Origin of the sequence: Pseudoalteromonas sp. CH_XMU1449-3, from assembly GCF_037027245.1 — a bacterium.
Classification (GTDB): domain Bacteria; phylum Pseudomonadota; class Gammaproteobacteria; order Enterobacterales; family Alteromonadaceae; genus Pseudoalteromonas; species Pseudoalteromonas shioyasakiensis.
In genome coordinates, this window is the sequence record NZ_JAYMDY010000011.1 from 115343 (window position 1) to 159823 (window position 44481).

Below are 44481 nucleotides of genomic sequence, written 5' to 3' on the forward strand. Positions count from 1 at the left end.
AATGCTACAGCCACCCCCAATAAGCCAAACTGATCTTTTAACAGTACTGCCATTAAAACCGTGACACTGGTTGCGCCAAGTAATACGTACAAGTTAATAAGCGGGTTCCCTTTTAACTTGATCATGCTACTGGCTAAGATTCTTGCTGGTAATAACAGCTGCCCAAGTAACAGCAGCATTAAAATCCAAAACCCTTCCTGCAATTGGCTTTCGCCATAGAGAGTGAGTAGTGGCTTTGCGAGCAGGGCAAGTAGCAAAATAGCGGCAAAGTTAAAACGCCATACCACTTTCATTAATTCGCTAAGTTGCTGCTCGGTCGTCTCATCGGCCATTAAAATGGGTTTTAAATATTGGTTGGCGGCATTGCCTAAAATAGTCAGTAAGCCAGCAATCACTACCGCAGGAAAGAAGATACTCACGCCTTGTGCACCAAACCAGTGATGCACCAGTAATACATCGAGTTTTGCTACCAACACGGTGCCTGCGCCACTGGCGAGCATGATCAAGGAGTCTTTACACCATTGCTTGGTTTGGTAGCGGGCAGTGCTTGCGACGATCATTTCTTTGATTAACCAATATTGATAAATGACTACGCACAAGATGCTACAAAACAACAAGATACAAATCTCGACTAAAGATAAGTCGCCACGTATCAAGTACACGGAAAAGCAAAACCCAGCTGTTAGCAATTCAAAAATACACTGCTGCGTTATCAGGCCAATTTTTGGTTTATTCAAAGCCACTAAAAAAGCCGATTGGCTTTGCATAATGGCGCCAATCGGCACCAGTAATAGTAAATAGACCACATGCTCTTGAGCACTTTGATGCGGTGAAATAGCCTGAAAGCTAATCACCACAGCAGCGACAAAAATCACCCCGAATAAACAAGATGCAGCTAAATAAACATGTTTTAAGCCACGTAGTAAATCATGTTGCTGAGCTTTGTAGAGCGGGTAGCTAATACGCATTAAAGATGATGCAAAACCCATACTCGCGGGTAATAACAGAATTTCACACAGTGCGAGTAACGCCGCGAAAGTACCAAACTCATCAGTACTTAATAACCTTGCAAGGCACAAGGTAAGCACAATACGGCTACCATGGTTAAGGGCGGTAAAACTACTGAGCGATAAAAACGCTTTAACAACATCCTTATTCATGAAGTTATTGATTGAGCGCGTTTAATAACTGCGCCGTTGGCACTTGCAAATAGGCCGCGCAAAGCAGCACTTTACTGTCGCTATTCGTTGGTTGATTGGCACCATAAAATTGCTTAAGGGTATTTACCAAGGCGCTGACTGCGCTAGGGCTGTGGCTTTGGTCGACTTCCATCATGGCTAATAATGCAGAGAACTCATGTTTGGCTAGCATTTGAGTCGTGCTGTTTAGCGCTATAAAGCAACCAATAGGAGTGAGCTGCTGCTTATTTAATGTTTTTAATGCTATGCCTAAGCTTTCATTGCTTTCAAATAACATTAACGAACGCAAGTAATTAAAGGGTAGGTTATCAGCCTGACACTGCGTAAATAAATGATGTAGTAAGGTATTGCCCTGATTGTCTGTTACACAAAAAGCATTTTGAAACTTAAGGCCAGGCGTGAAAAAGCTCAGTTTATCGATATCATCAATTAAGGCTACAGCTTCACTTGGCAGCGGGCTTGCTTCGAGTAAATGCGCTGCCACATTTTGTAAAAACAAGTATTTAACTTCACTACTGCACGCTAATTGATAGATATGTTGTAATTGTGCCGCTTGCAAAACTCCCGATAAACTTTGGTAATCGGCAATGAGTTCTTTTAACTGATGATGTTGAAGTCGGCTGTTCAATTGCTCAATCGCGCTTTGCATGGAAATACTCGTTTTTTATTATTTATACATTTATAGCTCAACTAGTTGTTTAAATAAATAAAAAAGGCCGCTGAGCGGCCTTTTTCAAGTCTTTATTGGTTAAGCTGCTTGTTTCTTAGCAACCCATTGGTCAACAAACTTCTCTAGTACATTTAACGGTACTGCACCATTTTTAAGTACTACATCGTGGAATTCACGAATATCGAATTTATCGCCTAGTTTTTCTTTAGCCGCTTCACGAAGCTCTAAAATTTTCAACATACCCACTTTGTATGCTGTTGCTTGTGAAGGCATTACAATGTGACGCTCAACCATTTTAACGCCATCAGACGTCGCATTTGGTGTGTTATTTACGTAGTAGTCGATACCTTCTTGACGTGTCCACTTCATAGCATGGATACCTGTATCTACTACTAGGCGACATGCACGCCATAATTCCATCGCAAGACGGCCAAAATCTGAATATGGGTCTTCGTATAAGCCCATTTCTTTTGGTACTAGCTCAGAGTATAAACCCCAACCTTCAACATACGCTGTATAGCCGCCAAACTTACGGAACTTAGGTACGCCTTCAAGCTCTTGCGCGATAGCAATTTGCATGTGGTGACCAGGAATACCTTCGTGGTATGCAAGTGCTTCCATCTGGTATGTTGGCATTGCTTCCATATCGTAAAGGTTTGCGTAATAAATGCCTGGGCGTGAACCATCTGGCGCAGGTTGTTGGTAGAACGCTTTACCAGCTGCTTTTTCACGGAATGCTTCAACAGCTTTAACTTTAAGGTCAGCTTTTGGCTTAACAATGAATAGCTCGTCTAGACGAGATTTCATATTATCGATAAGCGCTGTTGCCTCATCAAGGTAACGTTGTTTACCTTCAGCTGTGTTAGGGTAGTAGAACTGCTTATCAGTTTTCATGAATTGCATGAATGCTTTAAGGTCACCTTTAAAGCCTACTTTGTCCTTAATTTCACGCATTTCGTCGTGAATACGCGCGACTTCAGCTAAACCGATTGTGTGGATTTCTTTTGCTGTTAAATCAGTCGTTGTGGTACGTGCTAAAGCATTATTGTAGAACGCTTCACCGTCAGGGAATTTCCAAGCACCATCGCGGTCATCAGCGCGTTTTTCTAACTGAGCTAAGAAGTTAATTAGCTTAGTGTAAGAAGGTTTTACTGCTGCTTTTAGGGCTTTTTCAGCATCGCTGATAAGTGCTGATTTTTCGCTATCGGCAATCTCTAACGCATTAACTTTGCGTTTAAAGTCAGCTAGTAACGTTGAGTCTTCACCGTCATGGAATGGGGCGCCGCGTAAGATATTATTGCTTGAATCAATCACGTGTGGGAAAACAAACTTAGGCGCGATAATGCCTTTATCTGCACGTACTTCAAGGTCTTTGATTAGTTGATCAATAACCGTTGTAACACCATTTAAACGTGAGATATACGCTTTAGCATCAGATACATCGGCAATTTGATGTTGGTTGATTAAAAACGCAGGGATCATCGAGTGAACACCAAACATTTGGTTCACAGGGTAGTTGTAATGACGCCATTTGAAATCAGCAATTTCGTTTTCTAAATCTTGCTTTTTAAGGTCATAGCTTACTTTTGTTGCGTCATCTAATAGGTCACGGTTAATTGCGTTAAGCGCAACTAGGTCAGCTTTAGTTTGTTCAAAGTCTTCTAAAACGCGCTCTTCGCTGCCATCATCCCATTTGTCGTAATCTTTTTTGATGCCCATGTATGTTTGATAGATAGGGCTTTTCATTACATCACGGTTAAAAGTATCTTCGAAGAAGGCATTAGCTTTATCGATTTCACTTTGTACAGGTTGGCTTTGTACACTTGGTGCAGGCTTCGGTTGCTCTTGCATTTGTTGGCAGCCGCCAAGTAATGCAACACTTACCGCCGCAGCGATGAAGGTCAGTTTACGCATTATCGTTCCTTTGTAGTTGTTAGAAATTTAATTATAATTCTTAAACGAATAATTCTAGCAGGTCATTTAAAAAGCGGTGGCCTTTATGGCTTACCTGCCAGTTATCTTTATCATCAATTAGTAAGCCTTTTGCAATTGCATCAGTCAAGGCTTGTTCCTGACTTTGCAGTGACAAACTTGTAAGCAAAGGTAAATCAGCTTTGGGGCAGGGTTCGACTAAACGAAAACGATTCATAAAGAATTCAAAAGCTAAGTCGTCTTCTGCTACTTGCCATTGTTCGTATAAATACGGTTTGGCAAGATCCATATAACCTCGTGGGTGTTTTACTTTCACCGTACGGGTGATGACTTTATTTTCATCAGTAATTTTACCATGGGCACCGCAGCCGATACCGAGATAATCGCCAAATCGCCAATAATTCAAGTTATGACGGCATTGGTAACCGGGCTTCGCGTAGCCTGAGATCTCGTATTGCTCATAACCTGCTGCGGCTAGTAACGCTTGACCTTGTTCTTGAATATCCCAAAGGGTGTCGTCATGAGGTAAGGTCGGTGGCTTAGAAGCAAACTGAGTATTTGGCTCAATTGTTAGCTGATACCACGAGATATGAGGTGGATTAAGGGCGATAATTTTTTCAAGGTCACCCAAGGCGTCTGCAACAGATTGCCCAGGTAAGCCATGCATTAAATCAAGGTTAAAGCTGTTTAGCCCCGCTTGATGCGCCTGTTTAGCCGCATAACTTGCTTCATCAGCACCATGAATACGGCCAAGGGCTTTTAGCTTGTCATTTTGCATGCTTTGCACACCAATCGAAATACGATTGATGCCAGCGGCAACATATTCTTTAAAGCGACCTGTTTCGACGGTACCTGGGTTTGCCTCTAGGGTAATTTCACAGTCATCAGTTAGGCCAATTAATCTGTCGACTTCACCAAGTAGGCGAGTATAAGCGTCACCAGTTAATAAGCTTGGGGTGCCGCCGCCAATAAAGATGCTATGGATTTTACGCCCTTGCACTAAGTGCAAATCGGCCTTGAGATCATCAATTAGATGCTGAACGTATTCTTTTTCGGGGATCGTGCCTTTTTGGCCATGGCTATTAAAGTCACAGTATGGGCACTTTTGCACGCACCAAGGCACGTGCACATATAAACTTAAAGGCGGTAAACTCACAGGCCGCCTTTTTGCTGCAATTGCGCAAGTAATTGTTTTAAAGCTTGGCCGCGATGGCTAAGGGCATTTTTTTGCTCCTTAGTTAACTGAGCGCTAGTGCATTGCTCAGACGGTACGTAAAAAACAGGATCATAACCAAAACCACCCTGACCATCTTGGCTATAGGTGATTTCACCTTCCCAACTGGCACTACAAATAAGTGGTGTAGGGTCGTCGGCGTGGCGCATTAATACTAACACACACCAAAAACGCGCACTGCGAACTGGGTTATCAGCAAGCTCTTTTAGTAGCTTGTCGATATTATCTTGATCGCTGGCACCCGCACCGGCAAAGCGTGCAGAGTACACACCTGGTGCACCATTTAGACCGTCTACTTCAAGACCTGAGTCATCAGCAATCGCAGGCAAGCCTGTGATCTTTGCTGCATGGCGCGCTTTAATAATGGCGTTTTCAACAAATGTGGTGCCTGTTTCTGGCACGTCTGGCACTTGAAAATCGCTTTGTGGAACTACGTTAATATTAAGTGGGCTGAGCATACTAGCCAGCTCTTTTACTTTGCCAGGGTTACCCGTGGCTAAAACCAAGGTGTTGTTCATAGGTCTATTAATCTACGTAAAATTTTTGCTGAAACTTCAGCGTTTGTAGTTTGCCATTTTGATTAATTTCGATATCAAAACGGTAAATTTCTTCGTTGCTGTAATCGATTTGCGCGAGGTAATAAATCGCATCGCCTTCCACAACTTCTTTAAATGTAAGCTGTTTTTTATTACCAAGTAGGTTACGTGCAGTGCCAGTTAAAGTTGCAGTCTGCGCTGTTTTATCGCTGTTTTTTAATACCGAAATATTAATAATCCCTTTGCTAGGGCTACGCTCTAAATCATAGTTTTTAGCAATGTTTGGCTGAATAAAAGTCGATGGAAATGCAATGTAATGAACTTCCCAAGGGCCAAGAACTTTGTACTGGGCGCCTGCTTGTTCATCAGCTTTGGCAAAGGTTGTAAATAAACTCAATACAATCAAAGAAAAATAAATAAATTGCTTCATGGTATATCTCACTTAACAAAAGAGGCCTTTCGGCCCCTTACTGCTTAACGTTAAACGCTTAGCCAATTAAATCCATTACTAAAAACTGTAAAAACTGTAGACCAATAATCAACACTAAGATTGATAGGTCTAGACCACCTAGTGGTGGAATAATCTTACGAATAGGGCGCAACATCGGCTCAGTCAGCTGGTGGAATACAGCCTCAATAGGGTTGTAGCCTTGGCTTACCCAGCTCAGTAAAGCACGAATAATTAATACCCAAAATAGTAAGTTTAGGCCTTCTTTAACTACCGTAATTAACGCTTGAATAAATACCGGACCTGGCGCCCAAGCGTTATAAAACATCAGAAAAATAACACTGAGTTTTGCTACAGCAACTAAATAAGCAAGCACTAACGAGGCAATATCAAAGCCACCCACTCCTGGGATGATTTTACGAAGTGGGTTCACTGCGAACGAAGTGGCTTTCACCACAAACTGGCTCATAGGATTGTAAAAGTCAGCTTTTGCCGCTTGTAACCAAAAGCGTAAAAGGACCACCATTAAAAAGAGATCAAAAATAATCCCAACTAAAAAGTGCATGGCTTGCATAGTTTTACCTTCAAAAAGTAAGCTTAAAGTTCTTTTTCCATCGCTTCAGCGCGAGCAATACAGGCATCCATTGCATCTGCAACTGTGCCGACTAAACCTTGTGATTTAAGATGCTCAACAGCTTCGTGAGTCGTACCCCCTTTAGAGGTTACGTTTGCACGTAGCTGAGAAATACTGATGTCTGGTTGCGAAAGAGCCATTTCGGCAGCACCCAGTGCGGTTTGTTGCACTAAACGGCGCGCATCTTCATCACTAAAGCCAAGTGCTTTTGCTTTTTCTTCAATAGCTTCCATAAATAAGAAGAAGTAAGCAGGTGATGAGCCTGTAACAGCAATGATGTCGTTGATTTGTGACTCTTGCTCAACCCAAACAACAATGCCTGTACACTCAAAAACTTGTTGTACAAACTCGTGCTCTTCAGCGGTTTCATCCGCGCCGTATAGACCTGAAACACCACGACCTAGTAATGATGGTGTGTTTGGCATACAACGTACCATTTTCACATCTTGACCTAACATTTCACGTAAACGGCTAACGGTAAGGCCAGCGGCCACAGAAATAAATAGCTTGTCGCTAAAATCAACGCCTGAATCTTGGAATGATTGGCAAAGATCGCCCATCATTTGTGGTTTAACAGATAAGACAATCACATCTGCATCGCGAAGTGCCGCGTTGTTATCCGCGGTAGTTTGCACCCCGAAATCAGCAGCAACCTTAGCTAATTTTTCTTGGTTGCGATTGGTTGCAATGATGTTTTTTGCTGCAAAACCGTTCTTTACCATGCCGCCAATGATGGCGTAGCTCATGTTACCCGTGCCTATAAATGCGATTTTTTTGTCTGACATATGTCTGTTATCACCTTTTAATTTCGTTGGCCAAATATATCCGTGCCAATGCGTACCATGGTTGAACCTGCTGCAATCGCCGCTTCAACATCGTTACTCATACCCATCGACAAGGTGTCTACTTGGGGATATTGGGCCTTTAGTTTATCAAAGCAAGCGCTTAATTGCTCAAAATATTGTAATTGTAGCTGGGCATCGTCGGTTTTGGCAGGAATCGCCATCACACCGCGCAGGCATAAATTAGGACATTGATTGACGAATTCGGCCAATGCCATTAGCTCGTCTGGGTGGCAGCCTGACTTAGCCTCTTCTAAACTAATATTAACTTGAATTAATACATTGAGCGGGGCTTTGTCGGCTGGTCGTTGCTCATTAAGACGTTTTGCAATTTTAGTGCGGTCAACGCTTTGCACCCAATCAAAATGCGTGGCTACTTGGGCACTTTTATTTGATTGAATAGGGCCGATAAAGTGCCAAACAATGTCTTTATAATCTGCCAGTGCTGTAACTTTTGTTACCGCTTCTTGAACGTATGATTCGCCAAACTGGCGTTGACCATGCTCATAGGCAGCAATAATATCGTCGGCAGGTTTTGTTTTTGAAACAGCCAATAGGCTGATTGATTGCTCATCGCGGTGATTATTTTTTGCAGCTTGAGCAATTCTTGCGTAGGCGGATGTAAGTCGTTCTGCTATTGTAACCATATAATTATCAGTTGGTTGTGGAGTCATAAATGGATATTACCGAATTATTGGCCTTTAGTGTGCAACACAAAGCCTCGGATTTACACTTGTCATCAGGCGTATCACCTATGATACGTGTTGATGGTGATGTGCGTCGTATTAATATTCCAGCATTAGAACAAAAAGATGTAAATAGTCTGGTATACGATATTATGAACGATAATCAGCGTAAGGACTACGAACAAAATCTCGAAGTGGATTTTTCTTTCGAAGTACCAAACCTTGCGCGTTTTCGTGTTAACGCATTTAATTCAAACCGTGGCCCTGCGGCGGTGTTTCGTACTATCCCAAGTGATGTTTTAACGCTGGATGATTTAGGTGCGCCTGATATTTTTAAAACTATTTCCGATAATCCACGTGGTTTGGTGCTAGTCACCGGGCCAACGGGTTCTGGTAAATCAACCACATTAGCGGCGATGGTTGATTATATTAACCAAAATAAGCATCACCATATTTTAACTATCGAAGATCCAATCGAATTCGTACACGAGAATAAGCTGAGCCTTATTAACCAGCGTGAAGTACACCGCGATACGCATAGCTTCTCTAATGCGCTTAGAAGTGCACTACGTGAAGATCCGGATGTAATCTTAGTGGGTGAGCTGCGTGACCTTGAAACAATTCGCTTAGCGATGACTGCGGCAGAAACAGGTCACTTGGTGTTTGGTACCTTGCATACTACCTCTGCACCTAAAACTATCGACCGTATCATTGACGTATTCCCAGGTGAAGAAAAAGACATGGTACGTTCAATGTTGTCAGAATCATTACGTGCCGTAATCTCGCAAACTTTACTTAAAAAAGTGGGCGGTGGCCGAGTTGCAGCTCACGAGATCATGATAGGTATTCCTGCAATCCGAAATCTGATCCGTGAAGATAAAATTGCACAAATGTATTCATCAATTCAAACCGGTGCATCGCATGGTATGCAGACCATGGATCAATGTTTAGCAAACTTAGTTAACTACGGCATTATTACAACCAATGATGCGCGAGCTAAAGCGCAAGATAAAACCCAATTTGGTGGTTAACGGAGCTATTTAAAATGTCTTTACCTTTAAATCATTTTTTACAAGTTATGATCGACAAAAAAGGCTCAGACTTGTTTGTTTCGAGCCAGCTGCCTGTCAGTGCAAAAGTAAACGGTGAATTAATACCTTTAAGCGATGAAAAACTCTCTGATGAGGATTCACTTGCTTTGGTCGAGTCAGCAATGAACGACAAACAGCGCAAAGAATTTCATGACAGTAAAGAGTGTAACTTTGCAATTGCAACTGATGAAGGCCGTTTCCGTGTTTCTGCTTTTTGGCAGCGTGATAGAGCGGGTATGGTTATTCGCCGTATCGTAACGCAAATCCCAGATGTCAACGAACTAGGTTTGCCATCAACATTAACAGACGTGATTATGGCAAAACGTGGTTTAGTGCTGTTTGTAGGTGGTACCGGCACAGGTAAGTCAACCTCGCTTGCTGCGCTGTTAGGTTATCGTAACCGCAATCAGCGTGGTCATATTCTTACCATTGAAGATCCTATCGAATTTGTTCACGAGCATCGTAAAAGCATCATTACCCAACGTGAAGTTGGTTTGGATACTGAAAGCTTTGAATCAGCTCTAAAAAGCTCGTTACGTCAAGCACCTGATGTGATCTTAATTGGTGAGATCCGTTCACAAGAAACCATGGAATACGCACTCAGCTTTGCCGAAACGGGTCACTTGTGTGTGGCGACACTGCATGCGAATAATGCCAACCAAGCCATTGACCGTATCATGCACTTAGTACCAAAAGAAAAGCACGATAAGTTAAAGTACGACTTAGCACTTAACCTTCGCGCCATTGTTGCGCAGCAGTTGGTGCCAACTTCCGATGGGGAAGGGCGTGTTGCTGCTATCGAGATTTTGCTTAATTCACCTATGGTGGCAGAGCTCATCAAGCGTGGTGATATTGGCTCTATCAAAGAAACCATGGCTAAATCGAAAGAAATGGGCATGCAAACCTTTGATCAAGCCTTATTTGAGCTTTATAAACAGCGCCGTATTAACTACGCTGATGCGTTACACCATGCTGACTCGCCAAATGACTTACGCCTAATGATTAAGCTGCAAAACAATGAACAAAGTGGTGCGGGCTTCTTACAAGGCGTGACTATCGATGGTCTTGATGGAAAGAGTGACGAATAAATGTGTTTGCGAGTAAATTTAATCGGTTGGTTATTTTTATTGCTGAGTACCTTTCAGGTATATGGCAATGATAATAAAAGTGTGGTTATTTTTATTCGCGATGATGTTTATGACGATTACAGTCGCTTTTTGAATGGTCGCAAACCTCTTGAAGTTAAAGACTTCAGTGGTGCTTACATTCGCCGTGATGTGGTCGATATGATCATAGCTCAACAAGCACTGAGTTTAGGCGGTTTTACCAAGCCATTTCGTTATCACAAAGGTAATGTTAATTATCGCAATACCAAGCTGTTAGAAGATGGCCAGCTACTATTAAGCTTCGATAGTGTTTGGTCTGTTGATGCAAAGCAGCTAGTTGAGTCGGTATATATCTCTGACCCTGTGATTCGAAATGGTGAGTATTACGCGGGCATATTTACTTCACCGAACAATAAGAAAGTGCAGCAAGTAAAACAGCTTGCTGACTTTAAACAATTAACCGCAGTGTCAACGCCACGCTGGCAAACCGATTGGCAAACGTTATCTGCTCTGCCCTTAAAAGAGTTGCTCAGAGAAGATGAGTGGCTTGGGCAAGTCCGCACTGTATCGATGCAGTGGGTTGATTTTATGATGATGCCCTTAATGCCTAGCCTCAATAATCGCTACACATTAGAAAACATTGAACTGGTAGCTGTGCCAAACCTAGTGCTCCAGCTTAATGATAGCCGTCATTTTATTATTTCGAAGAGTCACCCCGATGGAAAAGCGGCCTTTGTTGCAATTCAAAAAGGGCTTGCGCAGCTTCGTAAAACAGGCGCAATTGAAAAAGCCTACCGAGAGGCAGGCTTCATTCCAGATTTAAACAACTATACGGTGATTAATAAAGCGCCTTAGTCGCCATAAAACTGCTCAAAAAAGCTTTCTAAGATGATCACCGCTGACATATTATCAACATTACCTTTACCAAGGTTTCGGTAGCCACCTTGTTCAAATAAACGGGCTTTGGCATCTGCTGTTGTTAGTCGTTCGTCCTGCGTTTCAACCGGTATAGCAAAGTGGTTATGTAAGCGGTTAGCGAACTTCTTGGCTTTAAAGGTAACTTCTTGATTGGTGCCGTCCATATTAAGCGGTAAACCAACCACCATTAAATCTGGTTGCCACTCATCCACCTGTTTTTTAATAAGTTGCCAATCAGGGATCCCATCTCTCGCTTTTACAGCTTGTAAGCTTGATGCTGTTCCAGTGAGTTCTTGACCAATGGCAATACCAATACTTTTGGTGCCAAAGTCAAAACCCATTACGGTGCGTTCACCGAGTGGCTTAAAAGTTCGTTTTGTCATAGTCTTAAAATTTATAAATGTTAGGCGTGGCCAGCTTCAGAGCTTAATTGCCCGATATCAAAACCCAGCATAGAAACGGCTTTTTCCCAGCGTTTTTCAACGGGTGTGTTAAAGATGATCTCAGGATCTGCTTTGATAATTAACCATGAATTCTCTAGCAGTTCTTGCTCTAGCTGTCCTTGATCCCAACCAGCATAACCCAGTGTGATAATAAATTGTTCAGGTGCTTCACTCGTAGTCAGGCTTGCTAACACATCTTTTGAAGTGGTGATCATAATATCACTACTAAGTTTTTGACTCGCTGCATAACCTGGTTTTGGTGAGTGCAAAACAAATCCGCGATCGGTTTTTACAGGTCCGCCTGCGTACACAGCTAAACCTGCAGCTTGCTTGCTTTTGTCGTTATCAATTTCGATTTTATCGAGTAGCTCGCCCACGGTGATATTGATAGGCTGGTTAATTACCAAGCCCATCGCACCATCTTGATTGTGCTCACAAATGTAAGTGACAGCACGCTTAAAAAAAGGGTCTTGCATGCTCGGCATTGCGATTAAGAAGTGATTCTCTAATGACTGCATAGGTCGCCCCTTTTGTTGTTTAATTTAAGTATGGCTCAGTTTTCTTTCAATGGCATCAAATAAGTGACCAGTGATTGAAATGTCATAAGCGGCTTCAATCTCTTTTACACACGTTGGCGCAGTGACATTGATTTCAGTTAAACGGTCGCCAATGATATCTAGACCAACAAAAATAAGGCCTTTTTCTTTCAGCGTAGGTGCTACAGCCTCTGCAATTTTACGGTCTGAATCGCTAATCGGGCGTGCTTCACCTCTACCACCTGCTGCCAAGTTACCGCGCGTTTCGCCATTTTGTGGGATACGAGCTAGGCAATACGGCATTACTTCACCATCAACCACAAGTACGCGTTTATCGCCTTGCTTGATTTCAGGAATATAGTTTTGTGCCATTGCAAAACGACTACCATGTTCGGTTAGCGTTTCGCAGATCACACCAATATTGGCATCATCTTCTTTAACTCTAAAGATAGATGCACCACCCATACCATCTAGCGGTTTTAAAATAATATCTTTATGCTCAGCTAAAAATGCACGAATGTCTGCTTGGCTACGTGTTACTAAAGTATCTGGCGTATGTTCGCTAAACCAAGCTGTGAATAGCTTTTCGTTAGCATCGCGTAAGCTTTGCGGCTTATTGATTATAAGCGTGCCAGCTTGCTCAGCACGCTCTAAAATATAGGTAGCGTAGATGTACTCAGTATCAAAAGGCGGATCTTTACGCATTAAAATAACGTCTAAATCTGCTAAAGCAATGGTGGCTTTTTCTTCTAATTCATACCAGTGATTTACATCATCAAACACACGGGCTTTGGCGGCTGTTGCAAAGCCTTGACCTTGACGTAGAGAAAGGTCATCCATTTCCATGTAGTAAATTTCGTAACCGCGCTTTTGCGCTTCCATCATCATTGCAAAGCCAGTGTCTTTTTTAATATTAAAGCCACTAATTGGATCAGAGATTATGCCTAGCTTAATTGCCATATTTTTGCCTTAGAATCGTATGCCATACTATGTTTTGTTACTTTGATATATGGGTATTTTTACGGTTTTCAATTCGCTAAATCGCCAAACTGTAATTGTAAAGCGCTCAATACCGTCAGAGCGGCTGTTTCTGTTCTTAGAACACGTGGGCCTAAGCGAATATCAACAAAGTTTTGCTGTTTAGCAATGTCAATTTCTGCATCGGTAAATCCACCTTCTGGGCCGACTAAAAAGCGCACTCCTTCGTTTGGTACTTGAATAGTTTTAATACTGTGCTCAGCACGTGGGTGCAAAGTAAGTTTAATCGCCTCACTTGCTTGTTCTAGCCACTCTTTTATATCGATAGGAGGGTGTACAACAGGCACAAAATTACGGCCTGATTGCTCTGCAGCGGCAATTGCAATTTTTTGCCATTGTTGATGTTTTTTAGAAAGGCGATCGCCGCTTAGTTTTACGCCACAACGTTGGCTAAAAATTGGGGTGATTTCTGTGATACCCAGTTCAACAGATTTTTGAATAGTGAAATCCATTTTATCGCCACGAGAAATGCCTTGGCCCAAGTGAATTTTTAAAGGCGATTCAACATCATGATCAACAAATTCCTGAGGCTCAACGACGACATTTTTTTTGCTGACTTCAATAATTTCACTGAGGTATTCACCTCCTTCACCATTAAAAATCGAAACCTTATCACCGACTTGCATACGCAATACACGGCCAACATGACCTGCTGCATCATCATCAAGTGCTACTGGGGTGTTTAAAGAAATCGCTGAAGGTTGGTAAATATGTGGAACTCGCATGGCTGTCACTTATCAATAAATTTAGCAATATGGTAAGTATACAGCGGCTTAGGTGCAATTATTTATTTGTTATTTAAATTCGTCTTTGGCACTTAAAACATCTGCAGTGGTTTCGGCAATCTCAGATTGGCAAGAAAGGTGGTTAATGTGAGCAGCATCCGGGCAAGGTGTAAAACTAAAGCTATGTCCATCTTGTTGCACTAAGTAACGTATTTTGTGCAGTGAGTTATAAATAAACTTTTGAGCATCATTCGCCAGCTGATAGTCGGTGTGATTAATCAGTACACCTTGAATATCGTGGTGTTCATGTAAATAGCTGGCGAGTTCTGAGACACTAATTTCATTACTAAAATCGCAATAGCAATAATCTTTAACGAGTTGATCAAACATGAGTTTAACCATATGGCGGCTATTAGCGCCAGCCACAACTAGAGTCGAATTTTCGGCATTTGCAAAGTAGTGCTGAGCAAATGCGCGGCTAAACTCATCATCTATATCAACTAATAAATAATTATTAACTTTAAAGGGCATAATGCCTCACGATTCAAATACTTCCGTATCAAATTGAAAACATACTTATTAGTAAATAGCCTATTGCACCGAAAACGGCAAACTCTATACAGGCTATGCCAATGTTATCTTGGTGATCTACTTCTAACGATGTGTCGATATTAGGTAGAGAGATATATTTAATAATGTAGCTCAAAATATATAACAATACCCACATTGCACCGCAATGAGATACTAGAGTGAATAAATTTTCTACCATCTTACCACTAATAAATGATGCACTGGCAAGACCAGCATAGCCCGCAAGTGCTAGGCCGATAGACTTACCTGCGTAGCGAATGCCAATAGAGGTATTTTCAAGGTTAAAGTTACTTTGTAGTGATGCACCTTGGTTGGCTTTTGCAAAGCGGTATTCACGAATTTTACTATCAAGGGCAAACATACCTTGCAGCACAAAAAAGCTCACAGTGGCGATCAATAAGCTGCTGTAACCTTGGGTATGGCACCAGTTATAAAGGCCAAGAGCGATAATGCAGTTAGCGATTAACATGCCTGAATCGACCAAGGCGGCGCAAACATTTTGTTTGAGTATGGCTGCTTCTTCATTAAAGCGATGCAAAATCCATTTACGATGAATTAAATGACCTATTTTTATAAAGGCAAATAACAGCACAATGAGTAAAAGTACTTTTAGCGGATTAGATTGGGCTGCACTTAAGCTAATTTCATCGAATATATAAGCGATGGTGGCTATAACGACCATAATTTCGCTGGCAAAGCTGATCCCCATGGCAAAGTTATCATGTTGCGCAAGCTCTTCTTTAAGCGCTTGTTTTGCTTTGATTTGCGTTAGAATACGTAGCAGTACTATAGTGACGCAAATTACAGCGAAACTAATAGCAATCGCGACTAAACTAGTGTTAGATAGTGATAAATATGACATGCAGGTCCCTGCTAAATAATTCTTTGATAATCATTCTAGTACGGTTATTGGCAAGTTAAAAGAGAGTATTTAATGAGTAATTTACACGCGCTTCCCGAGTCACTTCATCAGTTAGGCCAAACCCGCTTCGCGAGCTTGTATAAGGGGCAAACTGAGCAACAAAAAATTATTAACTTGCTGTCTTTAAGTGACTTTGCGTGGAACTGCTTACAATCTCAGCCTGATTTAAAAGACTGGTTACTTGATGATAAGGAGCTTGCTAATCGTGCAGTTGAAGCTCCGTTAAGTAATTCTGAAATCAATGAACTGGACGACAATGCTGCGCTGGCAAAGCTGCGTTTGTATCGAGAAAAGTACTGGTTGAAAGTGGCTTTTCTTGATTTGTGCTGTGCAAACCCAATTGCCGATAGCATCGCTTATATCTCGGCCCTTGCAAACCAGCTTATCGATAGTGCTAATCAGTGGGCCTTTGCGCAGGTAGCTAAAGTCAGTGGTATGCCGCTTGATGATGACGGTAATGCAATGCCAATGTTAGTTTTAGGTATGGGCAAACTTGGTGGGGGAGAGCTTAACTACTCATCTGACATAGATTTAATTTTTTCTTATCCTCGCGATGTTGCAACGCAAGGGGGGCGCCGCTCCATTGAAGCCCAGGTGTTTTATACCAAAGTGGCGCAAAAGCTAATTATGGCGCTTAACCAGACCACGGTAAATGGCCAAGTATTTCGAGTCGATATGCGCCTGCGCCCATTTGGTGAAAGTGGGCCTTTGGTAATGAGCTTTCATGCAATGGAAGATTATTATCAAGAGCAAGGACGTGAGTGGGAACGCTACGCCATGCTAAAAGGACGATTAATTGGTACTGAAAACCGTTATTGGGATGAATTTTATGAATTGCTACGGCCGTTCGTTTATCGCCGCTATATTGATTTTTCGGTGATTGAATCGCTGCGTAAAATGAAGCAAATGATTGCCCAAGAGGTACGCCGAAAGCGCCTTACAAACAATATCAAATTAGGTGCAGGCGGCATTCGAGAAGTGGAGTTTGTGGTGCAAGCGCTACAAATGGTTCGAGGCGGCCGTGAAGCTAACCTACAAACTCAGTCACTGCTAATTGCTTTAAAAGAGCTGGTTAACAACCAAGTGATGTCGAATAAAGAAGCTGAGTTATTAACACAAAACTATTTAGACTTACGTCAAATTGAGCAGTACCTACAGATTTTCGATGATAAGCAAACGCAAACCCTACCTGATGACGAGTTAAACCAGCAACGTTTATGCTATTTGCTCAATAAAGATGATTTTGATCAGTGTTTAACTAGCATTGAGCAGACCATGTCTCAAGTCCATGGTGAGTTTGAACAAGTGATTGGCTTTGAAAGCGAAACAGCGGATCCGTGTGAAAGTGAGTACATTAGCGCTTGGGAAATGACAGATGTAAGCCTAATGTGTGAGCCGAATCTTGACTGGCAAGCGGCGCTTGAAGATTTTAAAGCGCGCTTAACTAAGGCGAAAATTGGCAGTCGAGGTCGTGATATCCTCGATAAATTAATGCCCCTTTTACTTAAACAGCTAACAGTTACAAAAGCCAGTAGCGATGCTTTTACCATGATCTGCCAAGTGCTCAACAAGATCATCTCACGAACTGCTTACCTAGAGCTGTTATACGAAAACCCAGGTGCCTTAAATCAACTGGTAGCACTTTGCTGCCATAGTAAATGGATTGGCGAGCATATCTCTCGTTACCCAATTTTACTTGATGAGCTGATAGATCCGCAGGTGCTCTATAAACCAACGCCTTTATCTGCTTACAAAGATGAAATTAGGCAGTATTTCTTACGTATTGAGCATGGCGACTTAGAGCTGCAAATGGAAGCACTTCGTCAGTTTAAACAAACGCATCAGTTACGCATTGCAGCAGCCGATGCAACCGGTGTACTGAGTGTGATGAAGGTAAGTGATCATCTTACTGCGCTTGCTGAGGCTATTGTAGAGCAAGCGGTCAATATTGCATGGCATGCATGTGTTGAGCGCTTTGGTCGGCCAGCGAATACCTCAGATCAAGAAAAGGGCTTTGCGGTTATTGCTTACGGTAAAACTGGCGGCTTTGAAGTTGGCTACGATTCAGACTTAGATCTGGTATTTGTGCATAACCACGATGGCAGCAGTTATACCGATGGTGATAAGTCGATTGACTCGCGTCAGTTTTACTTAAAGCTTGCGCAGCGTTTAATGCATCTATTCAACACGCGAACTGCGTCAGGCATATTGTATGAGCTTGATACTCGTTTACGTCCTGAAGGGGCATCGGGTTTACTAGCTATTAATTTAGAAAGTTACTACCACTATCAGCAAACTCAAGCATGGACCTGGGAACATCAAGCTTTGGTTCGTTCACGCATGATTTATGGGCAAGATTCGTTGCGAGAGCGTTTTGCACAAATCCGCAAAGACGTTTTGTGCCAAGCCCGCGATAATGAGAAGCTAAAGACTGATGTCGTTGAGATGCGCGAAAAAATGCGTGCTCACCTTGCTAAAGGCAATGATGATCTGTTTGATTTAAAGCAAGATAGGGGCGGTATCACAGATATTGAGTTTATCACTCAGTATCTGGTGCTAAATAATGCTATGCAGCACTCTGAGCTACCGACCTGGTCCGACAATGTTCGTATTTTAGCTGATGCTGCACGTTTAGGCTGTATTACTGAGCAAATGCAGCAAGAATTAGTGGCTGCGTATATTGCCTATCGTTCACGTTATCATGTAATGAGTTTGAATCAGCAAGGGCGTTGTGCGCCTCGTGCTGAGTTAACTCAGCACATCGACTTAGTAAGTCAGGCGTGGCGGCAGGTGTTTTAGCTTTTTAAGCGACGGCAGTTTTCGCGCACATAAGCAGAGGGCAGCTCAGTGATAACCGCGGCTCTTTGCTTAAAGCAAAAATAGGTGTAAACCTCATTTTCGAAATCATCGTTGATGGCGCGGCCAACCTGATAAAGGGTTGAAACAAAGTTACTATCAACACGAAAATGATCTTTTACAACATAATCTTTGCTTAAATACCAGTACAGTACGATATCTTCGTGACGGGCATAGTCAGAGAGTACATCTTTTAAGGTGTTACCGTTTTCAAAGCGGCGCGGTTGAATATCACCAGTCCAGTTAGGTGATGAAGGCTCTACGACCTTTTCGCGTTCAAAAAGTGCGACATCTAAGCTGGTTTCTGGCGTAGGTAATTTAAGAACGTATTTATCGCGCTCATTATTCTTGTTATTTACTTGGTTACGTAGCGCCGCATAAAAGCGCGATAATCCTTGCGCTGCAGCATTTTTGGTATCTTTAATGTCCATTACTGGACCACTACCAAATAAAAAGTAAATAGCAGCAGCAATCAAAATAACAGCTAATGATAAATGCTTAACCCAAAACCACATTTCTAATACTCTTGTTGTTGATTAGCTTTATAAAACCATACAAACAGCAAAATGTCACTCTACTTGTAATAAGAAGGTGCATTCTTATCTGGGCGAGTTTTAAAGCGACGGTGAAGCCACATATACTGTTCAGGCGCTAAATCGATAGCTTGTTCCATACGCTGATTTACGTGGGTAACGTCTGCAAGGTCATCGCCACTTGGGAAGTTTTCAAGTGCAGGTAATACCTCTAGATGGTAGCGACCCTCTTCATCACGACGGCTCGTTAAGCTTACTGTTTCGCAGTTACGGCTACTTGAAAATAACAGCGTTCCTGTTGTTGTTGCTGCTTCTTTTACCGCATAAAAAGGCGCAAATTCGCAGCGGTTACGGCCGTAATCCTGATCTGGCAAATAGTAGCAAACCTTTTTATTTTTAAGTGCTTGCAGTAAGCCTTTAACATCTTTTTTGCCAATTAAGTATTCGTTAGAACGAAGACGACCGTTAGTCGTGAAATATTCCATTAAAGGGTTGTTATGCGGGCGATAAAAGCCAATACCTTGGTGTTTTACACCCATAATACGGCTCGCCATTTCTAGGTGTAAAAAGTGTGGCACAAGTAACAGCACACCTTTACCTGATTGCTGAGCTTTTTCAAAGTGTTCTAGGCCTTTAACAGAACCAAACACTTTATTGATTCGCCATTGGGGCCACCACCAAGCCATGCCGGTTTCCATCATTGCAATACCGGTATTTTCCATATTTTTACGAACTAATTCGCGTTGTTCATGCTCTGGCATTTCAGGAAAACATAAACGGATATTTACCTCCGCGATGTGGCGACGACGTTTCATAAAACGGTGTACTAGACGACCAAGCAGTTTTCCAAGTGCTAATTGTAATTTATGTGGTAACCAAGAGATAAGATATAAAAAGAACACGCCAATCCAAGTTAACCAGTAACGAGGGCCTAAAAAAGACGCTTTAAAAGGAGAAGAACTAACCACAAAAAAATCTCTAAAAATAAAAAAGCTAGTTTAACTGTATGTCTATAAAAATACAAAAAAGCCAGCACGAGGCTGGCTTTACGATAAGGACTTTATAGAAGAAATGCTTAGATTTCTTTTAAACCTTGGTTAATTGCAACAAGGTCTTCGCTAGTTAGTGTACCAGCAGCTTGTTTCAAGCGAAGTGTTGAAACAACATAGCGGTAACGAACGTTTGCTAAATTACTTTTTGCATTGTAAAGGTTTTGCGTGCTGATCAGTACGTCTACGATAGTACGTGTACCAACTTCAAAGCCTGCTTCAGTTGCTTTAAGCGCACTTTCAGCAGAAACAACAGCTTGTTGTAGCGCTTTATAAGTAGCAATGTCAGACACTACTTGGTTGTACGATGTGATAACCGAGCGAGTTACTGCACGTAAGCTTGCTTCTAAATCTTCACTTGCCGCAACATAGAAAGCGCGTGCTTGATCTGTCGCTGCTGTTGTTGCACCACCTGAGTAAATAGGTAGGCTGAAGTTAACACCAATACTTGCACTGTCTTCGCGTGGTTGGTGTGAGTTGCTGTTTAGATCAGTTAGGCTGTCTCCGTATGAAGCGCTTAATGTTAGCTTCGGATAGTGACCAGCTTTTGCTAAATCGATTTGATCTTTAGCAATATCAACCGTTACTTTTGAAACTTGCAGATTTAAGTTTTGGTCTTTTGCAATTTCAATGTAGTCAGTTGACTGCTTTTTAGGTGCAACTGTTGAAAACGTTTCAGTATTCAACATGTCTAATTTCGCGTGGTATTTACCAGTGATTTCGCGAAGTTGCTCACGCGCTGTTTCAACACTGTTCTTAGCAACGATTTCTTGTGCAACAGAGTTATCGTACTGAGCTTGCGCTTCGTGTACGTCAGTGATTGCAGTTAAACCTACCGCATAACGCTCTTTAGTTTGTTGTAATTGGCGCTCGATGGCACGTTTTTCTGCTTGAACAAACTCAAGGTTATCGATTGCACTTAGTACATTGAAGTAACCCTCAGCTACACGAACGATTAAGTCTTGGCGAGCAAAATCATACTGAGCGTTTGCTTGTAATGCTTGTTTATCTGCAATACCCAGTGAATTCCACGCACCTAAATCAAACAGTGTTTGGCTTAAGCTAATACCACGGCTAAATTCATCAGGGTCATAGTCATAACCTGTATAACCCGTTGCATCATTACCCTCGTAAAGATCTGATTTGGTTGATTGGTAACCAAGACTTAGACCAATTTGTGGTAATAGTGCACTTAACGCGCGATCGCTCTCATAGGCTTGTGCATCTGCTTGGGCTTTTGCTTTAAGTACGGTAGGATCGTTTGCTGTCGCAATCTCGTAAACTTGTAGTAAGTCTTCAGCATAACTAGCTGTTGCAGTCAGTGCGCTTGAAAAACCGATCAGCGCAGCGAGTAGTGTTTTTTTCATTGTTCGTTCAGTCCTTAGACAATTTTGTACTGTGACCATGGTACTCTTTTTTAATGAATAACCAAAAAAAAATTACGTAAATCTGCATGTCCAAGTGTAACAGAATATAATTGGCCGTAACATTTACTTAAAACGCAAAGGAAATAGTGAATGAAAATATCAGCAATCTCACAATTTAATCATGATGACATAGAGTTAAAGCCGATTGAGCGTGTTTATGATGGTTTCTTTAAAATTAATACTTACCGCTTTCATCATGCATTGTTTGCTGGTGGCAAATCAGTAGAAGTTAAACGCGAAATTTTAGAGCGCGGCCATGCTGTTGCTGTACTTCCTTATGACCCTGCGACTGACCAAGTTTTGTTAATCGAACAAATTAGAATCGGGGCACTCGCATCAAAGCAGTCACCTTGGTTACTTGAGTGTATTGCAGGCATGGCAGATGGCAGTACTGATTACGAAGATGTAGCGAAGCGCGAAGCATTCGAAGAAGCCGGTATTGAGCTTAACGAGCTGGAATTTATGATGTCGTATCTTTCAAGCCCAGGCGGCACCACTGAACGTTTGTATTTATATTTAGCGCGCACTGACTTAGCAGGGTATCAAGGCGGTATTTTTGGCCTTGATAATGAAGATGAAGATATCAAAACCCATGTAATGTCATACGATGAAGCTATGCTGCGTTTAGAACAGGGTGAAATAGACAATGCAGCGACAGTTATCTCATTACAGTGGTTAGCACTGAATAAGCAACGTATACTGTCTGATTGGAAAAACTCATAGGGGATTATTTTGTCGTACGTCAGTGCCCAGCAGCGTTATATTCAAAGCTTACCTAAGTACTTAACTTTGTGTGAGCATAATTACGTGCGTGCGCTCAAGTTATTACCCAATGAGCGCCGCATAGGTCAGGAGCGAAAGGTACAATTAGGGCACAGCACTTTTGCGGTTAAAGTTGACGATACAGCAAAATACACCACAGATATTTCTATCAAACAAGAAGCCGGTCATTTACCTTCGGTTAAGCCTTTGTATTTAACGGTACGTATGTATCATGATGCGAAAGTCGCTGAAATTGTGCATCATGATTTTCATCAGCGCATCAAGCCTTCCTATGCTTACCCAAATCCGAATATGCATCAAAAAGATGAAAAATATCAGCTTAACGCCTTCTTATATGACTGGCTGGTGGCTTGTGTTGAAAACGGCCGAGCAGTCTTAAATTGGGATGTAAATAATGGCTTGGTATAGTAACGCCTACCATTTTGATAAAACAGCACTGAAAGTTGCCCATATCACTGATTGCCACTTATCAAAAGACACAACGGGTGAATACTTTAGCGTGAATACGGCAGCGTATTTTGGGCGCTGTTTACAGGCTATTGCTGAGCTCGATGTGGATTGTGTGGTATTTGGTGGTGATTTAACACAAGATCACAGCACTGAGTCTTACCAGCTTTTTGCTAAATTAATAGCTGACTCAGCGCTGAGTTGTCCGGTGTTTTGGTTGCCGGGTAATCATGATGAACTTGGTGAATATGAAAAGCTTTCAAGCCCGCAAATTTTAAACAATAAGCGCATTACCTTTTTAGGTGGGCAGTTGCTGTTGGCAAACTCAAAAGGCCCGACGCCAGCAGGTTGGGTAACACAAACGCATTTAGATGAATTAAGCCAAGCGGTAGGGCAGGTACCTAGCGTGGTGTTTTGTCATCATAACCCGCTGCCTATTCAAGCCTACTTAGATAAACATATGCTAGAAAATGGCCCACAGTTTTTAAATACCTGTGTTAATACTGAGCAGTGTGTGGGGGTATTTCATGGTCATGTGCATCATGAGTACACGCAAACCTACCGTAACCTTAGTGTGTATGCGACACCTGCCAGTTCAATACAGTTTACCAAACACACTATGGCGTGGCAGCAAGAGGATTTAGGCCCCGCATTTCGAATCATCGACTTAATAATTGATGAGCAACAAAACTTACTGTTAAGCACGGATGTAGTATGGCTAAACGAGTAATTTATATTCATGGCTTTAATAGCTCTGAGCAATCTTACAAAGCAGTTCGTTTTGGTGAGCACATGGCGCAATTTGATGTCGATTATCAGGTGCCGCGATTAACTCATGAGCCATTACATGCAATTTTACAATTAGAACAACTGCTAAATGATGATACTGTATTACTAGGTAGTTCATTAGGCGGTTTTTATGCGACCTATTTGTCGCAACGTTATTCGATCCCTGCAGTGGTTATTAACCCTGCGGTTCGCCCATTTGAGTTACTCGATAACTATTTAGGGGAAAACTATAACCCGTATCAAGACAGTCACTATGAACTTGGTACTCGTCACATGGATGCATTGCGCAGTTTATATTTGCCGCAATTAGACACCCCTTCATTGATTTATTTGCTACAGCAAACGGGCGATGAAGTACTACCGTTTCAGCAGGCGGTTAAATATTATTCTCAGTGTAAGCAACACGTTGAATTTGGAGGCGATCATAGTTTTATCGGCTTCGAACAAACCTTTGCAAGTATTGTAGATTTTCTTAAAATCACGTAAAACATAGCTAAGCGCATAAAAGATATAAAAACTATGAGTCAGCAAAATTATAACGCCGAAGCAATTGAAGTCTTAAACGGATTAGAGCCCGTAAAACGCCGCCCAGGTATGTATACCGACACGGTTCGACCTAATCATTTAGGTCAAGAAGTTATCGATAACAGTGTCGATGAAGCAATGGCAGGTCATGCCACTAAAATAGATGTCATCCTTCATGAAGATAACTCCCTTGAGGTTATCGATGATGGCCGTGGTATGCCGATTGATATTCACCCTGAAGAAGGTATTCCGGGGGTGGAACTTATTTTTACCAAGCTGCACGCCGGTGGTAAGTTCTCTAATAAAAACTATCAGTTTTCGGGTGGTTTACACGGTGTAGGTATTTCGGTTGTAAATGCGCTATCGACTCGTGTTGAAGTCACTGTGCGCCGTGATGCGCAGCAATTTCGTATGGCCTTTGAAAACGGTGACAAGGTTGAAGACTTAAACGTCATTGGCACTGTAGGTAAACGTAACACAGGTACAACCGTGCGTTTTTGGCCTGATGCTAGCTATTTTGACTCAGCTAATTTTTCTATCACTAAGCTTAATCACTTATTAAAAGCCAAAGCGGTATTATGCCCAGGCCTGCGCATTAAGTTTACTAATAAGCAAACCAAAGAAAGCCAAGAATGGTATTACGAAACAGGTTTAAAAGATTACCTAGTTGAAGCAGTTAAAGGTTTTGAAGTATTACCAAAAGAGCCGTTTATTGGTGACTTTTCAAGTTCAACAGAAGGCGCTGACTGGGCGGTTGTTTGGCTACCTGAAGGCGGTGAATCAATCGCTGAAAGTTATGTAAACTTAATTCCTACTGCACAAGGCGGTACACATGTTAATGGTTTACGCCAAGGCTTGCTTGAAGCTATGCGTGAATTCTGCGAATTCAGAAACTTATTACCGCGTGGTGTAAAGTTAACGCCAGATGATATTTGGGAGCGCTGTAGCTACGTATTATCGGTTAAAATGCAAGACCCACAATTTGCAGGCCAAACAAAAGAGAAGCTTTCATCTCGCTCATGTGCTGCATTTGTATCTGGTGTAGTGAAAGACTCATTTAGTTTATGGTTAAACGAGCATACAGAAACGGCAGAATTATTAGCTGAGTTATGTATCTCAAATGCGCAGCGCCGTTTACGTGCCGCTAAAAAAGTTGTGCGAAAGCGTGTTACCTCAGGCCCTGCATTACCGGGTAAATTAACTGACTGTAGCGCCCAAGATAATGACCGTACTGAACTGTTTTTAGTAGAGGGTGACTCAGCGGGTGGCTCAGCAAAACAAGCGCGCGACCGTGAGTTCCAAGCAATTATGCCGCTGCGCGGTAAAATCTTAAATACCTGGGAAGTTGAATCTGGGCAGATTTTAGCATCGCAAGAGGTGCATGATATTTCTGTCGCTTTGGGTATTGACCCTGATTCAAGTGATTTATCTGGTCTGCGCTATAACAAAATTTGTATTTTGGCCGATGCTGACTCGGATGGATTGCACATTGCTACCTTGCTTTGTGCGCTGTTTGTTCGCCACTTTCCATCGCTTATCAAACAAGGCCATGTGTATGTAGCTATGCCGCCGCTATTTCGTATCGACATTGGTAAAGAGGTTTACTACGCCCTTGATGAAGACGAAAAGAACGGTATTTTAGCGCGCATTGAAGCTGAGAAAAAACGCGGTAAGGTTAATGTTCAACGCTTCAAAGGCTTAGGTGAAATGAACCCGTTACAATTACGCGAAACCACCATGGATCCTAATACGCGTCGTTTAGTGCAATTAACCTTAGACGAAGAAGAGCAAACCATGGAAATGATGGATATGTTACTTGCGAAGAAACGTTCGTCAGACCGTCGCCAATGGTTAGAAGATCACGGTAACCGCGCAGAAGTTTAATAAAGGGTGTAGCAACCTAGTTGCTAGCAAAGAATTAAAGGGCAAGACAAAAATGAAAAAACTACTGACCTCATTATTATCGCTGAGCTTGTTATCAGCGCCTGTAATGGCAAAAGATATTCTTGATAAATTAACAGTTGCTGATGGTTTTGCTATAAGCCTGTTTGCCGATGATGTTGAAAACGCGCGTCAAATTGCGGTATCAAAAAGAGGCATTGTTTACGCAGGTTCGCGTAAAGCAGGTAATGTTTATGCACTGATTGACCACAACAGTGATGGTGTTGCAGATAAAAAGATTGTCATTGCTACAGGCCTTGAAATGCCATCAGGTTTAGCAATTAAAGATGGTGATTTATATGTGGCTGAAGTGTCACGTATCATTCGTTTTAAAGACGTAGACAAAAACCTAAAAGATCCTAAGTTTGACGTGGTATACGACAAGTTTCCGACTGATCGTCACCATGGTTGGAAGTTTATTAGTTTTGCGCCAACCGGTGAGCTAATTGTGCCAGTGGGTGTGCCATGTAACATTTGTGCGGAAGACGACAAATACGGCCGCATCTTCTCGTTAGATGTGGATACAAAAGAAATTAAAACCATAGCCAAAGGTGTTCGTAACTCAGTTGGTTTTGATTATCACCCTACAACGAATGCATTTTGGTTTAGTGATAACGGCCGTGACATGATGGGCGATGACATGCCACCTTGCGAAATTAACCGTGTTGGTGAAGGTGAAGAGGGCGCGCATTATGGTTTCCCTTATGTTCACGCTGGTGCGATTTTAGATCCTGAGTTTGGCAAAGGTAAAAGTATTGCTGACTACAAATCGCCAGCCCTTGCACTTGGTGCTCATGTTGCTCCTCTAGGTATTCATTTTTATAACGGTAAGCAGTTCCCTGCTAAATACAAAGAGCAGCTTTTTGTTGCTGAGCATGGTTCGTGGAACCGTAGTAAAAAATCAGGCTATAAAGTGATGCTAGCAAATGTTGAACAAGGTCGTATTACTAATTACACCCCGTTCATCACAGGCTTTATGCAAAACGAAGAAACATTTGGTCGCCCGGTTGCATTTGCAGAACTTGCAGATGGCAGCTTATTGATCTCAGACGACTTTGCTAATGTGATCTATCGCGTTAGCGCTAAGAAAAAATAGGTAAGCGTTAATGAGTGATACAGATAGCTTGCTGATGCAAGGCGTAGAACAACAAACAATGGGGCGCTTTACTGAAGACGCCTACTTAAACTACTCAATGTACGTCATCATGGACCGTGCCCTACCTCATGTAGGTGACGGTCTTAAGCCTGTACAGCGTCGTATCATCTATGCAATGAGCGAGCTGGGGCTATCGGCGCAAGCAAAATACAAAAAATCAGCCCGTACCGTGGGTGATGTATTGGGTAAATACCACCCCCATGGCGATAGTGCATGTTACGAAGCGATGGTGTTAATGGCGCAGCCGTTTTCTTACCGCTACCCGCTGGTGGACGGTCAAGGTAACTGGGGTGCAGCTGATGATCCTAAATCATTTGCTGCAATGCGTTACACCGAAGCGCGTTTATCTAAGTTCTCAGAAGTTCTACTAAAAGAGCTGGGTCAAGGCACTGTCGATTGGACCGCAAACTTTGACGGTACACTTGATGAGCCAATGGTGTTACCTGCGCGTTTACCACACATCTTACTTAATGGTGTAACGGGGATTGCAGTAGGTATGGCAACCGATATTCCACCACACAATGTGCGTGAAGTTGCTAGTGCCTGTTGTTTATTACTTGATAAGCCAAAGACAGAAATCGAAGAGTTGCTTGAGTTAGTGCATGCGCCTGACTACCCAACAGAAGCTGAGATCATCACACCGAAAGACGATATTCGTAAGATTTATCAAACCGGACGTGGTTCTATCAAGATGCGTGCAATTTACACTGAAGAGCAAGGTGACATAGTGATCACTGCGTTGCCTCATCAGTGTTCAGGTGCAAAAGTACTTGAGCAAATTGCAGCGCAGATGAATGCTAAAAAGTTGCCAATGGTTGCTGATTTACGTGACGAATCTGATCACGAAAACCCAACTCGTATCGTGATTGTACCGCGTTCAAACCGCATTAAAGCTGAGCCATTAATGGCACACTTATTTGCAACTACAGATTTAGAAAAGAACTACCGCGTAAACTTAAACATGCTTGGCCTTGATGGTCGTCCGCAAGTTAAAGATTTACGTAGTATTTTAACCGAGTGGTTAACGTTCCGCCGTGAAACAGTTCGCCGCCGCTTACAGCACCGTTTAGATAAAGTATTAGCTCGCTTACATATTTTAGAAGGTTTATTAACGGCCTTTTTAAATATTGATGAAGTTATCGAAATTATCCGTACTGAAGATAAACCAAAGCCTGTATTAATGGAGCGTTTTGGTTTAACTGATATTCAAGCGGAAGCGATTTTAGAGTTAAAACTACGTCATTTAGCAAAACTTGAAGAGTTCAAGATTAAAGGTGAGCAGGATGAGCTTGCTCTTGAGCGTGACAAGCTAGAGCAAACGCTTGGTTCAGAGCGTCGTATGTCAACCTTGATGAAAAAAGAAATTCAAGAAGCGGCTGAAATGTATGGCGATGATCGTCGCTCGCCAGTTGTTGAGCGTGTTGAAGCGAAAGCGTTAAGTGAAAAAGACCTTATCCCTTCAGAATCAGTGACAGTTGTGTTATCTGAAAAAGGTTGGGCACGTGTTGGTAAAGGTCATGATTTAGATGTTGAAGGGCTAAGTTATAAGTCAGGCGACAGTTATAAAGCCTCAGCGCGAGGTAAGAGTAACCAACCAGCAGTGTTCTTAGACTCAAGTGGTCGTGCTTTTGCTACTGATGCACACAGTTTACCTTCAGCTCGAAGCCAAGGTGAGCCAATGACAGGGCGCTTTAACTTAAGCGCAGGAGCCAACTTTGAGCATGTGGTGATGGCAGAAGACAACCAAGTGTTGTTAATGGCCTCAGATGCAGGTTATGGCTTTATAAGCGACTTTAAAGATCTGGTGAGTAAGAACAAAAACGGTAAAGCGCTGGTCAGTGTTCCTAAAGGCGGTGAATTACTTGCGCCAATTAGAGTAACTGATGTAGCAACAGATTACTGTATGGCAATTTCTAACGAAGGCCGCATGTTGTTATTCCCACTGCGTGATTTACCTAAGCTTAGTAAGGGTAAAGGGAATAAGATTATTTCTATCCCAAGTGCGAAAGTGCAAGCCCGTGAAGAGTTTGTAAAAGTACTGGCTGTGGTGCCTGCGGGCAGTAGCGTAACCCTGCATGCAGGTAAACGAAAACTGACACTGAAACCGGCTGATCTTGAGCATTATCATGGTGAACGCGGTAGACGTGGTAACAAATTACCCCGTGGTCTGCAGCGAGTTGATGAGGCTGTAGTCGAAGTGACTCAAACAGATGATAGTGATGAGTCGCCAAGCGAAGTAACAGAGTAAAAACCAGAGGCCTGCAATTGCAGGCCTTTTTATTGTTAAAACGTTATGAAATTTTAAGCGTACACATGTGCGCTTAAAGCTATGGAAATGGTATTTTTCACGTTATAATGCGCGCTGATTAGTACGAGGAGAATTCGTTTGTTAGCTATTTTTCGCATAATTTTCATGGCGTTATTCATTGTTTTAAGCTGTGTTTTTGGGCTGCTTTTATGCATCGTTAAGCCGTTTCATACTAATAACGTGCATATTATTGCGGGTTGGTTTTGCAAGGTAGCTAAAATTTTAGGTGTCAAACTAGAGCTTAAATATCACGAGACTCCAAAAAATATTGGCCCTGCTGTCTATGTAGCAAATCATCAAAATAACTATGACCTATTCACTTTACCTGCCATGGTGCCGGAGAACTGCGTAAGCCTAGGTAAAAAAAGCCTTAAATGGATCCCGTTTTTTGGTCAGCTGTATTGGTTATCGGGAAATATCTTAATTGACCGCGCTAACCGTTCAAAAGCAGCAGGCACAATCTCTAAATCAGCTGAGAAAATAAAACAAAAAGGTCTATCGGTTTGGATGTTTCCTGAGGGTACGCGAAGCTATGGCCGTGGTTTATTGCCTTTTAAAACAGGGGCATTTCACACAGCAATGAGTGCTGATGTGCCAGTAGTGCCAGTTTGTATGAGTACAACGCATAAAACTATTAAGCTAAATCGCTGGGATAATGGTACAATTTACCTCGAAATGTTAGCGCCGATTTATCTTGATAAAGACGTATCTGCTCGTGACCATGCTTCACATGTTCATCAGATTATGGCTGCTAAAATAACTGAATTAGATGCTCAAGTGAGAAACAAATAATGGAAAATTGGCGCGAAATTACTGAAGACATCGTTACTTCATTACTTGAAGATGGCTCAGATCCTGAAGTACTTTATGAAGTGGAACACCACTTTGTTAGCGAAAATTTTGAAAAGTTAGAGCAAGCCGCTTTAGCCGCTTTTAAACTAGGTTACGATGTTGAAGAACCTGCAGAACTTGAGCTAGAAGACGGCGAGAAAGTGTGGAGCTTTGACGTGGTTGTTGAGTGTGAACTTGACGTAGAAGCCATTATGGAAGACGTAGACAAGTTAGAAGCACTCGCTCAGCAAACCGACGTTGAATACGACGGCTGGGGCACTTACTTTCAGGAATAAATAGCTAGAGAGCTGTCAGCTATCAGCCGTCAGCTATCAGCCGTCAGCTTTCAGGGATAAAGTTAGCGAGTTGCTACTTTCTAACTTTACTCTTTCTAACTTTCCCCTTTCTAACTTTACTCTTCCTAACTTTACTCTTTCTAACTTTCCCCTAGAAACTTCCCCCTTTCCCCTTTCTAACTTTCCCCTTTCTAACTCCGTATCTCATACCTATTTCGTATTCGCTACCCAATCTATAGACATTTGTAATCAATTAGCGATAATAAAAAACTCGATGTTTTTATGCGCTAAGCTCACATATGCTTATTACCTTACCCATTGCCGAACTTGTACCAGGGATGTTTGTTGACAGTGTCAGTAAGCAACAAGAGCATGTAAATAGTATTAAAATCAAAACACGTGGTTTAGTGCGTGATAAAACGATTATTCAACGCCTTATCTCTGAGGGGGTTGAAGAGCTACTCATCGACTTTACACAAAGCGATGTTGCACTCCCTAAAAAATACCAACCAAAGCCTGAACCGGCTAAACCTAAGGTTGAACAAAAGCCTGCAGCTAACGAAGCACCACAAGGGATCACGGTTCAACAAGAGTTTTTAAAAGCCAGCGTGCATTACGAGCAGCACAGCCGAAAATTGCAAGGTTTCTACTCAGATATCACATCGGGTTTAAAGATGAATGTCGCTGTGCTTGATGATATCGCCGTTGATATAGTCAGCTCGGTATTTCGTAATCACAATGCCTTAACTATTTTAACTCGCCTTAAAGATAAACATATTTATAACTGGCGGCACATGATCAACACCGCTATTTTGGTGAGTGTGTTTGCTAAGTACCTAGGTTACAAAGAAAAGACAATTAAAGAGCTGGCAATGGGTGCATTGATGCACGATATCGGTCAGGCGAAAATGCCACAAGGTGTATTGTCTAAACCAAGTGCCTTGAACGACAACGAAATGCAAGTTGTTAAAAAGCATGTGGCGCAGAGTTTAGGTTTAGTGAAAGGTGAAAAGGGCATTACGCCGTTAATGCTCGATATGATAGTGAATCACCATGAGCGTTTAGATGGTACAGGTTACCCTCGCGGTATTGCAGCTGAAAAGCTGAGCCGTGCAGCCCGTATGATGGCAATCGTCGATGTTTATGATGCAATGACTGCAGACAGGCCGCATCAAATGGGTGAAGAGCCAATCTCAGCGCTGCGTTATTTACTTGCCAATAAGCAATTGTTTGACTCTGAGTTGGTGCAACGCTTTATTAAATGCCTAGGGGTTCACCCTGTTGGTACGATTGTGAAGTTGAATAATGAGCGCTTGGCGTTAGTGATGGAAGGTAACCACGAAAACCCAATTAAGCCGAAAATAAAGATCTTCTATAATGCCAAGCATAAGCATCATATTACTGCCAAAGATGTCGATTTAAGTGTAGAAAAAGAACTAAAAATTATCGCGAGCATTAAGCCTCTAGATTATCAGCTTAATTTGGCTCGTTTGTTAAAAGAGCATCTGCTTGTTTAGACTTAACACAGCGTTTTTTGGCACTGCGTTTTGCTGATATAAATGCACCACTAAAACAACTCGTCATTAATACCAACCACAGCAATGTGCCTTTTTCGACATGTAAGGCCACACAACATAACAGTAGTGATAAAACAGCACTCAGCATGGCGCCTAGCCAATAGTGATTAACTGGGTTATCGCAATCACCTGCTTTAGTGCACGCGCAATAGTTTGCTTTACAAAAATAATGAACACTCACACCGCATAACATCAGTGCCGCAATAATCAATGCGATTTCCATACTCAAACTCAACAGTAAAACCTTTATTTTTAGTCTAAAGGGACAAGAAATAGATGTCAATGCAAATGATAATTACTACTGTTTGTTGTTTTTGTAATCAGAGCTCTGATGAGTTTTAATAAGTTGTTATCTTGTTGTTAAAATGCGGGTTTTTTACCTATTTCTAACGAAAAATTACAGTTTTTTGATCTTAATTAAGGTAATGTTCGAAAGTTTGTAATCATTAGAATAAAACATCTAATACCAACATACAGCGCTAATCTTTTATGCTTAACTAATAGGTTGCCCTCATTGTTGGATTAGCTTTCGCACAAGTTTGCAAGAGGACACAGATTTATGAAGTTCACTAAAACACTAATTGCAGCATCACTTGCTGTTGTTTCTGCTGACAGCTTCGCTGCAGCTTTCCAATTAGCAGAGCAAAACGTTTCAGGTTTAGGTCGCGCATACGCTGGTGAAGCAGCTGTTGCAGATGACGCATCAGTTGTTGCTCGTAACCCTGCACTTATGTCTTTATTCAAAGACAAGCAAATCTCAGTAGCAGGTATTGCTGTAATTCCAGATGTAAGCTTAAAAGGCGAAAGTGCTGCATACGGCTTAGATGAAAGCTCTATCGATGACGATAGCATCGCACCATCTGCATTTATCCCTGCAGGTTACTTCACAATGCCTTTAAACGATAAAGTGTCTTTAGGCTTTGGTGCTTTTTCAAACTTCGGTCTTTCAACTGAGTTTAAAGATGACTACGCGGCAGGCTCTATCGCGGGTGAAACTGAAATCGTAACAGTTAACATGAATGCTAGCGCTTCATATAAAATCAACGAACAGTTCAGCTTAGGTCTTGGTTTAAACTATGTTTATGCTGATGCAAAAGTTGTTCGTAATGCAGGTACTAACCCATTTGGTTTACCAGCTAGCACGCAAATTGCTCACCTTGAAGGTGACGACTACGGCTTTGGTTGGAACATTGGTGCGATGTATCAGTTAGACGAAAACAACCGTTTTGGTTTTAACTACCGCAGCGAAACAGATATCGACTTTGAAGGCGAGTACTCAAATCAATTACCAGCTGCAGTTGGTGGTTTAGCGGGTACTACAGTACCGGGTGAGTTAAAACTGACTTTACCAGCAATTGCTGAATTTTCTGGTTCACATCAACTTGATAAGAAGCTAGGCGTACACTACAGCATCTTATGGACTGGTTGGGACAGCTTCCAAAAATTAGAAGCTTATACACCAAGCCTTGAAACGCCTGTATTCTCTAAAGAAGAGAACTTCTCAGATTCAATGCGTTACTCTATCGGTACTGACTACCAGTACAGCGATGCACTTTTACTTCGTGCAGGTATTGCATACGATGAGTCACCAGCAGACCAATCACACCTTTCAATCTCTATCCCTGATACAGATCGTTTCTGGTTCTCGTTTGGTGGTAACTACGCATTCAGCGAAAACTCAAATGTTGACTTAGGTGTAAGTATCCTTCGTGGTAAAACACAAAACTTCTCTGAAAAAGACAGCCTAGCTGCTTCTTTAGGCCAAGATGTTTCATGGGAATATGAATCAAAAGGTCACGCAGTTCTAATTGGTGCTCAGTACAACTACAAATTTTAATAAAGTCGCTGTTACAGAGCATTAAAAAGCCGCGCTATAACAATGTTTATAGCGCGGCTTTTTTGTAAGCGCGAATAAATCGCGCTTTATATATGCTGTTATAGACTTTCGATTTTCGCTTTTTGCGCTAATAGTTTGTCTTTCGCATCTGTAAACTCAGCCAGCTTAGCATGCTCTTTAGCAAGTACAGCTTCTGGCGCGTTATTTACGAACTTCTCGTTAGCTAATTTGTTATTAACTTGAGCTAAGCCTTTCTCTGCTTTTTCAAGCTGCTTCGCGATACGAGCTAGTTCAGCTTCAACATCGATTAGGCCAGCCATTGGGATCATGATCTCAAGGTTACCAACATACGATGTTGCACACGCAGGTGCTTCGTCTTTGTTATCAAGTAACGTGAACTCTTCAAGCTTAGCAAGAGACGCTAAGAAAGCTTCGTTTTCCGTTAAGCGGCGCTTGTCTTCGTCAGACGCATTAGCAAGCAATACCGATAATGGTTTGCTTGGGCTGATATCCATTTCACCACGGATGTTACGAATAGCAAGAATGAATTGTTTAACCCATTCTAGGTCGTCCATCGCTTGGCTATCAACATTAGCTTCATTGTATACAGGGAAACCTTGAACCATGATGCTAGTGCCCGCAGTTTCGATACCTGCAAGTGGTGCCACGCGTTGCCAAATCGTTTCTGTGATGTATGGCATTAACGGGTGCATTAAGCGAAGTAGGCTTTCTAATACCGTGATTAAGGTATGACGAGTGCCACGTTGCTGTGCTTCGTTACCTTTAAACAATACTGGTTTAGTAAGTTCTAGGTACCAGTCACAGAATTGGTTCCAAGTGAACTCATAAATGGTGTTTGCAGCTAGGTCAAAACGGTAGTTTTCTAGATGCTCAGTATAGGTTTTAACAGTTGCTTCAAACTGGCCTAAAATCCAACGATCAGCGAGTGAATACTGTTTCTCAGCATCTGTAGCGAAACCACAGTCTTGCTCTTCTGTGTTCATCAATACGTAACGACTTGCGTTCCATAGTTTGTTACAGAAGTTACGGTAACCTTCAAGACGGTTCATATCCCAGTTGATATCACGACCCGTTGAAGCCATTGCTGCAAGGGTGAAACGCAGTGCGTCTGTACCGTGTGCTTCGATACCGTTTTCGAATGTTTTACGAGTGTTCTTCTCAATCTTCTTCGCTAGTTGTGGCTGCATCATATTACCAGTGCGCTTTTCAACTAGGCTTTCAAGATCGATACCGTCAATCATGTCGATAGGATCAAGTACGTTACCTTTCGATTTAGACATCTTATCGCCGTTTTCATCGCGGATAAGGCCAGTTACGTAAACGGTTTTAAATGGTACTTGTGGCTTGCCGTCTTCATCTTTGATGAAGTGCATGGTCATCATGATCATACGAGCAACCCAGAAGAAAATGATATCGAAACCTGTTACCAATACGTCAGACGGGTGGAAAGTTTTTAAATCATCAGTGTTTGCCGGCCAACCTTGCGTTGAGAAAGTCCAAAGCGCAGATGAGAACCAGGTATCTAAAACGTCTTCGTCTTGCTTAAGTGCAACATCATCAGCAAGGTTGTTATCGCGGCGTACTTCAGCTTCGTCACGACCAACGTAAACGTTGCCTTCGTTGTCGTACCAAGCTGGGATGCGGTGACCCCACCAAAGCTGACGTGAAATACACCAGTCTTGTACGTCGTTCATCCACGAGAAGTACATGTTCTCGTATTGTTGAGGCACGAACTTAATGTCGCCATTTTTAACTGCTTCTTTTGCAGGCTCTGCTAGAGGTGCTACGCGCACGTACCACTGATCAGTAAGAAGTGGCTCAATCACTACGCCAGAACGGTCACCGTAAGGAACTGTTAGGCTGTGATCTTCAATTTTTTCTAATAGACCAAGTTCTTCAAATTCGCTCACAATCGCTTTACGTGCATCAAAGCGGTCAAGGCCGTGTAAGCGCTCAGGAATTGGCGCATCTAATTCAAGCTCTTTACCGTCGAATGTGTAGCTTTCGCCTTCGCTTAATACTGCAGCATCTTTGTTGAAGATGTTGATCATAGGAAGTTGGTGACGTTTACCTACTTCGTTATCGTTAAAGTCGTGGGCAGGCGTGATTTTCACACAACCTGTGCCTTTTTCCATGTCTGCATGTTCATCGGCAACAATTGGAATACGACGGTTTACGATAGGCAGTAAAATTTCTTTACCGATCAGATCTTGGTAACGCTCATCATCAGGGTTAACAGCAACACCTGAATCACCTAGCATTGTTTCAGGACGCGTTGTAGCAACAACGATGTAGTCTTTACCATCTTTGGTTTTTACGCCATCAGCAAGTGGGTAACGTAGGTTCCACATGTGACCTTGTTTGTCTTTGTTTTCAACTTCAAGATCAGAAATAGCCGTGTGAAGTTTAGGGTCCCAGTTAACTAGACGCTTACCACGGTAAATTAAATCTTCTTTGTGAAGACGTACGAATACTTCTTTAACTGCTTCAGAAAGGCCTTCGTCCATAGTGAAACGCTCACGGTCCCAATCTACAGAAGCACCTAAACGACGTAATTGTTTAGTGATCGTGCCGCCAGAGTGGTTTTTCCACTCCCAGATTTTATCGATAAATGCTTCACGGCCTAGGTCGTGACGTGTTTTACCTTCTTCAGCAGCAAGCTTACGCTCAACAAGCATTTGCGTTGCGATACCTGCGTGGTCAGTACCTACTTGCCATAAAGTGTTGTTGCCTTGCATACGCTTTAAACGCGTTAGCGTATCCATGATGGTATCTTGGAACGCGTGGCCCATGTGTAAGCTACCCGTGACGTTTGGTGGCGGGATCATAATTGAGTAAGCGTCACCTTGGCCAGACGGTTTAAAGTAGCCATTTTCTTCCCAGCCTTGGTATAAAGACTGTTCAATATCTTGCGGATTATAGGTTTTATCCATTACACAGAACCTTAAATAAATGCTTAAATGTCAATTTCTTGCGTTGCAATATGGGCGCCCAGTTGGCGAAGCTTTTTAAACCGCTCACGGGCGGCTTGCTTAGCATTTGGCTCAACGGGTACGAAATCATAAACCTGCTGAAAACGGCGAATAAAATCCGGTAGGTGTTCAGCTAAGTTGATTAATATTTTTCTGTTGCCGACAGGTGGAGTCATACCAATTTCAACCGGAGCGCCACCTTTAGGGCCTTCACCTTGTAAGTTATGTGGTACAAAACTATCTGGTTCAAATGACCAAATGATGTCGTCGATTGTGTGGGCCGTGTCGGTGTTATCAGCGTAAATAAATACGCGATGACCTAGACGATACTGATCCGCAGCAATTTTAGCTGCCAGATCGAAAACAGCGCCAGCCGTTTGGTGGGCACTATCATCTTGTTTTAGAACGTAAAATTGTGCGTTCATATTCATAGTGACTTTCGTCCCCACAGATACACAGATCAAAGCAGGGATTTTGACATAGAACGCGAATTGCTTCAATTAATAAGGCGCCATTTGGCGCCTTATTTAGGGTTAGTTTAAAGCTTGCGGTAAGGCTTAATCGTGACTAGCTTCACTCACGCCTGCGCGGTTCAGTAAATACTGAGTCAACATAGGCACCGGACGACCGGTTGCGCCTTTGTTTTTACCGCCGCTGCGCCATGCTGTACCTGCGATATCTAAATGCGCCCAGTTATATTTTTTGGTGAATTTAGATAAGAAGCATGCCGCTGTAATCGTACCTGCAGCACGGCCACCTAAGTTGGTGAAATCAGCGAATGGGCTTTCAAGTTGCTCTTGATAGTCATCCCAAAGAGGTAACTGCCATGCGCGGTCGCCACTTTGCTCAGACGCTTTTAGTAGGTCATGGGCAAGTGGGTTGTGGTTTGATAGTAAACCTGTGGCATGTGAACCCAGCGCGATAATACATGCACCTGTCAGTGTTGCTACATCGACAACGGTATCTGGTTCAAAGCGCTCAACATAAGTGAGTGCATCACACAGTACTAAACGGCCTTCAGCGTCGGTATTTAACACTTCAACTGTTTGCCCCGACATAGTGGTTAAGATATCACCCGGGCGATAAGCGTTTGAGCCTGGCATGTTTTCACAACCAGCTAAAACACCGACAACGTTAATTGGTAATTGCATTTGCACTAAAGCGCGCATAGTACCAATAACACCTGCTGCACCACCCATGTCGTATTTCATTTCATCCATGGCTTCGCCTGGCTTGATCGAAATACCACCTGAGTCAAAGGTTAAGCCTTTACCCACTAACACGATTGGCGCTTGGTCTTTGTCGCCACCTTGATAGTTGATCACCGACATAACCGATTCATTAGCACTACCACGGCCAACCGCTAGGTATGAATTCATGCCCAGCTCTGCCATTTTTTCTTCACCAATAATATCAACGCTTACATTATCGAAATTATCAGCAATTTCTTGTGCTTGCTCACCTAAATAAGCTGGGTTACAGATATTTGGCGGCATGTTAGCAACGTCTTTACATAACTTGCTACCAGCAGCGATGGCTAAGCCATGCTCAATTGCACTTTCGCCAATGGTTAACTCGCGACGCGTTGGTACGTTGAAAACAATTTTACGTAGTGGGCGACGTGGGTCGCTCTTTTTGCTTTTCAGTTGATTGAAGGTATACAAGCAGTCTTGAGTTGTTTCAACTGCTTGGCGTACTTTCCAATAAGTGTCACGGCTTTTAACGTGTTGCTCAGTTAAAAAGCATACCGCTTCCATCGAACCAGTTTCGTTTAGCGTGTTAATCGTTTTTGAGATGATTTGTTTATATTGTTTGTCATCAAGCTCACGCTCTTTACCACAACCTACTAGTAGTACACGCTCGCTCAGTACATTAGGTACATGATGCAATAGCAATACTTGGCCTGGCTTACCTTCAAGGTCACCACGGCGTAGTAAGTTAGAGATATAACCATCACTGATTTTATCTAATTGTTCACCAATGGGGGATAAACGACGTGGCTCATAAACGCCTACTACAATACATGCGCTACGTTGCTTTTCTGGACTACCACTTTTTACGCTAAATTCCATTGTTACTCCTGATATTGAGTCGTATAACCTTAGTTTATAAGGGTAAGAAATTCTTTTTCGAGTCCTTTCTTACATTTTTTAGTTTAATAGCACTAATCTTAGTACATAAACTATGACTCTATTTATGTGTTTTTGAACTTTATCTTAATGTGAATATCAATATCACATAATAGACGCCATCTGCACCATTTATGCAAGATTATATGTTCTTGCTAGGTATGATATTTAACTTTGATGGCATATAATAAAGTGAGTAAAATAACTAGTTTACTCAAAATTCCTTACTATTCCAGTGAAACTCGATGTTTAACAGGGGCGAGCATTGCTAATTTTTCGTTATTTGACCACTGAAGTCTTCAAGTCGCAGGTCGCCGTATTTTTAACTTTGATGACTATTTTTGTGTCTCAAAAGTTTGTTGTTATTTTAGGAGACGCCTCTGAAGGGGGTCTTCCAGCTAAACTTGTGCTTTCGATGATTGCACTAAAACTTCCTCAACTTGCTTCCCTTATTCTGCCCTTGAGTATCTTCTTAGGGATTATTTTGGCCTACAGTCGCATTTATGCAGACAGCGAAATGACTGTTTTCAAAGCCTGTGGTGTCAGTGAGTGGTATGTGGTTCGTGTCACGCTTATCTCAAGTACTGCGATGGCTATTTTAGCCGGTGCGCTTACTCTTTATGTTGCGCCGTGGGCCAGTGAGCAAGAATATCAATTAAAAGAGCAAGCCAAAGCTGATGCAGGCTTATCGGCATTACGTGCAGGGCGTTTTCAGCAAACGGGTAATGAGAAAGCCGTAGTCTTCATTCACAACATCGAAAATAGCGGTAAAGAGCTACACAAGGTATTTGTTGCGCAGTTACCAGATCGTGAAAAAGGTGACTTAGCCCGTTTAGTATATGCAGAGCGTGGTGTGGTGATTGAGCAAGATAACGGTGAGCAGCAACTTGTTCTTAACGATGGTAAGCGCTATGAAACAGATGGCGAGTCTGCTGCGTTAAACTTAACAGAGTTCGATGGTTACAGTGTGCAAATTCAAGATCAAGAAATAGAGCACCAGCGTCGTAAGTTAGAAGCTATACCAACGTTTGATTTATTCAAAATGAAAACCTCTGAAGCTATTGCACAGTGGCAGTGGCGTTTAGCTATTCCGCTTTCAATTCCATTATTAACTTTACTCGCAGTACCTTTGAGTGTGGTGAATCCGCGCCAAGGGAAATTCGCTAAATTAGTGCCTGCAATTAGCTTGTATTTAGGGTACTTCATTTTATTGAATGCAGCTAAGTTTGCTGTTGAAGATGGTAAAATTCCACCTTCAATTGGTTTATGGTGGATCCATTTATCAGCCTTGTTTATTGGTGGTTTCTTGATTATCAAAGGTCGTCCGCTCGGCGCATGGTTAAAGGCAGTTGTGACTAAGCGGGAGTTAAGCGCATGATGAAAACACTCGACTGGTATTTAGGTCGCAGCATAATTCAAACCACCGGTTTTGCTTTAATGGTTCTGGTAGGTATTAGTACCCTGATTAAGTTTATTGAGCAGTTAAAATCAGTTGGCCGTGGTAGCTATGATATTGCAACTGCGTTGATTTACACCTTATACAGCATGCCGGGTGATTTAGTTATCTTCTTCCCAATGGCAGCCTTGATTGGCGGCTTAACAGGTTTAGGTGCATTGGCCTCAAACAGTGAGCTGGTCGTTATGCAAGCGGCGGGTATGTCACGTTTGCAAATCATTGCATCAGTCATGAAAACCGCGATGTTTATGGCGATTTGTATGATGGCGCTAGGTGAATGGGGTGCTCCAGAAGCACAGCTCAAAGCAAAAGAAATACGTAACCAAGCGATTTATGGTGGTGATGTATTTAATGCTAAGCAAGGTGTGTGGGCGAAAGATGGCAGCAATTTTATTAATATTGAAGATGTCGATCAGCAAGGCACTTTACGTGGCGTGCATATGTATCACTTTGATAAATCGTTGCAACTTACTCAAATTACCAAAGCAGAAGAAGCATTAAACCGTAAAGATGGTTGGTTACTTCGTGATGTAAATAAAGTCATGATCACGCCAGAGCAGATCAGTACTGAGCAGCACAAAGAAGAATTTTACGATTCGCAACTGACCGCCGAAAAATTAGGAGTGGTGTCGGTTAAGCCCGAAGCGCTGTCGTTTACTGGGCTTTGGTCATATTTAGGTTATTTGCAGCAAAATGAGCAAGACACCAGCACTTATGAGCTAGCGCTATGGCGTAAGATCATGCAGCCTGTATCTATCGCCGTTATGTTGTTAGTTGCTTTATCGTTTATATTCGGCCCGCTTCGCACAGTAACTATGGGCGCACGTATCATCATGGGTGTAATAACCGGTATTACTTTCCACTTAACCAATGAGATATTTGGTCCTGTGGTGATGGTTTACCAAATTCCAGCTGTGGTTGGTGCCGTATTACCAAGCCTACTGTTTATTGGTTTTGCGACTTACCTATTGAATAAACGAGTTTGATAGTCGTTTAAAAAGCACAAAAAAAGCGTGGTTTGAGCCACGCTTTTTTGTGCTTGATGTGTTGCTTAATCAAGTGAGCGATAAATACGTTTATTTTCTTCTTTGGTGAGAGTGATCACTTCCGTTTTTGCGATGTAATCTTGCAATGCGCGCTTATTTTTAAAATCGACCAACACCACTAAATTACCTAAACCTAATAGTGCAGTAATGGCTCTAAGTGCGCCTTGATGCCAGCTAATTAAATGACCATCGAGGGTTTGCACCTTCAAACGCCATGCACGCATACCAATAGTTTGGCCGCTCTTAGCCCAAAAATAGCTAAAGAAACTAACACTCACTATCACCAATAACACACTACGAATGCCATACAATATTGGTGAATTTTGAATGAAAGCAGATACATCTTCAGCGTCACCAATACTTAGTAAGTCTAAAGAAATTAGCCCTTGAACAGCTAATAAATACAGTACGGTTGTCAGCATCGCAAAGGCAATGATAACCAAGGTATCGTAGATTAAAGAGGCAAAGCGGCGCCAGAAACCGGCACGTGGAAACTCAGCTGACATAAACAATCTCGTCCAATTAAATTGCGCAGTAGTTTAGCAAAGTCCTTCGCAAACAAGAAATACTTAACGGCCGTTTAGCAAGTCGACAAACAGGTCTGACCTGCTATAGTTGAGAAAATAATAAAAATGAGCACACAGTTATGGCCGTTTCTCAAAGCGAAACTCACCAAGTATTCAATCAACCCAAACCACTTGAAAACTACAACGCCTATGAGGCCGATAGGGTACTTCAATATTGGCAAAATCGTTTTGCAGGACAATGGGGAACTGCGCACTTAACAGCGTTTGGGGAGCAAGTGGGTGGTGCATTACTGCAAGCAGGCTTTTTAGCAAACAAACACTTACCCGAATTAACCACTCACAGCCGCTTTGGCGAACGCATAGATCAAGTTGATTATCATCCAAGTTACCATCAGCTAATGCAGCATGCTATAGAGCAAGGGCACTGCGCTTTGCCTTGGCAGCAAAAGAAAGCCGGTAGCCAGGTTGTAAGAGCGGTAATGGCGGTGCTACACAATCATGCTGATCCGGGCTCTGGTTGCCCATTAACCATGACGTTTGCTAGTGTGCCTGCCATTGCGAGTCAAGAAAATGTAGCGACTATGTGGCTACCTAAAATACTGGCAAATCATTACGATTCTGACAATAAGCCTTGGACAGAGAAAAAAGGTGTCACCATAGGTATGGCGATGACCGAAAAACAAGGCGGCTCTGATGTTCGGGCGAACACCACCAAAGCAGACGCCATCAATGAAAGTGGTGCAGGGCAATTATATGCTTTAACCGGCCACAAATGGTTTTGCTCAGCGCCTATGAGCGACGCCTTTTTGGTACTCGCTAATACCGATGACAAGCAGTTATCTTGCTTTTTAGTGCCGCGCTGGCTCGAAACTGGCGAGAAAAATGCCATGTATATTCAGCGCTTAAAAAGTAAATTAGGTAATCAATCAAATGCGAGTTCTGAAATTGAATTTAGAGGCGCGCATGGCTGGTTACTCGGCGAGCCGGGACGAGGCATTGCCACTATTATTCAAATGGTTGCTCTAACTCGTTATGACTGCATGTTGGGTTCAAGCTCGCTGATGTTACAAGCAGTAAAAGAGGCAATTTGGCATACCGCTGGGCGCAGTGTGTTTGGTAAAAACTTACATCAACAGCCACTCATGCTCAATGTATTGGCAGATTTAGCTATCGAAGCAGAGGCTGCACTAGCCATTTCAATGCGTATTGCCAACGCCCTTGATAACCAAGATGATAGCAATGAAGTGGCATTAATACGTAGCGCCACAGCAATCGGTAAATATTGGATCTGTAAGCGGGCAGTTCAGCATACTTATGAGGCTATGGAATGTATTGGTGGTGTGGGTTATGTACAAGACAACATTACCAGCCGACTGTATAAAGAAGCGCCGGTAAACTCTATCTGGGAAGGCTCTGGTAATGTGCAATGCCTCGACCTCCTACGCGTGTTTAGCCGTGAGCCCGAGTCACTTGAGGTGCTTATCAATGAACTTGAAAAAGCGCGCAGTTTGCACCCCGATTTTGCGATAAAGCTCGATGAACTAAAAGAGATGCTCACAGATACTGCAAACCTCGAAATGCATGCTCGACGCATAATTGAAAAGCTTGCGCTACTTTGGCAAGCAGCAACGCTATTACAATTTGGCGAGCCACTTATTGCCGATGCGTTTGTAAAAAGTCGTTTAAGTGGTGCAGGGTTTAGTCAGTACGGCTGCCTGAGTCATGATATCGATTGTCAGGCGATTGTTTCGCGAATGATGCCAAAACTCTAAAGTTAACAACTTGTTTAATTATTGTGCGGTTGATCAGTGACGCCGCACAAAACGCTTGCTGCCTTACCCATTCTTTGTATAATGCTTGGCATAGAGACAAAAGCAGTTAAAAAAGCTCTTGCTCTAAAGTGGTTTTTCTTTATCTTCTCGTGTTTAGAAGGTTAAAGAAAAATGAAGCCAGTATGATGGAATTGGTAGACATGACGGATTCAAAATCCGTTGCCTTCGGGCGTGGCGGTTCAAGTCCGCCTACTGGTACCACTTTTGAACCCTAGCCAATTGGTTTGGGTTTTTTTATGCCTGAAAAAAGTAGTTAGCGGACTTGAGCGCCACGCAGGGCGTGGCACTGGAATAAGTAAAAGTCCACCTACTGGTACCACTTTTATGACCCCAGCAGTTTTGCTGGGGTTTTTTTATGCCTGAAAAGCTTTCAGCCATCAGCCATCAGCTGTCAGTTTTTAGCCGAGCGGTGCGGTTGTTGGGTTTTGAAAACAACCCTTACGTAAAAGCATTGTAGGAGATGTATGGACTCCTCCCCCAAATAGGGTGAGTACGGTATAAAGAGATTGAACATTTACTTTTACCAATAAGGAATCCATACATGTCAAAATTTAACCTAATTAGCATCGACTTGGCAAAAAATGTTTTTCAA

At 42.4% G+C, this 44481-nt stretch carries 41 protein-coding genes and 1 tRNA gene (1 of these 42 running past the window's edge); 19 read left to right on the forward strand and 23 right to left on the reverse strand.

The window, feature by feature from the left end; translation table 11 throughout:
• The 9 genes from WA256_RS14555 to WA256_RS14595 form a co-directional block, all read right to left on the reverse strand.
• Nucleotides 1-1160, reverse strand: the 5' portion of a protein-coding gene (locus WA256_RS14555) for a lipopolysaccharide biosynthesis protein (RefSeq protein WP_335992494.1). 97 nt of this gene lie to the left of the window's left edge; the window shows 1160 of its 1257 coding nt (coding positions 1-1160); the start codon lies at nt 1158-1160; the stop codon falls past the left edge of the window.
• 4 nt (nt 1161-1164) lie between these two features.
• A complete protein-coding gene (locus WA256_RS14560; protein WP_335992496.1) occupies nt 1165-1848 on the reverse strand; it encodes a hypothetical protein in 684 nt (227 codons plus the stop codon).
• 99 nt (nt 1849-1947) lie between these two features.
• Nucleotides 1948-3783 carry a DUF885 domain-containing protein gene (locus WA256_RS14565; protein WP_062566135.1) on the reverse strand — a complete coding sequence of 612 codons (1836 nt, stop codon included), beginning with the start codon at nt 3781-3783 and terminating at the stop codon, nt 1948-1950.
• A 40-nt stretch (nt 3784-3823) separates the two neighbouring features.
• Nucleotides 3824-4957, reverse strand: a complete 1134-nt coding sequence (gene hemW / locus WA256_RS14570; RefSeq protein ID WP_335992497.1) for a radical SAM family heme chaperone HemW — start codon at nt 4955-4957, stop codon at nt 3824-3826.
• Nucleotides 4954-5553 carry an XTP/dITP diphosphatase gene (locus WA256_RS14575; RefSeq protein WP_055021188.1) on the reverse strand — a complete coding sequence of 200 codons (600 nt, stop codon included), beginning with the start codon at nt 5551-5553 and terminating at the stop codon, nt 4954-4956. Before WA256_RS14575 ends, hemW begins: the two co-directional genes overlap by 4 nt.
• 7 nt (nt 5554-5560) lie before the next feature.
• Nucleotides 5561-6001, reverse strand: coding sequence for a DUF4426 domain-containing protein (locus WA256_RS14580; protein WP_054552668.1), 441 nt, complete (start codon nt 5999-6001; stop codon nt 5561-5563).
• Nucleotides 6002-6059: 58 nt separating this feature from the next.
• Nucleotides 6060-6593 (reverse strand): YggT family protein, encoded by a 534-nt coding sequence (locus WA256_RS14585; protein ID WP_058586592.1) that lies wholly within the window; start codon nt 6591-6593, stop codon nt 6060-6062.
• A gap of 23 nt (nt 6594-6616) precedes the next feature.
• Nucleotides 6617-7438, reverse strand: a complete 822-nt coding sequence (gene proC / locus WA256_RS14590) for a pyrroline-5-carboxylate reductase (RefSeq protein ID WP_054562742.1) — start codon at nt 7436-7438, stop codon at nt 6617-6619.
• Between the two features lie 17 nt (nt 7439-7455).
• Nucleotides 7456-8169 carry a YggS family pyridoxal phosphate-dependent enzyme gene (locus WA256_RS14595; protein WP_175078648.1) on the reverse strand — a complete coding sequence of 238 codons (714 nt, stop codon included), beginning with the start codon at nt 8167-8169 and terminating at the stop codon, nt 7456-7458.
• Between the two features lie 2 nt (nt 8170-8171).
• Between WA256_RS14595 and WA256_RS14600 the strand changes: the two genes are divergently transcribed.
• From WA256_RS14600 to WA256_RS14610, 3 genes are read left to right on the forward strand one after another with little or no spacing between them, the layout of a single operon-like run.
• Complete coding sequence (locus WA256_RS14600) at nt 8172-9212, forward strand: type IV pilus twitching motility protein PilT (RefSeq protein ID WP_054562740.1); 1041 nt, start codon at nt 8172-8174, stop codon at nt 9210-9212.
• Between the two features lie 14 nt (nt 9213-9226).
• Entirely contained in the window at nt 9227-10360 is a 1134-nt protein-coding gene (locus WA256_RS14605; protein WP_054562739.1) for a PilT/PilU family type 4a pilus ATPase, read from the forward strand.
• Nucleotides 10361-11233 carry a hypothetical protein gene (locus tag WA256_RS14610; protein ID WP_244269404.1) on the forward strand — a complete coding sequence of 291 codons (873 nt, stop codon included), beginning with the start codon at nt 10361-10363 and terminating at the stop codon, nt 11231-11233.
• On the opposite strand, the gene ruvX is transcribed toward WA256_RS14610, so the two are convergent.
• The 6 genes from ruvX to WA256_RS14640 all read right to left on the reverse strand — a co-directional run bounded on the left by ruvX (nt 11230) and on the right by WA256_RS14640 (nt 15491).
• Entirely contained in the window at nt 11230-11679 is a 450-nt protein-coding gene (gene ruvX, locus WA256_RS14615) for a Holliday junction resolvase RuvX (RefSeq protein ID WP_054562738.1), read from the reverse strand. The genes WA256_RS14610 and ruvX overlap by 4 nt on opposite strands.
• 20 nt (nt 11680-11699) lie before the next feature.
• Nucleotides 11700-12257: a YqgE/AlgH family protein gene (locus WA256_RS14620; protein ID WP_054562737.1), complete on the reverse strand. Its 558-nt coding sequence runs from the start codon at nt 12255-12257 to the stop codon at nt 11700-11702.
• Nucleotides 12258-12281: 24 nt separating this feature from the next.
• The gene (gshB, locus tag WA256_RS14625; RefSeq protein WP_062566130.1) at nt 12282-13235 is read right to left on the reverse strand and encodes a glutathione synthase; all 954 of its coding nucleotides are present in this window, start codon (nt 13233-13235) and stop codon (nt 12282-12284) included.
• A gap of 68 nt (nt 13236-13303) precedes the next feature.
• Nucleotides 13304-14038 carry a 16S rRNA (uracil(1498)-N(3))-methyltransferase gene (rsmE, locus tag WA256_RS14630; protein ID WP_062566129.1) on the reverse strand — a complete coding sequence of 245 codons (735 nt, stop codon included), beginning with the start codon at nt 14036-14038 and terminating at the stop codon, nt 13304-13306.
• 69 nt (nt 14039-14107) lie between these two features.
• A complete protein-coding gene (locus tag WA256_RS14635) occupies nt 14108-14569 on the reverse strand; it encodes a hypothetical protein (RefSeq protein WP_058586585.1) in 462 nt (153 codons plus the stop codon).
• Nucleotides 14570-14597: 28 nt separating this feature from the next.
• The gene (locus WA256_RS14640) at nt 14598-15491 is read right to left on the reverse strand and encodes a DUF350 domain-containing protein (protein ID WP_054562733.1); all 894 of its coding nucleotides are present in this window, start codon (nt 15489-15491) and stop codon (nt 14598-14600) included.
• Nucleotides 15492-15563: 72 nt separating this feature from the next.
• Between WA256_RS14640 and glnE the strand changes: the two genes are divergently transcribed.
• Nucleotides 15564-18350, forward strand: a complete 2787-nt coding sequence (gene glnE, locus WA256_RS14645) for a bifunctional [glutamate--ammonia ligase]-adenylyl-L-tyrosine phosphorylase/[glutamate--ammonia-ligase] adenylyltransferase (RefSeq protein WP_335992501.1) — start codon at nt 15564-15566, stop codon at nt 18348-18350.
• Here the strand turns inward: glnE and WA256_RS14650 are convergent.
• The 3 genes from WA256_RS14650 to tolC form a co-directional block, all read right to left on the reverse strand.
• Entirely contained in the window at nt 18347-18922 is a 576-nt protein-coding gene (locus tag WA256_RS14650) for a TcpQ domain-containing protein (RefSeq protein ID WP_054562731.1), read from the reverse strand. The two genes, glnE and WA256_RS14650, sit on opposite strands and share 4 nt — an antisense overlap.
• Nucleotides 18923-18981: 59 nt before the next feature.
• Nucleotides 18982-19908 carry an LpxL/LpxP family Kdo(2)-lipid IV(A) lauroyl/palmitoleoyl acyltransferase gene (lpxL, locus tag WA256_RS14655; RefSeq protein ID WP_062566127.1) on the reverse strand — a complete coding sequence of 309 codons (927 nt, stop codon included), beginning with the start codon at nt 19906-19908 and terminating at the stop codon, nt 18982-18984.
• A 107-nt stretch (nt 19909-20015) separates the two neighbouring features.
• Nucleotides 20016-21356 carry an outer membrane channel protein TolC gene (tolC, locus tag WA256_RS14660; RefSeq protein WP_062566126.1) on the reverse strand — a complete coding sequence of 447 codons (1341 nt, stop codon included), beginning with the start codon at nt 21354-21356 and terminating at the stop codon, nt 20016-20018.
• 150 nt (nt 21357-21506) lie between these two features.
• Between tolC and WA256_RS14665 the strand changes: the two genes are divergently transcribed.
• The 10 genes from WA256_RS14665 to WA256_RS14710 all read left to right on the forward strand — a co-directional run bounded on the left by WA256_RS14665 (nt 21507) and on the right by WA256_RS14710 (nt 32009).
• On the forward strand, nt 21507-22139 hold the full coding sequence (locus tag WA256_RS14665; RefSeq protein ID WP_055197686.1) for an NUDIX domain-containing protein: 633 nt from the start codon (nt 21507-21509) through the stop codon (nt 22137-22139).
• Between the two features lie 9 nt (nt 22140-22148).
• Entirely contained in the window at nt 22149-22607 is a 459-nt protein-coding gene (locus tag WA256_RS14670; protein ID WP_054562727.1) for a DUF1249 domain-containing protein, read from the forward strand.
• The gene (locus WA256_RS14675) at nt 22594-23376 is read left to right on the forward strand and encodes a metallophosphoesterase (protein ID WP_335992506.1); all 783 of its coding nucleotides are present in this window, start codon (nt 22594-22596) and stop codon (nt 23374-23376) included. The genes WA256_RS14670 and WA256_RS14675 overlap by 14 nt, the downstream gene beginning before the upstream one ends.
• Nucleotides 23361-23921 (forward strand): YqiA/YcfP family alpha/beta fold hydrolase, encoded by a 561-nt coding sequence (locus tag WA256_RS14680; RefSeq protein WP_055021196.1) that lies wholly within the window; start codon nt 23361-23363, stop codon nt 23919-23921. Before WA256_RS14675 ends, WA256_RS14680 begins: the two co-directional genes overlap by 16 nt.
• Nucleotides 23922-23954: 33 nt before the next feature.
• Nucleotides 23955-25844, forward strand: coding sequence for a DNA topoisomerase IV subunit B (gene parE / locus WA256_RS14685; RefSeq protein WP_054552648.1), 1890 nt, complete (start codon nt 23955-23957; stop codon nt 25842-25844).
• Nucleotides 25845-25896: 52 nt separating this feature from the next.
• The gene (locus WA256_RS14690) at nt 25897-26997 is read left to right on the forward strand and encodes a PQQ-dependent sugar dehydrogenase (RefSeq protein WP_335992508.1); all 1101 of its coding nucleotides are present in this window, start codon (nt 25897-25899) and stop codon (nt 26995-26997) included.
• A gap of 10 nt (nt 26998-27007) precedes the next feature.
• A complete protein-coding gene (parC, locus tag WA256_RS14695) occupies nt 27008-29305 on the forward strand; it encodes a DNA topoisomerase IV subunit A (RefSeq protein ID WP_335992509.1) in 2298 nt (765 codons plus the stop codon).
• Between the two features lie 165 nt (nt 29306-29470).
• Nucleotides 29471-30157: a 1-acylglycerol-3-phosphate O-acyltransferase gene (locus WA256_RS14700; RefSeq protein WP_082389235.1), complete on the forward strand. Its 687-nt coding sequence runs from the start codon at nt 29471-29473 to the stop codon at nt 30155-30157.
• The gene (gene rraB, locus WA256_RS14705; protein ID WP_054552644.1) at nt 30157-30492 is read left to right on the forward strand and encodes a ribonuclease E inhibitor RraB; all 336 of its coding nucleotides are present in this window, start codon (nt 30157-30159) and stop codon (nt 30490-30492) included. The genes WA256_RS14700 and rraB overlap by 1 nt, the downstream gene beginning before the upstream one ends.
• Nucleotides 30493-30791: 299 nt before the next feature.
• Nucleotides 30792-32009: an HD-GYP domain-containing protein gene (locus WA256_RS14710; RefSeq protein ID WP_054562720.1), complete on the forward strand. Its 1218-nt coding sequence runs from the start codon at nt 30792-30794 to the stop codon at nt 32007-32009.
• Here the strand turns inward: WA256_RS14710 and WA256_RS14715 are convergent.
• On the reverse strand, nt 31969-32292 hold the full coding sequence (locus WA256_RS14715; protein ID WP_054562719.1) for a hypothetical protein: 324 nt from the start codon (nt 32290-32292) through the stop codon (nt 31969-31971). The genes WA256_RS14710 and WA256_RS14715 overlap by 41 nt on opposite strands.
• A gap of 336 nt (nt 32293-32628) precedes the next feature.
• Here WA256_RS14715 and WA256_RS14720 point away from each other — a divergent pair, with 336 nt between their 5' ends.
• Nucleotides 32629-33906, forward strand: a complete 1278-nt coding sequence (locus WA256_RS14720; RefSeq protein WP_054562718.1) for an outer membrane protein transport protein — start codon at nt 32629-32631, stop codon at nt 33904-33906.
• A gap of 98 nt (nt 33907-34004) precedes the next feature.
• Here WA256_RS14720 and WA256_RS14725 read toward each other — a convergent pair whose 3' ends face one another.
• From WA256_RS14725 to pepA, 3 genes are all read right to left on the reverse strand, one after another.
• Entirely contained in the window at nt 34005-36860 is a 2856-nt protein-coding gene (locus WA256_RS14725) for a valine--tRNA ligase (RefSeq protein WP_332393752.1), read from the reverse strand.
• 23 nt (nt 36861-36883) lie between these two features.
• Entirely contained in the window at nt 36884-37330 is a 447-nt protein-coding gene (locus WA256_RS14730; RefSeq protein ID WP_054562716.1) for a DNA polymerase III subunit chi, read from the reverse strand.
• Between the two features lie 126 nt (nt 37331-37456).
• Nucleotides 37457-38971, reverse strand: a complete 1515-nt coding sequence (gene pepA, locus WA256_RS14735; RefSeq protein WP_054552638.1) for a leucyl aminopeptidase — start codon at nt 38969-38971, stop codon at nt 37457-37459.
• A gap of 322 nt (nt 38972-39293) precedes the next feature.
• Here pepA and lptF point away from each other — a divergent pair, with 322 nt between their 5' ends.
• Entirely contained in the window at nt 39294-40406 is a 1113-nt protein-coding gene (gene lptF / locus WA256_RS14740) for an LPS export ABC transporter permease LptF (protein ID WP_062566119.1), read from the forward strand.
• Nucleotides 40403-41470: an LPS export ABC transporter permease LptG gene (gene lptG / locus WA256_RS14745; RefSeq protein WP_175082587.1), complete on the forward strand. Its 1068-nt coding sequence runs from the start codon at nt 40403-40405 to the stop codon at nt 41468-41470. The genes lptF and lptG overlap by 4 nt, the downstream gene beginning before the upstream one ends.
• A 65-nt stretch (nt 41471-41535) precedes the next feature.
• On the opposite strand, the gene WA256_RS14750 is transcribed toward lptG, so the two are convergent.
• Nucleotides 41536-42036: an RDD family protein gene (locus tag WA256_RS14750; protein WP_335992512.1), complete on the reverse strand. Its 501-nt coding sequence runs from the start codon at nt 42034-42036 to the stop codon at nt 41536-41538.
• 140 nt (nt 42037-42176) lie between these two features.
• Here WA256_RS14750 and WA256_RS14755 point away from each other — a divergent pair, with 140 nt between their 5' ends.
• The gene (locus tag WA256_RS14755; RefSeq protein WP_335992513.1) at nt 42177-43829 is read left to right on the forward strand and encodes an acyl-CoA dehydrogenase family protein; all 1653 of its coding nucleotides are present in this window, start codon (nt 42177-42179) and stop codon (nt 43827-43829) included.
• 176 nt (nt 43830-44005) lie between these two features.
• A tRNA-Leu gene (locus WA256_RS14760) sits at nt 44006-44090 on the forward strand.
• Nucleotides 44091-44481 lie beyond the last annotated feature (391 nt).

Excerpts from the sequence above, each read along its gene's own strand:
- WA256_RS14560 (WP_335992496.1), bottom strand. The coding sequence starts at position 1,848 with ATGCAAAGCGCGATTGAGCAATTGAACAGCCGACTTCAACATCATCAG.
- WA256_RS14565 (WP_062566135.1), bottom strand. The coding sequence starts at position 3,783 with ATGCGTAAACTGACCTTCATCGCTGCGGCGGTAAGTGTTGCATTACTT.
- WA256_RS14575 (WP_055021188.1), bottom strand. The coding sequence starts at position 5,553 with ATGAACAACACCTTGGTTTTAGCCACGGGTAACCCTGGCAAAGTAAAA.
- WA256_RS14580 (WP_054552668.1), bottom strand. The coding sequence starts at position 6,001 with ATGAAGCAATTTATTTATTTTTCTTTGATTGTATTGAGTTTATTTACA.
- WA256_RS14585 (WP_058586592.1), bottom strand. The coding sequence starts at position 6,593 with ATGCAAGCCATGCACTTTTTAGTTGGGATTATTTTTGATCTCTTTTTA.
- proC (WP_054562742.1), bottom strand. The coding sequence starts at position 7,438 with ATGTCAGACAAAAAAATCGCATTTATAGGCACGGGTAACATGAGCTAC.
- WA256_RS14595 (WP_175078648.1), bottom strand. The coding sequence starts at position 8,169 with ATGACTCCACAACCAACTGATAATTATATGGTTACAATAGCAGAACGA.
- WA256_RS14600 (WP_054562740.1), top strand. The coding sequence starts at position 8,172 with ATGGATATTACCGAATTATTGGCCTTTAGTGTGCAACACAAAGCCTCG.
- WA256_RS14605 (WP_054562739.1), top strand. The coding sequence starts at position 9,227 with ATGTCTTTACCTTTAAATCATTTTTTACAAGTTATGATCGACAAAAAA.
- WA256_RS14610 (WP_244269404.1), top strand. The coding sequence starts at position 10,361 with ATGTGTTTGCGAGTAAATTTAATCGGTTGGTTATTTTTATTGCTGAGT.
- ruvX (WP_054562738.1), bottom strand. The coding sequence starts at position 11,679 with ATGACAAAACGAACTTTTAAGCCACTCGGTGAACGCACCGTAATGGGT.
- WA256_RS14620 (WP_054562737.1), bottom strand. The coding sequence starts at position 12,257 with ATGCAGTCATTAGAGAATCACTTCTTAATCGCAATGCCGAGCATGCAA.
- gshB (WP_062566130.1), bottom strand. The coding sequence starts at position 13,235 with ATGGCAATTAAGCTAGGCATAATCTCTGATCCAATTAGTGGCTTTAAT.
- rsmE (WP_062566129.1), bottom strand. The coding sequence starts at position 14,038 with ATGCGAGTTCCACATATTTACCAACCTTCAGCGATTTCTTTAAACACC.
- WA256_RS14635 (WP_058586585.1), bottom strand. The coding sequence starts at position 14,569 with ATGCCCTTTAAAGTTAATAATTATTTATTAGTTGATATAGATGATGAG.
- WA256_RS14640 (WP_054562733.1), bottom strand. The coding sequence starts at position 15,491 with ATGTCATATTTATCACTATCTAACACTAGTTTAGTCGCGATTGCTATT.
- glnE (WP_335992501.1), top strand. The coding sequence starts at position 15,564 with ATGAGTAATTTACACGCGCTTCCCGAGTCACTTCATCAGTTAGGCCAA.
- WA256_RS14650 (WP_054562731.1), bottom strand. The coding sequence starts at position 18,922 with ATGTGGTTTTGGGTTAAGCATTTATCATTAGCTGTTATTTTGATTGCT.
- tolC (WP_062566126.1), bottom strand. The coding sequence starts at position 21,356 with ATGAAAAAAACACTACTCGCTGCGCTGATCGGTTTTTCAAGCGCACTG.
- WA256_RS14665 (WP_055197686.1), top strand. The coding sequence starts at position 21,507 with ATGAAAATATCAGCAATCTCACAATTTAATCATGATGACATAGAGTTA.
- WA256_RS14675 (WP_335992506.1), top strand. The coding sequence starts at position 22,594 with ATGGCTTGGTATAGTAACGCCTACCATTTTGATAAAACAGCACTGAAA.
- WA256_RS14680 (WP_055021196.1), top strand. The coding sequence starts at position 23,361 with ATGGCTAAACGAGTAATTTATATTCATGGCTTTAATAGCTCTGAGCAA.
- parE (WP_054552648.1), top strand. The coding sequence starts at position 23,955 with ATGAGTCAGCAAAATTATAACGCCGAAGCAATTGAAGTCTTAAACGGA.
- WA256_RS14690 (WP_335992508.1), top strand. The coding sequence starts at position 25,897 with ATGAAAAAACTACTGACCTCATTATTATCGCTGAGCTTGTTATCAGCG.
- parC (WP_335992509.1), top strand. The coding sequence starts at position 27,008 with ATGAGTGATACAGATAGCTTGCTGATGCAAGGCGTAGAACAACAAACA.
- WA256_RS14700 (WP_082389235.1), top strand. The coding sequence starts at position 29,471 with ATGGCGTTATTCATTGTTTTAAGCTGTGTTTTTGGGCTGCTTTTATGC.
- rraB (WP_054552644.1), top strand. The coding sequence starts at position 30,157 with ATGGAAAATTGGCGCGAAATTACTGAAGACATCGTTACTTCATTACTT.
- WA256_RS14710 (WP_054562720.1), top strand. The coding sequence starts at position 30,792 with ATGCTTATTACCTTACCCATTGCCGAACTTGTACCAGGGATGTTTGTT.
- WA256_RS14715 (WP_054562719.1), bottom strand. The coding sequence starts at position 32,292 with ATGGAAATCGCATTGATTATTGCGGCACTGATGTTATGCGGTGTGAGT.
- WA256_RS14720 (WP_054562718.1), top strand. The coding sequence starts at position 32,629 with ATGAAGTTCACTAAAACACTAATTGCAGCATCACTTGCTGTTGTTTCT.
- WA256_RS14725 (WP_332393752.1), bottom strand. The coding sequence starts at position 36,860 with ATGGATAAAACCTATAATCCGCAAGATATTGAACAGTCTTTATACCAA.
- WA256_RS14730 (WP_054562716.1), bottom strand. The coding sequence starts at position 37,330 with ATGAATATGAACGCACAATTTTACGTTCTAAAACAAGATGATAGTGCC.
- pepA (WP_054552638.1), bottom strand. The coding sequence starts at position 38,971 with ATGGAATTTAGCGTAAAAAGTGGTAGTCCAGAAAAGCAACGTAGCGCA.
- lptG (WP_175082587.1), top strand. The coding sequence starts at position 40,403 with ATGATGAAAACACTCGACTGGTATTTAGGTCGCAGCATAATTCAAACC.
- WA256_RS14750 (WP_335992512.1), bottom strand. The coding sequence starts at position 42,036 with ATGTCAGCTGAGTTTCCACGTGCCGGTTTCTGGCGCCGCTTTGCCTCT.
- WA256_RS14755 (WP_335992513.1), top strand. The coding sequence starts at position 42,177 with ATGGCCGTTTCTCAAAGCGAAACTCACCAAGTATTCAATCAACCCAAA.